Genomic DNA, 55583 nt, shown 5'->3' on the forward strand with positions numbered 1-55583 from the left:
TACACGACGCTCTTCCGATCTCGGCTCCAGCCGGGCCGGCTTTTTTCATGGGCTGCCGGCCTCGGCAGCGGCGCGGGCCAGCTGGTCGACCCGCTCGTTCTCGGCGTGGCCGTCATGGCCGCGCACCCATTGCCAGTCGATGCGGTGCGGTGCGGCGGCGGTTTCCAGCCGCTGCCACAGGTCGACATTCTTCACCGGCTTGCGGTCGGCGGTCTTCCAGCCGCGCGCTTTCCAGCTGCGCAGCCATTTGGTGACGCCGTCGATCACATAGCGGCTGTCGGCATGCAGCGTCACGGTGCAGGGCCGTTTCAGGGCCTCAAGGGCGGCGATCGCGGCCATCAGCTCCATGCGGTTGTTGGTGGTGGCCGGATCGGCGCCGCTGATTTCCCGCTCGCTGCCGCGGAAGCGCAGCAGGGCACCCCAGCCGCCGCGGCCGGGATTGCCCAGGCAGGCACCGTCGGTGAAGATCTCGACATGCTCGGGCGGCGCTGCGGCCGGCGCGATGTCAGCGTTCGATTCCATAGGCAGCCGCCCCCTGGACCTGGCGGTGGAATTTGAGTTTCTGCCGGTATTCCAGCGGGTCTTTCGGTCTGACCAGCGCGCCGGGAACCTGGTTCACCCAGTCATACAGGCGGGTCAGCAGGAAGCGCAGGGCTGCGCCGCGGGCAAACAGCGGCAGGGCCGAAACTTCCGCACCGGTCAGCGGCCGGATGCTTTCATAGCCGGCAACCAGGGCCCGGCCCTTGGTGACATTGAAGGCGCCGTCGACCTCGAAGCACCAGGCATTCAGCACGATGGCAAGGTCATAGGCGAAATAGTCGTTGCAGGCGAAATAGAAGTCGATCAGGCCGGACAGGGCCTCGCCGATGAAGAACACATTGTCCGGAAACAGGTCGGCATGGATCACGCCATGGGGCAGCGGGGTGTCGCCGGCCCGCCCCGGCGCCGCCGGCCAGTTGCTCTTCAGGTGATCGTATTCCTGCTGCAGTTCGGCGGCGAGGCCGGGCCGCACGCTGTCGGCATCGGCCAGGCAGCTGCCCAGCAGGCCGCGCCAGCCCTCGACGCTGAGTGCATTCGGGCGCTGCCGCATGAAATCCCGGCCGGCCAGATGCATGCGGGCCATGGCGCTGCCGAGCTCCTGGCAATGCCGCGCCGTCGGCCGCTTCGGCCAGACGCCGTTGATGAAGCTGATGATGGCGCAGGGCCGGCCGGCCACTTCGTTCAGCATGCTGCCGTCGCGGTCGGCGATCGGTGTCGGGCAGGGCAGGCCCTTGCCGGCCAGATGTTCCATCAGCCCGATGAAATAGGGCAGGTCGTGCCGGTTCACCCGCCGCTCATACAGCGTCAGGATGAAGCTGCCGGTTCCGGTCACCAGCAGGTAATTCGAGTTCTCGACCCCTTCGGCGATGCCCTTGCAGGACAGCACGGGACCAAGGTCGTACCGCGAGAGCAGGGCGGCCAGCTGGTCGTCGTCGATTTCCGTGTAGACAGCCATGCAGGCGCGATCAGGCGGCGGATGCGTCGAGGGCGGCGGGCAGCTTGAACTGCACGGATTCGGTGGCGGTGGCCACTTCCCGCACCGTCACAGCATAGCGCTGCCGGAAAGCCGCGATCACTTCCTCGACCAGGATTTCGGGTGCGCTGGCGCCGGCGGTGATGCCGACACGGCCGGCACCGCCAAGCGCAGACCAGTCGATATCCGCGGCGCGCTGGACCAGCAATGCGCGGCTGCAGCCCGCCCGCTGGGCAACCTCGACCAGCCGCAGGGAGTTGGAGGAATTCGGCGCGCCGATCACCAGCACCGCATCGCAGCCGGCCGCGGCGATGGCCTTGACGGCGGCCTGGCGGTTGGTGGTGGCATAGCAGATGTCTTCCTTCTTCGGTCCCTCGATCTGTGGGAAGCGGCGTTTCAGCGCGGCAATGATGCCGGCCGTGTCGTCCACCGAAAGGGTCGTCTGGGTGATGTAGGCCAGCGGCTGTCCGGCCGGCACTGTCAGCCGGTCGACATCGCCGACCGTTTCGATCAGCGTCACCGCCCCGGCCGGCAGCTGGCCCATGGTGCCGATCACTTCCGGATGGCCGGCATGGCCGATCAGCACGATATGCCGGCCTTCGCGGTGATGGCGCTCGGCCTCGCGATGCACCTTGCTGACCAGCGGGCAGGTGGCGTCGAGATAGGAGAGCCGGCGGGCCTGGGCATCGGCCGGCACCGATTTCGGCACGCCGTGGGCCGAGAACACCACATGCGCGCCGGCAGGGACTTCATCGAGCTCGTCGACGAAGATGGCGCCCTTGGCGGCCAGGCTGTCGACGACGAAGCGGTTATGGACGATCTCGTGCCGGACATAGACCGGCGCGCCATACTGCTCCAGCGCCCGTTCGACGATCTGGATGGCGCGGTCGACACCGGCGCAGAAGCCGCGCGGCGCAGCCAGGATCAGTTCGATGGAAGGGCGGGTCTCGGCAGTCATGTCCGGCTGGGGCGCCCATCGGGGCGCTTTAAAAACAAAGGGTTGCAGGCCTGTCGCTTGTCTGCGCCAAGGCCCTCTTCTATACATGGAAAGCCCCGCCGACTTCCGGGCAAGCTAATACAGACGACGCATGAAGGGAAGGCCGCCATGACCGTACCGGTGATCGCCCCGATGCCGGCCGCTGCTGCGGAAGTCCGGACCGGCTGCAGCCAAAAAACCGTGTGAGCGCCCCGTGACGAGAATTTCCCTGACCCGGCTTTCCCTGGCGATCGTTCTGCTGGCCGGCCTCGGCCTTGCCGCCTGCAGCAGCAAGCGGGTGCCGCTGCCCGCCTGTCCGCGGGTCGGCATCCTGGGCGATGCGCAGAAGGCCACGCAGTACCGGCCGGGTCCCGGACGCGACCTGACCGATGTCACCTTCCAGACCGAGCTGCTCGATTATAACGGCGACTGCCGTTACGAGGAAAAGGTGACGGTGGTGGTGGTGCGCTTCATGCTGCAGGTGGCGGCAGCCCGCGGTCCGGCTGCCGCGGCCGACGAGGCGCAGGTGCCGTATTTCGTCGCCATCGTCGACAAGGAGCGGAACATCCTGTCACGCGAGCGTTTCGTGGCCCGGGTGCCGTTCCGCGAAGGACGCCGGCGGGTGGTGATCGGCGAGGAACTGGAACAGACCATTCCGCTGGCCGGCCGGCGCACGTCGGATATCGAAATCCTGGTCGGCCTCGAACTCGACCATGACCAGCTCGAAAAGAACCGCCGCGACCGCGGCTTCTGATTGCTGACCATGCACGCTGTTCGCCGGGTCTGGCCGGGCCTGATGGTGGCCGGCACCGTTGCCCTCGCCGTCGGATTCATTTCAGAGCATTACGGCGGGCCGGCTTTCCTGCTCGCCCTGCTGCTGGGGATGGCGTTCAACTTTCTGGCCGGCGATGCCCGGGTGCGGCCGGGGATCGACCTTGCCGCCCGCACGGTGCTGCGCGCCGGGGTGATGCTGCTGGGAATCCGGATCACGTTCGACCGGATCGCCGAACTGGGCCCCGGGCCGGTGCTGCTGGCGGCCTGCGGCGTTCTGCTCAGCCTTGCCGGCGGCCTGGTTTTCGCACGGCTGGCCGGGCGCAGCCGCGAGGAGGGGCTGCTGTCGGGCGGCGCTGTCGGCATCTGCGGCGCTTCGGCCGCGATGGCAATTGCGGCGGCGCTGCCGCGCACGCCGCAGGCCGAACGACTGACCCTGCTGACCGTGATCGGTGTGACGGCACTCTCCACCATCGCGATGGTGCTGTATCCGCTGCTGGCCTCGACGCTGGGTCTGGGTGAGACACAGGCCGGCATCCTGTTCGGCGCCACGATCCACGACGTGGCACAGGTGCTGGGAGCCGGGCTGACGGTTTCACCGCAGGCCGGCGACATTGCCACCTTCGTCAAGCTGGTGCGCGTGGCCTGCCTGCTGCCGGTGGTGGTCGCGATCGGCTGGCTGTACCGGCACGGCGCGGGCGAGGCAGGAGCGGGCGGCGCCGCGGCGAAGCAACCTCTGCTGCCGCCCTTCCTGGTGGGTTTCGTGGCCCTGGTCGTACTGGGCAGCCTGGTGCCACTGCCGCCCATGGTGGTCGACACGGTGTCCGGCTTTTCCCGCGCCTGCCTGCTGGTGGCGATTGCCGCGCTGGGGGTGAAGACCTCTTTCGGCGATCTGTTCAGCCTCGGCTGGAAGCCGCTGGTGCTGCTGGTTGCCGAGACCCTGCTACTGCTCGCTTTTGCCCTCGGTGCCGTGCTGTTCCTCCTCTGAGGCCGCCGCGGCGATCTCGGCGGCCCAGGCCTCCGACCAGTCCTGCAGGGCAAGCAGGGCCGGCAGCAGGGCCCGGGCGGTGGCCGTCAGGACGTAGCCCTCCCCGTCATGGGCGGCCAGCCTGGCCGCCCGCAGGTCCTTCAGGCGCTGCTGCAGCACGCTGGGCGAAATCTCGCCGCAGGCGGCCTGCAGGGCCCGGAAGGTCATCGGCGGCCCGCGCAGCTCCCAGAGGATGCGCAGGCACCAGCGCCGCCCCAGCAGGTCGAGGGCCGCCATGATCGGGCGGCCGGTGTCGGAGCCGCGGACAGGCTGTTTCGGCAGGGGAGTCATGCGGCCTCTTGTGCTACTGAATTAATAGCAATAGGATGCTATGAATTCTGTAGCACACAACGGAGCAAACCGCCATGGCCCGCCTGCAGCCCCTGTCGTCGCCCTATCCGCCGGAAACGGCCGCCGCCCTGGCCGCGATGCCGGCCGACCTGGCCCTGTTCCGCACTGTCGCCCATAACCCGCGGGTGCTGTCGCGCTGGCGCGGCGGCGGCCTGCTGGATCGCGGCAGCATCACCCTGCGCCAGCGGGAACTGGTGATCCTGCGCATCACCGCGCGGCTGGGTGCGGAATACGAATGGGGGGTGCATGTGGCCGCCTTCGCCACCAAGGCGGGTTTCACTGCCGCCGAACTGGCCGCCACGGTTCACGGCGATGCTGCCAGCTGGCAGGACACTGCCGAGGGCCTGCTGGTGGCGCTGGCGGATGCCCTGATCGATACCGCCACCGTCGATGATGCCCTGTGGCAGAAAGCGGCGGCGGTGTTTTCGCCGGCACAGCTAATCGAGATCCTGGCGCTGGCCGGTTTCTACCATCTGGTCTCGTTCACGGTGAACGCTACCGGCGTCGAGCGGGAACCCGGCACGCCGGGTTTCCCGCCGGCGCCTGCTCAATAGGCCAGCGCGCAGCCATCCTTGCGCGGATCCGACCCCGCCTGCAGCACGCCGCGGGCGCGGTCGATCAGGATGGCCTGACCGCCGCCATGGGGCATCTCGACCATCTTGATCTCGTGGCCGAGGGCCGCGAGGCCCTGCAGGACATCGTCGCGGATGCCGCGTTCGGCCTCGAAGCGGTTCATCTGATAGAAGCCGCGGGCACAGTCGATGGCTTCCTGCACATCCATGCCGAAATCGAGGATGTTGGTCAGCACATGGGACTGGCCGACCGGCTGGAAGCCGCCGCCCATCACGCCGAAGCACAGCCATGGCTTGCCATCCTTCATCGCCATGGCCGGGATGATGGTGTGCAGCGGGCGTTTATGCGGCGCGACGCAGTTGGGATGTGCCGGATCGACGCGGAAGCCGGCACCGCGATTCTGCAGCAGCACGCCGGTCTTCGGGCTGCTCAGTCCGGTGCCGTATGGCCAGAACAGCGAGTTGATGAAAGAGCAGGCGTTGCCCTCCTCGTCCACCACGCTGATATAGACCGTATCGCGGTAGGTGGTGCCGCCGGCGGGGGCGGTCACGGGCATGGCCTTCTTCAGGTCGATGCGGCTGCGCAGGTCGTCGGCAAAAGCGGCAGACAGGATCTTTTCGACCGGCACTTCGGCGAAAGCCGGATCGGCCACATAGGCGTCGCGCACCTGGAAAGCCAGCCGTGTCGCTTCGGCCTCGATATGGAAACGCTCGATGCCGACCGGATCGTATCTACCAAGATCGAACCCGCTCAGGATGTTGAGCATCAGCAGGGTGGTGATCCCCACGCCGTTGGGCGGAATTTCCAGCAGGTCGACGCCGCGGTAGCTGGTGCTGATCGGCTCGACCCAGAAGGCCTCCTGGGTGGCGAAATCATCGAGGTCGTGCATGCCGCCAAGGCCGCGCAGGTATGCCACCATGTCCTCGGCAACCCAGCCGGCATAGAAGCCGTCGCGGCCTTTCCCGGCGATCTCGCGGAACACCTGCGCATGCTCGGGCTGGCGGAACACGTCGCCGGCCCTGGGCGGGCGGCCGTCCTTCAGCCACATGCGCGCCGTATTGGCATCGGCCTTCAGCTTGGCCTCGTTCCGGCCCCAGTCGGTGGCGACGCGCTCGGTAACCGGAAAGCCGTCTTCGGCATGACGGATCGCCGGCTGCAGCAGTTCCGACAGCGGCAGCCGGCCGAAACGCTGGTTCAGCTTGCACCAGGCATCGACGGCGCCGGGAATGGTGACGGCATGCACCGAGGTCAGGCCGATCTCCCGAAGGCCCTGTTTCAGCAGATGATCGGCGGTCAGCCCCCTGGGCGCGCGGCCGGAGCCATTCAGGCCGAAGACCTTGCCGCCGGCGCCGGTATCGGTTCCGGCCGGGGCATAAAGCACGAAGTTGTCGCCGCCGATCCCGGTCGATCCCGGCTCGACCACGCATTGCACGGCGCAGGCGGCGATGGCGGCATCGGCGGCGTTGCCGCCGCGGCGCAGAATCTCGATGGCGGCCAGCGTGGCCAGCGAATGCGAGGTGGCGGCCGCACCGTTGCGGCCCATGGCCACGGAACGGCCGGGCAGTTGCAGATCGCGCATGGAGGCTCCGGAACGGAAAATCTATCGTTGCGCGGAGCCTATACGAGACGGTCTAAAATGAAAGCCGGACAACCCGGACCAATTCCGGTTTTGCAATGCACCGGCCATCCTGCGGCGCGTCAGGCATCGTCGCGGCGCGCCCGCTGCCGTGCGAAGGCATCGGCGGCGGCGGCTTCCTCCCGCTCCCGGGCCTTCAACTGGTACAGCTGGTCGCGCCCGGCGGCATACTGCTTCGGCCATGCGATGCCCCGCCAGTCATAATCGGCGGCGGCATGCAGCGTGAAATACGGATCGGCCAGATGCGGCCGGGCGAGTGCGCAGAGATCGGCGCGCCCCGAGGCGATGATCGTGTTGACCTGGTCGGCGGTGGTGATGGCGCCGACGGCGATGGTGGCAATGCCGCTTTCCTGCCGGATCGCGTCCGAAAACGGTGTCTGGAACATGCGGCCGTATTGCGGGCGGGATTCGACCGAGGTCTGGCCGGCAGAGACATCGATCAGATCGCAGCCGCGGGCTTTCAGCATGGCGGCGATGCGGACGGAATCCTCGATGGTCAGGCCGCGGCCCTCGACCCAGTCCACCGCGGACAGGCGGACCGACATCGGACGCGCAGCAGGCCATGCGGCGCGGACCGCCTCGAAAACCTCGAGCGGGAACCGCATCCGGTTCTCCAGGCTGCCGCCATATTCGTCGGTCCTGGTGTTGCTGAGCGGCGAGATGAAATTCGACAGCAGGTATCCATGGGCCATATGCAGTTCGAGCAGGTCGAACCCGGCATCGACCGCCAGCCGCGCCGCCGCGACAAAATCGTCCCGCACCTGGTCCATATCCGCCCGGGTCATGGGGTGCGGCACCGGACCGTCCGGCAGATAGGGAATGGCCGAGGCGCCGAGGATGTCCCAGCCGCCTTCCGGCAGCGGCTGGTCGTAGCCGCCGGCCCAGGGCAGGCAGGTGGCGCCCTTGCGGCCGGCATGGGCCAACTGCACGCCGATTTTTGCCGCGCTGTTGGCATGCACGAAGTCGGTGATGCGGCGCCAGGCCGCGGCATGGACCGGCGACCACAGGCCGGTGCAGCCCGGCGTGATGCGGGCATCCGGCGCGATATCGGTCATCTCGGTCAGGATCAGGCCGGCGCCGCCGATGGCGCGGCTGCCCAGATGGACGAAGGTCCAGTCGTTGGGTAGGCCGTCCTCGGCCGAATACTGGCACATCGGCGAGACGACGACGCGGTTCGCGAGGGTCATGTCGCGCAGCCGGAACGGGGTGAACATAGGCGGTGGCGGCTTGGGCGTCTTCTGCAGGGTAATGCCCTGCTCGCGTTCGACCCTGTCGGCAAACCAGGCGTCGATCTGCCGGATGAAGGCCGGGTCGCGCAGGCGCAGATTGTCATAGGTGATCCGCTTCGATCGGGACAGCAGGCTGAGTGCCAGCTGGATCGGCTCGAAATCGCGATAGCGGTCGGTATGCTCGAACCATTCCAGCGAAACCTGCGCGGCATGCTGCAGGATCGACACTTCGGTCCGGCGGTTTTCCTCGAAAGACTGCAGGGCCGCGCCGACGTCGGACGGCTGGTCGAGGAAGGCGCGGTTCAGGGCGATGGCATCCTCCATGGCCAGCTTGGTGCCGGAACCGATGGAGAAATGCGCCGTATGCACGGCATCACCGATCAGGACCACATTGTCATGCACCCAGCGCTCGCATTTCACCGTCGGGAAGGTGCGCCAGATCGAGCGGTTGCTGATCAGCCGGTGCCCGGCGAGATGGGGGGCGAAGAGCGTCTCGCAATAGGCGATGGTATCGGCCTCGCTGGCCTGGTCGAGGCCGGCCCGCTGCCAGGTCTCTTCCGAGGTTTCGACGATCCAGGTCGAGAGGCCCTGCTCGAAGCGGTAGGCGTGGACCTGGAACAGGCCATGCGCGTTGCCTTCGAAAATGAAGGTGAAGGTATCCAGCGGCAGGGTGGTGCCGAGCCAGACGAACTTGTTGCGGCGCCAGTCGAGGCTGGGGCGGAAATGATCCTTCCACTGTTCACGCACCAGGCTGTTGATGCCGTCGGCGCCGACAAGAAGGTCGCAGTTGCGGCGCAGGCTCTCGAAATCCGTCTGCTCGCTCTCGAACACGATGCGGATGCCCTGGGCAAGGCAGCGGGCCTGCAGGATCTGCAGCAGCTTCTTGCGGGCCAGGCCGCAGAAGCCGTGGCCGCCGGAACGGATCCGTTCGCCGCCGGCGATCACGTCGATCTCGTGCCAGTAGGCGAAGCTGTCGCGGATCGCCGCATGGGTCTCCGCGTCTTCTGCCAGGAACTGGTTCAGGGTTTCGTCGGAGAAGACGACGCCGAAGCCGAAAGTGTCGTCGGGGCGGTTGCGCTCGTGGACGGTGATCTCGTGCCGCGGATCGGCTTTTTTCAGCAGCAGGGCGAAATACAGGCCGGCCGGCCCGGCTCCGATGACGGTAACGCGCATGATAGCCCCCGAGGCAGTGGCGGATGGAGCCGCGGACCGGCGGCACCGGGAGATATTTTATACTTAAAATAAATCGGGGCAAGGCGGGGAAGCCCGCTGGCCGGTCACCGTGTGCGATAAGCGGTCATTCCGAAGCAGAACAGGGCGATCCCGGCCAGCATGTCGGCAAGGCCCGCGGGGGTTACCGGCAGCAGGCCGAGATAGCGGTGCCGCACCAGTTCCGCCAGGCCGGCCGCCAGGGTGGCCGCCAGCAGCCAGATGCCGGGAACCGGACGCCGGCGCAGCCCGATCAGGATTGTCACGATCAGGATGCCCAGCAGGATCAGCGGCAGCGGCCAGTCCCCGATCGGCAGCCTGCCCAGCAGGCCGGCAATCAGGAAAGCGAGGCCGATGCCGGCAAACAGCGTGAGATGGCGGCTGGCTGCCGGAATTATCAGGCTGAAGATGGCGCCCAGCGCGAGGGAGAGCGGGGCGAGCATATGGGTGTGGTATCTTATATCGCCTTCCAGACCGGTGAAGAGCGGCAGGCCCAGCCGGCCCGACAGTTCGGTCACGGCGAGAGCGGCATGCAGGGCCAGTCCGATGCCCCAGAACAGGGCGGCCGGCAGCGGGCTGCGGGTCACAAGGAAGAAGCCGCCTGCCGCACCGGCAAGATAGGCGGCCAGACCGGGCAGAATCAGATCGGGCATGGCGGCACTATGGCGGCAGGTGCAGGGGGCCGCAAGCACATCCGGGCTGCGGAAACAGGCGCTTATGCGGGGTTGACGCCTGCCGGGGGGAGGGCTATAACCCGCGCCTTGATTTCGCCGAAACGGCACCACCAACATCGGAATTCGCAAGCATGGCTCAGCATAAGTCCGCGGAGAAGCGCGCCCGCCAGACCAAGAAGCGCACGGACGTCAACCGCGCGCGCCGCAGCACGGTGCGCTCTGCAGTGAAGAAGGTCGAGACCGCGATCGCCGGTGGCGACAAGTCGGCGGCGCAGGCTGCGCTCAAGCTGGCCCAGCCGGAACTCGACAAGAGCGTCAGCAAGGGCGTGGTCAAGAAGGGCACTGCATCGCGGAAGCTGTCCCGCCTGAACGCCCGCGTCAAGACGATGGCCTGACGCGCAAGCGCTGCATATCGCGGCGTCTGCTGCTTTCGACCCCATCACGTGTGTCGCCCGCCTGAACAAGGCGGGCGATGTTTTTTTATGCGGGTGCGAAGGCCGGAGGCGGAACGGCAAAGTTCGCGGACGTTTTTTCGGCAGGTGATTAGTCCGTGCAACTTGCAATCGCGGCGTGGACGTGTCGATCAAACACCAATTCCGCAAGGCAGAATTTTTTTTCGGGGAGTCCGCATCTGTCCGCTTGCGTGGCCGCCGTGATTTCCCTTTAATGCCTTCGCTGACGCGCATTGGACTGGGTTTCCAGCTTGCTCTCGCCGAGCGGATAAACGGGCTTCCGAAGCTTTCGGATGGCAGACCGGATAAACGGGCGAAGCTGCTGGATTGGTCGGAAGCCGCCGGCACGCGTGACGGAATGATAGATTGAAACAACAAACGTGGCGCGAGGTTGGGGATGTTGGCTTCGGTAATGGCGGGGGATCAGGACTATGCTGGTGATGTCACGATTGCTGAAGCCTGGAATCAACTTGCCTCCGATCCCGATGCCCAGCTGATCGATGTTCGTACCCAACCCGAGTGGAGTTTTGTCGGCGTGCCGGATCTCGGCAGGCTGGGAAAGCGCACTGTCTTCGTTTCCTGGCAGATGTACCCCGATATGAGTGTCAATCCGCGTTTCTCCGAAGAGTTGCGTGCCCAGGGCCTCAAGGCCGGGCAGCCGCTCTATTTCATCTGCCGTTCGGGTGCCCGGTCCCGCGCCGCCGCAAAAGCGATGACGGCCGGCGGTTTCGGTCCCTGCTACAATGTTTCCGGCGGTTTCGAGGGCGATCTGAATGCGGACAAGCACCGCGGTCAGCTTGGCGGCTGGAAGGCCGCCGGCCTCGCCTGGATTCAGAGCTGAGGTCAGTTATGGCGAAATCGTCCCAGCCACAGCCGCAATCCGTCCCCATGCCTGCGGAAACCCTGCCCGATGCCCCTGCCGTTCTGGCGGGGGCCGAGCCGCTCGACAGCCAGTGGCTGCGCGTCCGTGCACGGCTGCGGGTTTCGTTCGGTGATGCGGCATTCAATTCCTGGCTGAAGCCTCTCGTCCTGGCCGGCGAGGCGCTGGGCGCCGATGGCGACATCCACATGGCCGTCCCGACCCGTTTCATGCGGGACTGGGTTGCCAATCATTACAGCGAGCGTCTGCGCGAGATCTGGCGCCTGGAGAACCCGACCGTGCGGCGGGTGATCATCCATGTCCGGCCGACCGGCGCGACGCAGCCGCCGCCGGTGAAGCCCCTCGGTGCCGGCGATGTTGCGGCGGCGCCCGCCACGGCCATCCGGCCTGCCATTGCCGCGGCGACGCCGCGCGGCATGCCACAGGTCCGCGAGATGGACGATGTCGAGCGCGAGCTTTCCGCGCCGCTGGATCCGCGCTTCACCTTCGACAGTTTCATCACCGGCAAGTCGAACGAGCTGGCCCGTGCGGCCGCCCTGCGCGTGGCCGAAAGTCCGACCGTGACCTACAACCCGCTGTTCCTGTATGGCGGCGTGGGCCTGGGCAAGACCCATCTGATGCATGCCATCGGCTGGCATATCCGCCAGCGCTTCCCCGAGCGCCGCGTGGTGTATCTGTCGGCCGAGAAGTTCATGTACCAGTTCATCCGGGCGCTGCGCTTCAAGGACACGATGGCCTTCAAGGAGCAGTTCCGCTCGGTCGACGTGCTGATGATCGACGACATCCAGTTCATCGCCGGCAAGGAAAGCACCCAGGAAGAGTTCTTCCATACCTTCAATGCGCTCTGCGATCAGAACCGCCAGATCATCGTGTCGGGCGACCGTTCGCCGTCGGATCTCGAAGGCATCGAGGAGCGCATGCGGTCGCGGCTCGGCTGGGGTCTGGTCGCCGACATCCATCCGACCGATTTCGAGTTGCGCCTCTCCATCCTGCAGGCGAAGGCCGAGAAGAACGGCCTGACCAATATCCCGCAGGATGTGCTGGAATTCCTCGCCCGCCGCATCACGTCGAACGTGCGCGAACTGGAAGGTGCGCTGAACCGCATCTCTGCCTATGCCAGCCTGGTCGGCAAGCCGGTCACCGTGCCCTCTGCCCAGGAAGTGCTGCAGGACCTGCTGCGTGCCAACGACCGCAAGGTCACGATCGAGGAAATCCAGAAGCGGGTGGCGGAGCATTATTCGATCCGCTTCGCCGACATGCATTCGCCGCGCCGCGCCCGGGCGGTTGCCCGTCCGCGGCAGGTGGCCATGTATCTGGCCAAGCAGCTGACCTCGCGCAGCCTGCCGGAAATCGGCCGCAAATTCGGGGGGCGCGACCACACCACCGTGATGCACGCCGTCCGCAAGATCGAGGAGCTGCGGGAAATCGATGCCGCCTTTGCCGAGGACATCGATTTGCTGCGCCGCAAACTGGAAAGCTGAAAACTCTATATTATTTATATAAATCAATAGGTTGATGTGATTTAGAGGCCGCCTCAGGGCGGCCTCTTAGCGTATGCAAAAAGGGGTGGTTTGGCGCCCAAATCCCTCGCTTGGCACAGGGGGCTTTGATATAATTTTAAGACTCGGCGGGACCCCGCCGACAACCAACAAAAAACACCATCGGTTTCCAGCCATGAAACTCACTATCGAGCGTGCCGTTCTGCTCACCGCCTTGAGCCATGTCCAGAGCGTGGTCGAGCGCCGCAACACGATCCCGATCCTGTCGAATGTCCTGCTGGAAGCCGATGGCGAGCAGCTTGCCCTGACCGCCACCGATCTCGATATCGCCGTGGTCGAGAAACTGCCGGCCAAGGTTGGCAAGCCTGGTGCGACCACCGTGGCGGCGCATACGATCTACGACATCGTCCGCAAGCTGCCGGACGGCGCCGAGGTCGAGCTCACCTTCACCGCTTCCGAGCAGCGTCTCGACCTGCGCGCCGGCCGCTCCAGCTTCAAGCTGAGCTGTCTGCCGAAAGAGGATTTTCCGGTCATGGCCGCCGGGGAGCTGCCGCACAGCTTCGCGCTGGCCGCCGACCAGCTGCGCCGCCTGATCGACAAGACCCGTTTTGCCATCTCCACCGAGGAGACGCGGTATTACCTGAATGGCATCTATCTGCATGCCGCATCCAGTTCCGGCGTGCCGATGCTGCGCGCCGTGGCAACCGATGGCCATCGCCTTGCCCGTGTCGAGGCGCCGCTGCCTGCCGGTGCCGCCGGCATGCCGGGTGTGATTGTGCCGCGCAAGACCGTCAGCGAGCTGCGCAAGCTGCTGGAGGGCGGGTCTGCGGAAGTGAAGGTCGAACTCAGCGACACCAAGGTCCGCTTCGCCTTCGGAGAGCTGATCCTGGTTTCCAAGCTGATCGACGGCGCTTTCCCCGAATACGAGCGGGTTATCCCGCGCGACAACGACAAGGTGATGGAGGTCGACAGCAAGGCCTTCTCCGCGGCGGTCGATCGCGTCGCCACGATTTCCACCGAGAAGAGCCGTGCCGTGAAGCTGGCACTGAAGCCCGATGGCCTCGAACTGTCGGCGACCAGCCCCGATCATGGCTCGGCCTCGGAGCAGCTGACGGCGACGTACAGCGCCGCGCCGATCGAGGTGGGTTACAATTCGCGTTACCTGCTGGATATCGCCAGCCAGATCGAGGGCGAGAATGCCCGCTTCCTGCTGGCGGATGCCCTGGCGCCGACCATTGTCCGCGATCCGAGCGATGACGGTGCCCTCTACGTGCTGATGCCGATGCGAGTCTGAATCTGGTGGACAGCGCCGCGCTTGTTGCCGAGGTCCATAAAGACAGTGCTGCGGAGCGGGTCGCGAGCGATCCGGGAACTGCCGTGCTGGGCCTGTCGCTGCGCGATTTCCGGAATTACGGTACGCTGCAGCTGGGCCTGAACGGCCTGCCGGTGGTACTGACCGGGCCGAATGGCGCCGGCAAGACCAATATCCTCGAGGCGCTGTCTTTCCTCAGCCCCGGCCGTGGCCTGCGGCGGGCGCGGCTGTCCGAACTGGGACGGCATGGCGGCGGGCCCCGCTGGGCCGTGCATGCCCGGGTCGCCACCGCGGTGGGCACAATCTCGGTCGGGACGGGGCTGGCGGAACCGGCCGGTGACGAGGATGCCGGCGAGCGGCGGATCGTTCGCATCAATGGCGAGCCGGCGGCAAGTGCGAATGTGCTGAGCGAGTATCTCGATGTGGTCTGGCTGACCCCGCAGATGGATCGCCTGTTCGTCGAAGGCGTCTCGACGCGCCGCCGCTTCATGGACCGGCTGGTTTATGGCCTTGACGGCGGCCATGCCCGTCAGGTGGCGGCCTACGAGCGGGCGATGCGCGAGCGCAACCGGCTGCTCAAGGCCGGCGGTGCGGACCGGGTGTGGCTGGATGCGCTGGAAAGCCAGATGGCCGAGCATGGCGTTGCCGTGGCGGCGGCCCGCCGCGACGGCCTGGCGCGCATCGAGGCGGCAATGGCGCTGGCCAGCGGGCCGTTCCCTGCCGCCCGGCTGAGCGCACAGGGCGGCATCGAGGCATGGCTGGCCGAGATGCCGGCCCTCGCCGCCGAAGAACGGTTCCGCCGTCTGCTGGCCGAGCGGCGCGGCTATGACCGCGAGGCCGGCGCGGCTGCCGAGGGGCCGCATCGCAGCGACATGGCCGTCTGGCATGCCGGCAAGGGCCAGGCCGCCGAGCAGTGCTCCACCGGCGAGCAGAAGGCATTGCTGATCGCCATCACCCTGGCCAATGCGCGGCTGGTCCGCGGGCGCCGGCAGATGGCGCCGCTGATGCTGCTGGATGAGGTTTCCGCGCATCTCGATGCCCGGCGGCGGGACGCGCTGTATGACGAACTGCTCGCGCTTGGCGGGCAGGTCTGGCTGACCGGCACCGATGAGGCCCTGTTCGCAGGCCTGTCGGGGCGGGCCGAATTTTTCGGGATTGCCGAAGGCGCCGTGGCGCCGTCGGCAGTCCACTGATGAGGTAGAGAAGATGAGCGAAGCAGCGATGCCGCAGAACGGTGGCGGTAACGGTAACGGGGAGAACTACGATTCCTCCGCCATCAAGGTGCTGAAAGGCCTGGATGCCGTGCGCAAGCGCCCGGGCATGTATATCGGCGACACCGATGACGGCACCGGCCTGCACCACATGGTCTACGAAGTGGTCGACAATGCCATCGACGAGGCGCTGGCTGGCTATTGTGACGAAGCCTATGTCGGCCTCAATCCCGACGGCTCGGTCACCGTACGGGATAACGGTCGCGGCATTCCGGTCGACATCCATCCCGAGGAAGGCGTGTCGGCAGCCGAAGTCATCATGACCCAGCTGCATGCCGGCGGCAAATTCGACCAGAATTCCTACAAGGTATCCGGCGGCCTGCACGGCGTCGGCGTTTCGGTGGTGAATGCGCTGTCGATATGGCTTGATCTGCGCATCTGGCGCGGGGGCAAGGCCTATTACATGCGTTTCCGTCACGGCGATGCCGAGGCGCCGCTGGCCGAGACAGGAGATGCCGAAGGCCGGCGGGGCACCGAGGTGACCTTTCTGCCGTCGCCCGAAACCTTCACCAGGACCGAGTTCGATTTCGCCACCCTGGAGCACCGCCTGCGCGAGCTGGCCTTCCTTAACAACGGCGTCAAGATCGTGCTCGAAGACCTGCGCGGTGTCGAACCGAAGCGTGTCGAGATGCGCTACGAAGGCGGTGTCGAGGCTTTCGTTTCCTATCTCGACCGCAACAAGACGCCGCTGCACAAGCCGCCGGTGGCCATGCGGGGCGAGCGCGATGGCATCGGCGTCGAGATCGCATTGCAGTGGAACGACGGCTATCACGAGACGATGCTGTGTTTCACCAACAATATCCCGCAGCGCGATGGCGGCACGCATCTGGCGGGATTCCGCGGTGCGCTGACCCGCTGCGTCAATGGCTATGCCAATGAAAGCGGTATTGCCAAGAAGGAAAAGGTTTCTCTGACCGGCGACGATGCCCGCGAAGGCCTGACCTGCGTGCTGTCCGTGAAGGTTCCGGATCCGAAATTCTCGTCGCAGACCAAGGACAAGCTGGTTTCCTCGGAAGTCCGGCCGGCGGTCGAGAGCCTGGTCAACGAAATGCTGGCGACCTGGTTCGAGGAGCATCCGGCCGATGCCAGGGTCATCGTTGGCAAGGTGGTCGAAGCCGCAGCGGCGCGGGAAGCGGCCCGCAAGGCCCGCGAGCTGACCCGCCGCAAGGGCGCGCTCGACATCTCTTCCCTGCCGGGCAAGCTGGCGGATTGCCAGGAGCGCGACCCGTCCAAGGCCGAACTGTTCCTGGTCGAGGGTGACTCGGCGGGCGGTTCCGCCAAACAGGGCCGGCACCGGGCCAACCAAGCCGTGCTGCCGCTGCGTGGCAAGATCCTGAATGTCGAGCGGGCCCGCTTCGACAAGATGCTGTCCTCGCAGGAGATCGGCACGCTGATCACGGCGCTCGGCACCGGGATCGGCCACGAGGATTTCGACCTTTCCAAGCTGCGCTACCACAAGATCATCATCATGACCGACGCGGATGTCGACGGCGCGCATATCCGCACGCTGCTGCTGACATTCTTCTTCCGGCAGATGCGTTCCCTGATCGATGCCGGGCACCTGTATATCGCCCAGCCGCCGCTCTACAAGGTCAAGCGCGGGCAGTCGGAGCGGTATCTGAAGGACGAGGCGGCACTGGAGGAATTCCTGATCGGCGAGGGCATGGAAGGGGCCGTGCTCGACCTGCATGACGGCAGCCAGCGGGCCGGCCAGGATCTGCGCGCGCTGCTGGAGCATGCCCGCATTGCCCGCGCCCTGCTCGACTCCATCGGCAAGCGTTATAATCCCTGGATCGTCGAACAGGCCGCGACGCTGGGCATGATGCAGCCCGACATGACGGCGTCGGAAGAAACCGCCGGCAAGGCTGCAGCCAGTCTCGCCGAGCGACTGAATGCGCTGACGCCGGAACTGGAGCGGGGCTGGGTCTGCAGCCTGGCGTCAGACAATGCCATCATCGTGAAGCGCAGCCTGCGCGGCTATACCGAAACCTATGCGCTGGATGCGCAGCTGTTCCGTTCCGCCGAAGCCCGCAAGCTGAACGAGATGGGGCCGGAACTGCGCGCAACCTATCTCAGGCCGGCCACGCTGCGCCGCAAGGACGAGGGGCATGCCGTGCGCGGCCCGCTCGACCTGCTGGAGCGGGTCCAGGCGATCGGCCGGCGCGGCATTACCATGCAGCGTTACAAAGGACTGGGCGAGATGAATCCCGGGCAGCTGTGGGAAACCACGCTGGATCCGGATGCGCGCAGCCTGCTGCAGGTCAAGATCGACCATGCCGAGGATGCCGACAACGTCTTCGAGACCCTGATGGGCGATGTCGTCGAGCCGCGGCGCGACTTCATCCAGTCGAATGCCCTCAATGTGGTGAACCTGGATATCTGAACGCCCCGGAAATCGCCTGGCTCAGAGCAGCCGGCAGGCGCGGTCGAAATCATGCCGCGGCTGCCGGCCGAACAGTTTCGACGGATCGCCATAGCCCAGGTTGCAGAGGAAGTCGGCCTGCCAGCGGCCGTCGGGGAAGAATTCCGCGTTCACCCTGGCGATGTCGAAGCCGCTCATCGGGCCGCAATCGAGGCCGAGCGCGCGGGCGGCGATCATCAGATAGGCGCCCTGCAGGGTGGCATTGCGCTGCGCGGTGGCCTGCGCCATCGGCGGATTGCCGGCGAAGGTGTCGCGCGCTTCCGGCTTGTGCCAGATCTCGGGCATGAATTCGAAGAACTGCGTGTCGCGGGCAATGATCGCGGTGACCGGAGCAGCCATGGTCTTGTCGAGATTGCCCGGCGTCAGTGCCGGCGCCAGCCGCCGTTTGGCTTCCGGCGTGCGCAGAAAGACCACGCGCATCGGCTGGCAATTCATCGACGTGGCACCCATTTTCGCGATGTCATAGACCTCGTGCAGCAGGGCGTCGGACACCGGCCTGTCGAGGAAGCCGTTCTGGGTGCGGGCATCGAGGAATATCTGCGCCAGCGCGCTGTCGGCGATCCTGGTCATCATGGCTCCGGAAGCAGATTGGCGGACGGCGCGATCAGAGGCTGACCGAGCTGCGGATAATGGCGGCGGTGCGCCGCAGGTGCTGTTCCAGCGCGTCTGACGCTGCGGGGGCGTCGCGGCGCATGACGGCATCGAAGATGGCGCGATGTTCGGCCGGCACGTCCCGCGGCTCGGTCGCCAGGGGGACCGACATGCGGCGGTAGCGTTCGCTCTGCTCGTAGAGCATGGCGCGCATGCGCAGCAGCCAGTCATTGCCGCAGGCGGCGACGAGGCTGGCATGATAATCGGCATGGGCGCGGGCCCAGTTCTCGCTGAGATGCTCGGCCTGACCTTCCTCGGTCTCGCTCAGGCGCGACAGCCGGTGCCAGGACGCCACCACGCGGGTCTCCCATGACAGATCGCCGCGGTCCATCGAGGCGCGCAGGCACATGGTTTCGATGGCGATCCGTGCCTCGGTGATGTCGTCGAGTTCCTTCAGCGAGACCGGGCTGACGGTATAGCCGCGCTGCGGTTCGGAGACGACCAGCGCCTCCGACTGCAGCATCGACAGCGCCTCGCGCACGGCACCAAGGCTGACATCGAGATCGGCGGCGAGGCCGGCGATGTTCAGCTTGGTGCCCGGCAGCAGCCGGCACGAGAGGATGTCGGCGCGGATCTGCGCATAGGCGCGCGATGATTTGGTCCCGGCCCCGAGAGGGGTGTCCGGGGCAGGGCGGGGTTCGGCGACAGGGTCAGCGATTTTCATGGAAAAAATATATTGCCAAGCCAAAAATATGCGTGTTAGATAAAAAATACATAAAAAAGCGCAGTTAGACAAGCAGACTGTGCGGGAGGAACGAAGAGATGGCAGCCCCCAGGCGGTCTGGCGTGACCGCAATCCATTCGCTCGACCGCTTCGTTTTCAGCGTGCCGGACCTGAAGGAAGCGAAAGCCTATTTCACCGCCTTCGGGCTGGATGCCAGGGAGGCCGGCGGCCGGCTCGACCTCTATACCTTCGGTCATCCGCATCGCTGGGGCTCCGTGTTCGAGAGCGGCAAGCCGAAAAAGCTCGAATACCTCGCCCTCGGCGTCTATCCGGAGGATTACGACCCGCTGCGCCGGCATCTGGAGGCGATCGGCGTGACGGCCATCGATCCCCATCCGCTGGTCGACGAACAGGGCTTCTGGGTCCGCGACCCCGACGGCATCCCGCTGCAGATCGTGGTGGCCGAGAAGTCTTCGCCCAATGAGAAGGGCGAGGTCTGCGGCCCGTTCACCATGAAGAACCCGATCGGCATCGATATCGGCATCAACCGGCGCAGCATGCAGCCGGTGCGGCCGGTGCGGCTGACCCATGCCCTGCTGTTCTGCTCCGATGTGCCGCGCTCGCTGGATTTCTACGTGAAAGCAATGGGCATGCGGCTGTCCGACCAGTCTGGAGACGGCATCGCCTTCCTGCATGGCGCACATTCCAGCGATCATCACCTGCTGGCTTTTGCCAAGTCCGACGGTCCCGGCCTGCACCATACCAGCTGGGTGGTGCGCGGTGTCGACGAGGTCGGGCTGGGCATGGAGCAGATGATGGCCGCGGGCTATCCGTATGGCTGGGGCGTCGGCCGTCATGTGCTGGGATCGAACTATTTCTATTACCAGCGCGACCCCTGGGGCAGCTTCACCGAATACTCCTATGACATCGATTTCGTCGGTGTCGATACGGACTGGCCTGCTGCCGATCATCCGCCGGAAGATTCCTTCTACCTCTGGGGTCCCGTGGTCCCGGAGGATTTCGTCCACAACCATGAAACCGAAGCCCACGGACGGGGCTGACCCCCAGACCAAGGACCAGCAGGAAGACACACATGCGATTGGTGAATTTTCTCAAGGCAGGCCGCTGCACACTCGGAGCCCGCAAGGGCGACACGATCATTGACCTGACGGCAGCCGGCCTGCCCGACAGCGTCGATGGCCTGCTGGCACTGGGTGCCGACGGACTGGCACAGGCGAAAGCCGCGGCCGAAAAGGGGGGTGCCGGCATCGCTCTCGCATCGGTCGAACTGCTGCCGCCGGTGCTCAATCCATCCAAGGCAATCGCGGTCGGCCTCAACTACATCGACCATGCCGCCGAGAGTCCCTACAAGGATGCGCCGAAATATCCGGTGCTGTTCCACCGTTTCCCTTCATCCTGGGTGGCCCATGGCAAGCCGCTGGTGAAGCCGAAATCCTCCGACCAGTTCGATTACGAGGCCGAGCTGGCGGTGATTGTCGGCAAGGCCGGTCGTCATATCGCCAAAGACAGGGCTCTCGACCATGTTGCCGGCTATTCGCTGTTCAATGACGGGTCGATCCGCGACTACCAGTTCAAGTCGCACCAGTGGATGATCGGCAAGAATTTCGATGCTTCCGGCAGCTTCGGTCCCGATCTGGTTACGGCCGACGAACTGCCACCCGGCGCCGCCGGTCTGCGGATCCAGGCCCGGCTGAATGGCAAGGTCATGCAGGAAGCCAATACCAGGGACATGATCTTCGATGTTGCCACCCTGGTCAGCACCTGCTCGGAAATCTTCGCACTGCAGCCTGGCGACGTCATCATCTCCGGTACGCCGGCCGGGGTCGGATTCGCGCGCAAGCCGCCTGTCTTCATGAAGCAGGGTGACATCATCGAAGTCGAGGTTGAAAAGGTCGGTGTGCTCAGCAACGGCATCGCCAACGAATAAGACCGCCGCGGCCGGACCTGCCGCAATCCCCGGCATCCGTTGCGACGGATGCCGGGCCAGAAACAGAAAAACAAATGGAGGAAACCGTGACACAGAGATTTGGCAAGCTGGCCGTCCGCGCCGGCATCCTGGCCACCATGGCCCTGACCGCATTGCCGGCCGTCATTGCGCAGGCGGCCGAGCCGATCAAGATCGGCTTCTCCATGGCGCTCACCGGCGGCCTTGCAGGCAACGGCAAGGCGGCGCTGGCTGCCATGCAGATCTGGGAAGAAGAAGTGAATGCGAAGGGCGGCCTGATCGGCCGGCCGGTGCAACTGGTGTATTATGACGACCAGAGCAGCGGTGCCACCGTGCCCGGCATCTACACCAAGCTGCTTGATGTCGACAAGGTCGATATCGTGATGTCGGGCTACAGCACGGCCGCCATTGCACCGGCCCTGCCGATCGTGATCCAGCGCAAGATGCTGTTCCAGACGCTGCTCGGCTTCAACATGAACAGCGAATACAAGTACGACCGCTATTTCAGCATGATCCCTGCTGGCCCGGATGCCATCCATAATTTCACCAAGGGCTTCGTCGAAACGGCGATGGCCCTGGACCCGAAGCCGAAGAGTATCGCGATTGTTGCACTGGATGCCGAGTTTCCGAAGCGGGCGGCTGATGGTCTGAAGGACAACCTGAAGAATACCGGCATGAAGATCGTCTATGACCGGTCCTACCCGCCGTCCACGGTGGACTTCCTGCCGGTGATGCGGGCCGTGCAGGCGGCCAAGCCGGACATTGTCTACATGGTATCCTATCCCGTCGATTCGGCTGGCCTGGTCCGTGCCGCCCGCGAAGTCGGCCTCAATGCCCGCATGGTTGGCGGCGGCATGGTTGGTCCGCAGCTCGGCACCTTCAAGGCGGCGATGGGGCCGGCCCTCAACAACATGGTGATCTGGGACACCTATGTGCCGGAGAAGACGCTGAACTTCCCGGGCATCGATCAGCTGCTGGCCAAGTATCAGCCGGTGGCCGCGAAGCTCGGCATTGATCCGCTCGGCTTCTACGTGCCGCCGCTGGCCTATACCAACATGCAGATTCTCGAACAGGCAATCACCGCGGTTGGCAAGATCGATCAGGGTGCCTTGGCGGATTACATGCACAAGCACACTTTCAAGACCGTGCTTGGCGACGTGAAGTTCGACAAATACGGTGAATGGGCCGAGGAGCGCCTGATCCTCGTCCAGTACCGCGGAATCAAGGACAACAACATCGAGCAGTTCAAACAGCCCGGCACGCAGGTAATCCTGTATCCGAAGCAGTTCAAGTCCGGCGACATCGTCACGCCGTTCAACAAGTAAAGACAGTCAGCGGGTAAACAGGACGTGGAACCGGATCTTGGTCTTCTGCTCAATGCCATCGTGTCGGGGCTGCTGCTCGGCGGCTTCTACGCGCTGGCGACGATGGGTCTGACAATCGCCTTCGGCATGCTGGATGTGGTGAATATCGCACATCCGACTTTCATCATCCTTGGCGCCTTTGCCACCTACCTTCTGAGCATGCAGACAGGCCTCGATCCGGTTCTCGCCTGTATCATCCTGCTGCCTCTCTTTTTCCTGTTCGGGCGGTACTTCTACGATCTCTACTATCGGCTTTTCGAGCGGCGCGGCGATTCGGCCATCTCCGGGCTGGCCTTCTTCTTCGGTATCCTGTTCGTCTTCGAGGTATCGCTGTCGATGCTGTTCGGGCCCGAACAGCGCCAGATCGATGTGCCCTATGCATGGACCAGCTTCAGCATAGGTCTGGTGGATTTCCCGCTGCGGATGGTGGTGCCGTGCCTGCTGGCGCTGGCGGCCTTCGCGGCAATCACGGCCTTCTTCCGCTTCACCTTTATCGGCCGTGCGGTGGCTGCAGTGGGGCAGGACGAGGAGGCGCTGCGCTTCGTCGGTATTAACCCGTTACGCATCAAACGGCTTGCTTTCGGCCTGTCCCTGCTGATGGCTGGACTGGCCGGCGGCGGCCTGCTGCTGATCCAGCCGGTCGATCCCTGGTCGGGGCATACCTTCATCGGCAGGGTCTTCGCCATCTGCATCCTGGGCGGGCTGGCATCGATGCGCGGCACGCTGGTCGCGGCCCTGCTGTTCGGCGTGCTGGAAAATATGACCGCCACCTATATCGGCCCGGCCTGGTCGCCAGCGGTGGCTTTTGGCCTTCTGCTGCTGACCCTGGCAGTGCGGCCGCAGGGACTGTTCGCGCGATGATGATGGCGTCAGGTACGGGACGGAAAAATGCTGAGTGAAGTGATCTCTCCCCATCTGGCCGCCGGCCGCAATCCGGCGCTGGCCGGCGCCCGCCGCTTCTATGCCGGTGTTGCTGCCGTGACGCTGGGAATTTTCCTCGCCTTTCACTGGGTGGGCTCGGAGTATCTGTGGTTCTCCAGCTATGTCGTGCTGCAATACGTCGTGCTGGCAACCGCCTGGAACATTCTTGGTGGCTATGCCGGATATGTGAATTTCGGTTCGGCAGCCTTTTTCGCCGTTGGCAGCTATACGACGGTGCTTCTGTACAAACTGGGCATTCCGAGCCTGCCGCTGATGATTCTCGCCGCCGGCGGCGTATCCGGCCTGCTCGGACTTGGCATGGGCTACCTGACGCTGCGCCTGCGCGGGGCATATTTCTCGATTGCCACCCTGTGCCTCGCCGTCCTGCTGCAGACCATTATCACCAACTGGGATTTCCTCGGCGGATCGCGCGGAGCCTATATCATCCGGCCCGATGTGAGCGGCTTCTTTGCCAGCTATGTCGAAGTTCTGTTCGCGGTGATCCTCGGCCTGGCCGCCGGCTCGGTCTGCCTGGCCCGGATCATAGAAAAGTCGAAGCTGGGCTACGGTCTCGCCGCAATCCGGGATGACGAAATCGCGGCCGAGGCATCCGGGGTGCCCACCCTGCGGCTCAAACTGGTTGCCACAACGGTCAGCGGCGCCCTGATGGGCATGGCCGGTGCGCCGATGCCCTATTACGCCACCTTCGTCGAACCAGCGTCGGCCTTCGGCCTGTCCTATGCGGTGAATGCCATGGCGATGCCGCTGATCGGCGGGCTGAAAACATGGCTGGGCCCGGTGATTGGCGCACTGATCCTTGGGTCCGTGCAGCAGGTGGCCACCGTCACTATATCCTCGGCACTGAACCTGCTGCTGGTCGGCCTGCTGCTGATCGCCTTTCTGATCCTCGCGCCCCAGGGAATCATGGGGCTGCTGCGCCGTCGCGGCGGGAGGCCGTCATGACCCCCGCCAGCAATGGCGACCTGCAGCTTGCAGTCAGCGGCCTGCAGAAGCGTTTCGGCGGTTTTGTCGCCCTGTCCGGTGTGGATTTCCAGGCAAAGCGGGGCGAGCGTATCGGCATCATCGGCCCGAACGGATCAGGCAAGAGCACCTTCGTCAATTGCCTGACCGGCGCCATGCGGCATGATGCCGGCGAGATCCGGATGAACGGTCAGGATATCGGCGGCCTGCCGGCGCACCGGCGCGCCTGGAAGGGCCTCAGCCGCACGTTCCAGCTGCCAAGGCCTTTCGGCAGCCTGTCGGTGGCGGAGAACATCTATATTCCCCTGCTCAACTGTGGCGCGATGGACAATGGCAGCAGGGATATTTCCGTGCGCGCGACTGCCGCGCTTGAGCTGGTCGGGCTGGCGGACAAGGCTGATGCCCTGCCGAAAGAGCTGACACAGGTCGAACTGCGCAAGCTGGAACTCGCCAAGACCATTGCTACCGATCCGCAGATCCTGGTTTCCGACGAGGCAATGGCCGGTCTGTCGCATTCGGAAGTGGATGAGATCCTCGCCCTGCTTCTGGAAATCAACAGCCGTGGCACCACCGTCGTGATGATCGAGCATATCATCCGGGCGGTGATGCGGTTTTCGCAGCGGTTGGTGGTTTTCGTCGCTGGCGAGAAGATTGCCGACGGAGATCCGCAGGCAGTGATGGCAATGCCGGAAGTCGAGAGGGCATATCTTGGACAATAGCCTCGAGATCACCGGCGTCGATGCCGGTTATGGCGCCGTGCGTGTGCTGCAGGATGTTTCGCTCAGCGTGCGCTCGGGCGAGGTGGTCACCCTGCTCGGGACCAATGGCAATGGCAAGACCACGCTGATGCGCTGCATCATGGGCCACATGGCGCCGGGCAGGGGCCGCATTGTCGCCACCATCGATGGCGAACGCATTGATCTGACCGGACGACCGACCGAGGAGATCGTCGATCTCGGCATCGCGCTGGTGCCGGAAGGCCGCCGGCTGTTCCCCCGTCTCTCGGTTGAGGAGAACCTGCTGATCGGCGGCTCGCGGCCGGCCGCCCGGGCCTCCATCGGCCGCAACATGGATTACTGTTTCGAAATCTTCCCGCGCCTGCGCGAGCGACGCCAGCAGGCGGTCGGCTCGATGAGCGGTGGCGAACAGCAGATGGTTGCGCTGGGCCGTGCGATCATGTCTGCGCCACGCATCCTGCTGATCGACGAACCGTCCGTTGGTCTCGCACCGATTCTGGTCAGTCGTACCATTGACAAGATTCGCGAGATGAAGGAGCGGCTCGGCCTGACCGTGCTGATGGCCGAACAGAATTTCCACCAGGCGGTACGCATCGCCGACCGCGGCTATGTGATCGTGCATGGCCGCATCGAATTCGAGGGTGATTCGCCGGCGGCGCTGAACGACAACCAGCTCGTCCGCGATTTCTATCTCGGTCACTGACGGACCCGGCGGGAGGAAAGCGCCATGACAGCTTTGCGTCTGGGCTGGATCGGTATCGGCAATATGGGCCTGCCGATCTGCCGCAACCTGCTGAAGGCCGGTTTTGCGCTGACGGCCTACGACATCGATCCGGCGCGGGTGAAGCTGATCGCAGCCGGTGGCGCGGCGCCAGCCACCGATCTCGCCGGACTGGCAGCCGCCAGCGACATCGTGCTGTCCATGGTGCCGAACGATAAGGTATTGCTGGCGCTGGCGGCCGATCTGGCCGGCCTGTTGAAACCGGGCCAGATCTTTGTCGATCTCAGCACCATCTCGCCGGCGACTTCGGCGCAGGTGGCGGAAATGCTGGCTGCTTCGGGTGCCGGCTATCTGCGCGCGCCGGTCTCCGGCAGCACGGCCAATGCCGCCAATGCCAGCCTGTCGATCTACTGTTCCGGGCCGAAGGCGGCTTTCGACCGCTGCCTTCCCGCGCTGCAGGCGATCGGCAGCCGGCAGAGCCATGCGGGCGAAGCCGAGGAAGCACGTATCCTCAAGCTGCTGATCAACATGGTTGTCTGTATCACTCCGGCGGTGGTGGGTGAGGCCCTGGCCTTCGGGTTGCGCAGTGGGCTGCAGTGGGACGCGATGATCGATGCCCTGAACCAGAGTGCGGCGGCCTCGCCACTGATCGGCTACAAGGCCGAGATCATGAAGCGGCGCGACTGGGCGGCGATGGCTCCCGTCGATCTGACCGCCAAGGATCTCGATCTGGCGCTCGACTGGGGGCGGGCGCGGCGTGTGCCGATGCCGTTCAGCGCGCTGGCCCAGCAGATCAACAGCGGCTACCAGGCCAGTGGCGACGGCCAGCTCGATTTTTTCAGCGTGGTGACCTGGCCCGAGCGGCTCAGCAGCCATGCGCCAGCCAAGGAGTAACGGGGTGAGCGACGAAATCACGCAACTGGAAGACCGCCGCTACCGGGCCATGCTGGAAGGGGATGTGGCCGCCCTGGATGCCATGCTGGCGCCTGAACTGGTCTACACCCATTCCAACGCCGAGATGGACAGCAAGGCAAGCTATCTCGATAAGGTAGGGCGCGGCATTTTCCATTACCTCGAGATCGGCCGCGAGGACGAGGAAATCCGCATCCTCGACACTGTCGCCATTGTCACCGGCTGCATGGTCGGCCGGGTCGAGGTCGGCGGGGTCTTGCGCAAGCTGAACAACCGCTTCGTTGCCATCTGGTTGCGGCGCGGAGACAAATGGGAGTTTGTCGTCTACCAGCCGACGCCGGTGCCCGCATGACGGACGCGGTTCCGGGCGGTCAGCGCGCCGCCTCATAGCCGGCAAGAACCGCGGCAAGGTTGGTTCCCAGGATATCCGACAGATAGCCGCCTTCCTGCACGAGAACGGTCGGCAGGTTGAGGCGGGCAAGGGCCTCGCCGATCCGGCGGAAACCCGGCGTGGTGATCCTCAGTCCCGCCAGGGGGTCCGCTTCCGAGGCATCCAGACCCAGCGCCACCACCAGGGCACCGGGAGAAAAGGCGCGGATTGTTGCCGCTGCAGTATCCAGTGCGGCCAGATAGGGGTCATCTCCGGTACCGAGCGGCAGCGGGATGTTGAGATTGGCCCCCAGGCCGTCGCCAGTGCCGCATTCATGGGCATAGCCGACGAAGAACGGGTAATAGCGCGCCGGATCAGCATGCAGCGATACGGTCAGAATGTCGCCGCGCGCATAAAAGATTCCCTGGGTGCCATTGCCATGATGCACATCGACGTCAAGGATCGCGATCCGCTCGTGCCGCTGGCGCAGATGGGCGGCAGCAATGGCACTGTTGTTCAGATAACAGAAACCGCCGGCCATGTCGCGATAGGCATGATGGCCGGGCGGGCGGCACAGCGCGTAGACCGTGTCCTCGCCATCCAGAACCATCTGGGCCGCGGTCGTGGCGGTATCGGCCGCGGCACAGGCGGCGGCGAAGGTGCCGGGCCCGATCGGGCAGGCGGTGTCTGCCGTATGCCAGCCGAGCTTCCCGACGATGTTGGCCGGATAGGCCGCCCCCTGATGACGCATCGGATGGATGTTTGGAATCATTTCGTCACCGGAATCTCCCAGTGCCTGCCATTCGGCAAAGCCGTCGGCAAGGAAGGCGAGGTAGTCCGGACTGTGCACGCGGGCGCGCGGGCCCGCCCCGAAGGTCCGGGCCGGAATGATCGTGTGCCGGCCGCTGTCGAGACCGGCCAGCAGGCGGGTGGCACGTTCCGGCTGTTCGGTGGTTCTGCGGACCTTGCCGCGGACGAGAAAAAACTGCGGGTCGTGGCTCTGGTGCGCTTCGCTGTATACGGCTTTCACGCGGTCGGCTCCGTGGGTTTGGACCGGGCGGTGGCGAGTGTGGCAACCAGCTGGGCGACGCCCCGCCATGGGTCGGTCAGGTGATATTCGAAAGCGGCCAGGATATGCGCCGTATCGCCGTTTTCTATGCTTTCCAGCAGGGGTTCGTGGGTCTGGGCGATGCGGTGGGGGTCATCGTAAAGGCGGCCGATCAGGCCGATCACGATGCGCAGTTCGGAGGCGAGGTCGTCGAACAGCCGCAGCAGGCGGCGGTTGCCCGACATCTCGCAGATCAGCCTGTGGAAGCGGTAATCCTCTTCCACCTGCCGGGCCGGGTCGTTGGTGGCCGCTGTCTCGTACAAGACATCCAGCTGGCGGCGCAGGGCAATGCGGCCTTCCGGGGTCAGCCGTGCCGCCGCCTGGACGGCAGCATGCTTTTCAATGCAGATGCGCAGGTCGTAGAGATCGTCGATATCCGCCGGCGCATGGGTGCGCACGAAAAAGCCGCGGCTCGGGATCGCGACCAGCAGGCCCTGGCTTTCCAGCAGGCGGGCGGCCTCGCGCACCGGCGCCCGGCTGACGCCCAGCTCGCGGGCGATCGCTGCTTCCGCGACTTTGGCGCCGGGTGCAAGGCGGCCGGCAATGATCGCGTCCGTAAGGGCGCGGGCGATCTGGCTGACCAGATCGTGGCTGGCGATGGCCGGCAGCCCCACCGGCTTCGAGGCGAGACGCATGTATCTATGTCCTTGATCCGCTTTGTATCTGCAAAATTGTCGACTGTCGACAGTTTTGTGTTGCGACTCGCTGCAACGCCATGACAGTATGCCCCATCAAACCGGGGATGACGTCATGACTGCGCCGCTGCGGGCTCTATCGAATACCGGCCATGATCCCTTGTGGCAGACGCGGGAGGATCTGGCGGCGGCCTACCGGCTGGTACACCGGCTGGGACTGGACGACAGCATCTACACCCATATCTCGGCGCGGCTGCCGGGCAGCCACGAGCGGTTTCTGATCAACCCCTACGGCATGCGGTTCGAAGAGGTGAAAGCCTCCAACCTGGTGACCGTGGATATCGATGGCCAGGTGGTGGACGACCCGCTCGGACTGGGGATCAACCCGGCCGGGTTCACCATCCACAGCGCGATCCACTCGGCGCGGCCGGATGTGGTCTGCGTGCTGCATACCCATACGGTGGCCGGTGTTGCGGTGTCATGCCAGCAGGACGGGTTGCTGCCGCTGAACCAGTGGTCGATGCAGTTCACCGATCGGATCGCCTATCACACCTACGAGGGCATTGCGCTTGATCTGGACGAGCGTCGCCGCCTGACCGCCGATCTGGGCGACAAGATGGTGTTCATGCTGCGCAACCACGGCCTGCTGACCTGCGGGCGCTCGGTAGCGGAAGCCTTCAAGCTGATGCACAACCTGGAACGCTCCTGTCGTGCCCAGCTTGCAATCCAATCCGCTGGCGCTGCCATCGTTCCGCCGCCACCGGGCATCCCGGAAAAAACCGCCGGACAGTATGAGAAACTCTACAACAAGCTCGAAACGGGCGGCGGCCCGGATATCGAGTGGGAGGCTTTCAAACGGATGCTGGAGCGTACCGATCCGGATTTCCGCACCTGAAACGATCTGTCACACAGAGGGGGTTTGCTGTGCTGAAACGAAGCCTGCTGAGTCTTGCAATCGCCTGCGGGGTTGCCTTTTCCGCCTTTGCGCAGACGCCGAAATCCGGCGGCACCGCGAATGTCATCATCCAGCCCGAGCCGCCCGGCCTGATGCTGGCGATGGTACAGAATGGCCCGACCCAGATGGTCGCCGGCAATATCTATGAAGGCCTGCTGCGCTATAACCCGAAACTGGAGCCGCAGCCGGGTCTGGCCGAGAGCTGGACCATCGCCGATGAAGGCAAGACCTATACATTCAAGCTGCACCGTGGTGTGACCTGGCATGACGGCAAGCCGTTCTCGGCGGCCGACGTGCTGTTCACAATTGACTTCATCAAGCAGACGAATCCGCGCGCCCGCGCCAATCTGGCCCAGGTCGAAAGCGTGACTGCGCCGGACGACTATACGGTGGTGTTCAAGCTGAAGCAGGCCTTCGGTCCCTTCATTGGCATCTTCGAGGTCGGCTCTCTGCCGATGGTGCCCAAGCATATCTATGATGGCATCGACTGGAAAACCGCGCCGGCCAACAACACGCCGATCGGCACCGGCCCCTTCATGTTCAAGGAATGGCAGAAGGGCTCGTTCATCCGTCTGGTGAAGAACCCGAATTACTACATCAAGGGCAAGCCCTATCTGGACGAGATATACTGGCACGTCATCCCGGATGCGGCTGCCCGTTCGGTGGCATTCGAGACCGGCAAGGTCGATATCCTGCCCGGCGGTTCGGTCGAGAATTTCGACGTACCGCGCCTGAGCAAGCTCAAAGATGTCTGTGTGACGGGCAAAGGCTGGGAGTATTTCGGCCCGCTTGCCTGGCTGTGGCTCAACAACCGCCAGGGCCCGACCTCGAACAAGCTGTTCCGCCAGGCCGTGATGTACGCAATGGATCGTGATTTTGCCAAGAACGTGGTCTGGAACGGTCTGGGTGAAGTTGCGTCTGGTCCGATCTCGTCCTCGACGCGGTTTTTCAACAAGGCGCTGGCCAAGTACAAATACGACCCGGCCAAAGCGAAGGCACTGCTCAAGGAAGCCGGCTACAAGGGCGAGAAGGTGCGGTTCATGCCGTTGCCCTATGGCGAGACCTGGCAGCGCTGGGGCGAGGCGGTGCGGCAGAACCTGCAGGATGTCGGCATCAACATCGAAGTGGTCGCCACCGACGTGCCGGGCTACAACCAGAGGCTCTCGGAGTGGGACTACGATATCGGCTTCAGCTATCTGTACCAGTATGGCGATCCTGCGCTGGGCGTTGCCCGCAGCTATATCAGCACCAATATCGCCAAGGGGTCGCCCTTCAACAATGTCGAGGGGTATTCCAATCCGGAAGTTGACAGGCTGTTTGCCGAGGCAGCGGTGGCATTCCCGGATTCCAAGCGCCAGGAGCTGTATGACAAGGTGGTGAGCATTCTGGTCGACGATGTTCCGGTGGCCTGGCAGCTGGAACTGGAATTCCCGACCATTACGCGGTGCAGCGTCAAGAATCTCGTGACGACCGCCATCGGCGTGAACGACGGCTTCCGCGACGCCTGGATCGAGAAGTAAGTCTCCCTCCTCCGCCTGTGACGGCTGTGGCCGTTGCAGGCGGAGGAATGAACTTGCCCTCGTCAATCCAGCCCCAATCGGATTGCTCTGATGCTGTCATTTGTTGCCCAGCGCCTGCTTAAGGCCGTCATCGTTCTTCTGGCGATCATCGTCCTGAATTTCTTTCTGATCCGCGCCGCACCGGGCGATCCTGCCACGGTCATGGCTGGCGAAGCGGGCGCAACCGACGAATTGTTCGTTGCGCAGTTGCGGGAGAAATTCGGTCTCGACCGGCCCATGCACGAACAGCTCTTCATCTACGTGAAAGGGATCGCGAGCCTCGACCTGGGATTTTCCTTTCGCCAGCAGATGCCGGTCGGAAAACTGATCGCCGATCGGTTGCCCGCCACGCTGCTGCTGACCGGCAGCGCCTTCCTGGTTTCGCTCGGTCTTGGCGTGCTGTTCGGCGCACTGGCCGCGCGGCGGGCTGGAAGCTGGTCGGATACCGCCATCACCGTTCTGGCCCTGATCTTCTATGCGACGCCGCTATTCTGGGTCGCGCTGATGGCCATCCTGCTGTTTTCGGTCACGCTCGACTGGCTGCCGAGCTTTGGCTACGAGACCGTCGGAGCCGGTTATACCGGCCTCGCCCATGTTCTCGATGTTGGCGCACATCTGGTGCTGCCGGCGCTGACGCTCGGCCTTTTCTTCATGGCAACCTACGCCCGGATGACGCGGGCTTCGATGCTTGAGGTTGCCCGCCTCGATTTCATCAAGACGGCGCGCGCCAAAGGGTTGCGCGCCGGAGTGATCCAGCGTCGGCATGTTCTGCGCAACGCATTGCTGCCGGTGGTTACCCTGGCTGGCCTGCAGGCGGGAACGCTGGTCGGCGGTGCCGTGCTGACCGAAACGGTCTTTGCCTGGCCGGGTATCGGACGGTTGATGTACGATGCCTTGCTGCAGCGTGACTACAATCTTCTGCTCGGCGTCTTTGTGGTATCCTCGGCCATGGTGCTCGTTTTCAACCTGATCACCGACCTGATTTACCGGCTGGTTGATCCGCGCATCGAGATGGCCGCATGATAGCCCTGTTCAAGCGCCTGTTGCGCAATCCTGGCAGCCTGGTTGGCCTGATCCTGCTGGCGGTGGTTCTCGCCGTGGCGGTTCTCGGGCCGCTTTTCTATCCGAATTCCCCCTGGCGCATGGTGCAAAGGCCTTTTCTTGCGCCATTCACTATCCCCGGCTTTCCGTTCGGCACGGATGCTCTGGGGCGTGATATCGCCGCGGGGCTGGTGCATGGATCGCGGGTCTCACTGCTGGTCGGCCTTGTCTCGACACTCGCAGCCCTGGCAATCGGCGTACCGCTGGGTGCGGCGGCCGGCTATGCCGGCGGCAAGATCGATGATGCGCTGATGCGCTTCACGGAATTCTTCCAGACGATACCGAGCTTTGCCCTGGCTATCGTCCTGGTTGCCATCCTGCAGCCTTCCATTGTCTCGATCGTTGTGGCAATCGCCCTTGTCAGCTGGCCGCCGGTTGCCAGGCTGGTGCGTGGCGAGGTTCTGTCGCTGCGCAGCCGCGAATATGTGCAGGCTGCAATTGTCACCGGACATGGCAATGGCTGGATCATCTGGCGGGAAATCCTGCCCAACACCCTGTCGCCGGTCATCGTGCTGGCTTCCCTGATGGTGGCAACGGCAATTCTTCTCGAATCCTCGCTGTCCTTCCTTGGTCTCGGTGATCCGAACCTGATGTCCTGGGGCTACATGGTCGGTGCCGGCCGTACGGTGATCCGGCAGGCCTGGTGGCTGACGGTATTTCCAGGACTTGCCATCCTGCTGACGGTGCTGGCTCTCAATCTGCTGGGCGAAGGGCTGAATGATGCGCTCAATCCCCGGCTGGCCAGGGAGGGGCGGTAATCATGGCGGATCCTGCGGTTTCCATCCGCAACCTCCGCCTGGCGCTGCCGGCCGGCGGGGATCGTGAGTATGCCGTCGACGGTGTCTCGTTCGACCTGATGCCGGGGCAGATTCTCTGTGTGGTCGGCGAGTCCGGATCCGGAAAATCCATGTGTGCCCACGCCCTGATGGGTTTGCTGCCGCATGCGGTACGACCGGAGGCCGGGGAGATCGTCTATGCGGGCCAGAATCTGGTCGAACTGGACGAGGCCGGGTGGCTGCAACTGCGCGGCCGGCATGTCGCCATGGTGTTCCAGGAGCCGATGACGGCACTGAATCCGCTGATGCGGATCGGCGACCAGATTGCCGAGATGTTCGAGGCACACGGCCTGCTGAGTCCGAAGGAGCGGGTACAGCGTGCGATCGATCTGGCGCGCGAGGTGGGGCTGCCCGATCCGGAGCGGATCGTGCGGGCCTATCCGCACCAGATGTCCGGGGGGCAGCGGCAGCGGGCCATGATTGCCATGGCCCTGGCTCTTGAACCGGCAGTGCTGGTGGCGGACGAGCCGACCACGGCGCTCGATGTCACAACGCAGGCACAGATCCTGAAGCTGATTCATGATCTGCAGCAGCGCCGCAACATGGCGGTGATGTTCATCACCCATGACTTCGGCGTGGTGGCCGAGATTGCCGACTGGGTCGTTGTGCTGCAGCACGGAAAGCTGGTGGAGCAGGGCAGTGCCGACGAGGTTCTGCAGCATCCCCGGCACACCTATACCCGGTCTCTGCTGGCAGCCGTTCCATCGATGCAGCCGCCGGCGCGGGCCTCTCTGGCAGAGCGCCCGAAAGCGGTCGAAGTGATCGGTCTGGGAAAAACCTATGTCACCGGTGGCGGCTGGTTGCGTCCCGCCCGCAGGGTCGAGGCGGCGAGGGATGTCAGCTTTTTCATCCGGCAGGGGGAGACACTGGGGCTGGTCGGTGAATCCGGCTCGGGCAAATCATCGGTGGCCCGGCTGGTGATGCGCCTGACCGAGGCGGATCGTGGCAGCATCCGGCTTGGCGCGACAGATCTGACCCTGATCGGCGGGCAGGCCCTGCGCGACCAGCGCAAGCGCATCCAGATGGTGTTCCAGGATCCGTTCGCATCGCTCAACCCGCGCCGCAAGGTTGGCCGCATCATAGCGGATGGCCCGATTGCCCATGGTGCCGATCCGGCCGCAGCCTTGCAGCTTGCCCGGGAACTGCTCCAGACGGTCGGCCTGGACGCTGCCGCGATCGAACGTTACCCCCATGAATTCTCCGGCGGCCAGCGCCAGCGTATTGGCATCGCCCGCGCCCTTGCACTGGAACCGGAAATCCTTGTTGCCGACGAGGCGGTGTCGGCACTCGATGTTTCGGTTCAGGCGCAGGTGCTGCAGTTGCTGGAAGAGCTGAAGGCGCGACTTGGGCTGTCGATGCTGTTCATCACCCATGATCTTCGGGTTGCCGCACAGGTATGCGACCGTATTGCAGTGATGCAGCGCGGGGAGATTGTCGAACTGAAGCCGGCTGCGGCCTTGTTCTCGGCGCCCGAGCACCCTTATACACGAGAACTGTTGGGGGCGGTGCCAGGACGACGGGCTGTCGAGGCGACCTGAGATGCAGTGTGCTCTTGTCAGCCGCGGCTTCGATCTGCGGGATTATTACGGGAAAGCCTTCGACAAGGTGGCAGACCGGATCCAGATGCAGTCGCATCCCGCCGATGATCCGGCCGAGGTTCGGATGGCGGTGGCCTGGCACCCGCCGGCTGACGCCTTCGATCGCTATCCGAACCTGCAGGCCGTCTGCACTATCGGTGCCGGGGCGGACAATGTGCTGGCCTGTCCCAGCCTGCGCCCCGGGATCGATGTTGTGCGGGTGGTCGACCCGGCGCAGGCCGAGATGATGTCCGGCTTTATCACCTGGCACGTGATCTGGCACCAGCGCCGCTTTGCCAGTTATCTGGCCCAGCAGCGGCGTAGCGAGTGGCGGCGCCTGCCGCAGCGGGCAGCCCGAAGCGTGCCGGTGGCCCTGCTTGGGTATGGCCAGATCGGCAGCCGCGTCGCCGCCGACCTGACGCAGCTTGGATTTCCTGTTCTTGCCTGGAGCCGCACGCCCAAGTCGATGCCACCTGGTATGCGCGGCTTTCACGGCGGGGATGGGCTGTTCGCCATGCTGCGGGAGGCCGAGGTGCTGGTGAACCTGCTGCCACTGACGCCGGAGACGCGCGGCATCCTGAATCGGGATGTCTTTGCGGCCCTGCAACCCGGTGGTTACCTGATCCAGGTGGGACGTGGCGAGCATCTGGCCGAAGCCGATCTGCTGGCGGCGCTGGACAGTGGCCAGCTGGCGGGCGCGTCGCTCGACGTGTTTGCCCGTGAGCCGTTGGCCGGGGATCACGTGTTCTGGCAGCATCCGAAGATCGTTCTGACCCCTCACGACGCTTGCGATGTCAGCAACGATGCGCTGGTGGGAACCCTGCTGTCGACTGCTGAGGCTATAGAGACCGGTCGACGGCCGCCCGGGGCAGTTGACCGTGTGCGCGGCTACTAGGTCCGCTTGCGCCGGTTGGCCGGTGTCGACGGCTTGCGCCTTGTCTTCTTCCCTGTACCGGGGCCGACTGCAGCCAGCAGGTTGGCCTCGTCGCCGCCGGCACAGACCACCAGGATCTGTGCATCCTGGCGCCCGGCCGAGACATAGACATGGCCCATGCCGCTGTCGAAGTAGAGGGAATCGTGAGGACCGAGCCGGATCGGCCTGCGGCCCTCGATATGCACATCGAGCTGGCCCTGCAGGACAAACAGGAATTCCTCGCCACGGTGCCGGACATAGTCAGTAAAGGATTTGCGGTCATGGGCCTTGATGCGGCCGAACATCGGCACCATGCGTTTGGCTGTCAGGGCCGTGGCCAGCATGCGGTAGAGATAGGTCTCGGTTTCGTGTTCCGGGGCATCTGCCGCCCGGGTCAGGGCCAGCGCACCGGTGCTGAAATGGTCGGCCGGCTGATCGAACAGGGTGGCGACATCGAGCTCGAGGCCACGCGCCAGGGCGATGAACTTGTCATAGGCGAGAGCCAGCTGGCCGCGTTCCACTTTCGAGATCGTTGAAATTGCAAGACCGCTGCGGCGGCTGACCTCGGCGAGGGTATGGCCGCGGGCGCGGCGCAGCTCGCGCAGCCGGCCGCCGAGGGAAAACCGGTCATGCGAAGCGGGGGCGGTGGAATCGGGGCGGCTCATGGCCATAGTCTACGGCAGCTGGATCATTTTCTGATCATAAAAAATTTTTCCGATAGGAAAAATAGTCTGGACGCCGTGGCGGAACCGGACAAGACTGGCGCCATGCAACGGGGAAGTCATGTCCGGATATGATGTGATCGTGGTCGGGGCCGGAATTGCGGGGGCGTCGGTGGCCTGGGCCCTGTCGCGGGCCGGCCTGCGCGTGCTGGTGCTCGAGCGGGAAGCGCAGCCCGGCTACCATTCGACCGGCCGCTCGGCAGCGCTGTATGCGGAGACCTATGGCAGCCGGCCGATCCGTGCCCTTACCACCGGCAGCAAGAATTTTTATCTGAGCCCGCCCGAGGGTTTCTGCAGCGTACCGCTGCTGACACCGCGCGGGGCCATGTTCATCGCCCGCGACGGCCAGCAGCCGGCGCTTGAACGGGTGTATGCTGCCGGCAGCCAGCTGGTCGGCAACCTGCGCCTGATGTCTGGACATGAGGCGGAGGCCCTGGTTCCGGCCCTGCTGCCCGGCTATGCGGTGGCGGCGATGATGGAGCCGGACGCGATGGATATTGATGTCGCCGCGTTGCACCAGGGCTTCCTGCGCGGATTGCGGGCGGCTGGCGGTATTGTCGAGACCGATGCCGAACTGCTCGCACTTGGGCGAGCCGGCAGCGGCGACTGGCAGGTTGAGACCCGTTCCGGCCGCCATGCGGCGCCGGTTGTCGTCAATGCGGCAGGGGCGTGGGCCGATGAGATCGGCCGTCTGGCCGGCGCCGCACCGGTTGGTCTCGTGCCGAAGCGCCGCACGGCAGCCACATTCGACCCTCCTGCCGAATATGTGATGGCCGCGGCGCCGATGGTGATCGACGCGGAAGAAAGTTTCTATTTCAAGCCCGATGCCGGCCGCATCCTGGTATCTCCCGCCGACGAAACGCCGTCACCGCCCTGCGATGCGCAGCCAGACGAGTATGATATCGCGGTCATGATGGAACGCCTGGCCGAGGCAACGGCGTTCCGGCCACGCCGGCTGGCATCGAAATGGGCCGGGCTGCGCAGCTTCGTGGCTGATAAGTCGCTGGTTGCCGGCTTCGACCCGGCGGTGCCGGGATTTTTCTGGCTGGCCGGACAGGGCGGCTACGGGGTGCAGACGGCGCCGGCTGCCGGCCGGGCTGCGGCGGCGCTGATCCGTGGCGGGGCTTTTCCCGAGGACCTGGTGGAACTGGGCCTGAGTCCTGCGGACCTGTCTCCGTCACGGCCGGGCCTGCGACAGGAGGCGGCGTGATGGTCTGGCTGTCTGCTGTGGCGGGACTCGTCTTTCTGGTGGCCGGAGGGGCTGTTGCCTATGCGCTGGGCGCCGCTTCCATCCTGACCTTCCTGCTGAGCGACAATGCCCGCTATCTGGCAATCATCCCGCAGCGCATTTTCAGCCAGATCGATGTTTTTGCACTGATGGCGATGCCGTTGTTCATCCTGGCCGGCGAGATCATGAATATCGGCGGCATAACCCGCGCGCTGATCAATGTATCGATGGCGCTGCTGGGGCGGTTTCGCGGTGGCCTCGGGCATGTCAACATCCTCGCATCGGTCTTTTTTGCGGGTATTTCCGGTTCCGCCGTGGCCGATGCCGCCGCGCTGGGCAACACGCTGGTGCCGGCGATGCGGGAAAAAGGCTATACGCCGCTTTACGCGGCCGTGATCACTGCGGCCTCATCGGTGATCGGCCCGATCATTCCGCCTTCCATCGTCATGATCTTCTACGGCGCGATCATGCAGACTTCGGTGGCCGCATTGTTCGTCGGTGGAATCCTGCCGGGACTGCTGTTCGCGGTGGCGTTGTTCGCCGCCAATTCCTATTTCGCACATCGCGACAATCATCCCGGCGGCCGCGGTGCGGATGCCGACTTGCCGCCCCTGCGACCGGCATTGCTGCGCGCCCTGCCGGCGCTGTCCCTGCCGGCGATCATTCTGGGCGGCATCGTCTTCGGCGTCGTGACCCCGACAGAGGCAGCCGGGCTGGCGGTGGTCGCCGCAATCCTGGTTGGAATCCATTATGGCGGCTTTACCTGGGGCGGATTTTACAAGGGTCTCGACCAGACGGCCCGGCTGACCGGCTCGGTCTTCATTATTCTTGGCGCGGTCTCCTGCTTCGGCTGGCTGGCCGGGAACGAGCAGCTGCCCCAGCGTCTGGCCGCGGTGATTACAGAGCTGGGCCTGGGACGACTGGAATATCTTCTGGTGCTGAACCTGGTCTTTGTCGCCGCCGGCATGATTCTCGATGCGCCGGTGGCGCTTGCCCTGCTGGTGCCATTGCTGGCGCCGGCTGCAGTCGAGCTGGGTGTGCATCCTGTGCATCTCGGTATTGTCCTGTGCATCAACCTGACGCTCGGAATGGTAACGCCGCCGCTTGGGGCCTGCCTGCTGATCGTTTCCGCGGCGACGAGGGTCGATTACTGGGCGCTGGCCCGCGCCATCATTCCATTCGCACTGATCGAGCTGGCCGTGCTGCTGCTGCTGATTCTTGTTCCGGAAATCAGCCTTTTCCTGCCGGAGGCGTTCGGCTTCATCAGATAATAACGGCAACCAAAAAGAGGGGAGTATCATGCTGGAGATCACATCGATCCGTAGAATGGCCACACTGGCGGCGACGACTGTGCTGCTGCTTGGCGCGGCCGCCGCATCGGCGGCGGAAGTGCGCATCGGCCTCGACTCGCCGGCAGACAAGCAGAAATCCGGCTCCTACGTCTTTGCCGCAGCCATGGCAGATGCGCTGAAAGCGGCCGGCTGGCAGGTCAAGGAAATGCCGGTCAACTCGATCGGTGGGGAGGCCGAGCGTCTGGACCAGGCCTCGCAGGGACTGCTGGAAATCAACATGGCCGACCTCGGGCAGGCCGGGAAGCTCAACAAGCTGATCTTCGGCTATCGCCTGCCGTATCTGTTCGAGTCGCTTGCGCATCTGGATCGCGCCACCAAGGCCAGCAGCATGCTCGGCAAGGTGAATGACGGGCTGAAGGGCAAGGGTATCCGCGTGGTGGCCCTGGTCCCGGTCGGCGGCGGCATGGGCATATTCAACACCAAGCGCCCGGTGATCAGCCCGGCGGATGTCGAGGGCATGCGCATCCGTGCGCTGGACGAAAGCCAGTTGCAGCTGTTCAAGGCATGGGGTGCCAATGGCGTCGTAATCACCATGCCCGAAGTTGCCAATGCCCTGCAGACCGGCATTGCCGATGGTTATGTCAATCCGCCTTTCGTACCTTTCCTGTTCGGGCATACCGATATCCTCAAATACTACACGACCGCCAATGTCGGCCTGCCGCTGCGTATCGCCATGGTCTCATCGGACTGGTATGGCGGGCTGAAGCCGGCCGAGAAGAAGGCGGTGGACGATGCCGTGGCCAAGGGCGAAGCCGCTAACCGCGATTGGGTGAAGACCAGCGACGCGGCGGCTATCGATCAACTGCTGAAAGCCGGCATCAAGGTGGACAGCCTGACGGCGGCAGGCCGCGCCAGGTTCGAGGAACTGTCGCGCAGTATCTATGACACGCTGCTGCCGCCGGACCAGGTCAAGCTGTTCGTCGATGCGGCGGCCAGGGCGCGCTAGGGTCCCGGCATGACCATGATTGTCAGGGTGAGCGACTGGCTCAACAGCATAGTCCGTGCCGCAGCCGGTCTCAGCCTGGTGGTCATGGTCGTCCTGCTCGGGATTCAGGTGGTGGCGCGGTACCTGTTTTCGGATCCGCCGGCCTGGACCGAGGAGGGGGCGCGCTATGCAATGGTCTGGGCCGGCCTGCTTGGTGCAACCATGGCGTTCCGCGCCGGCAGCGATCCGGTTCTGCTGAATCTGCCGGCCCTGCAGTCGGGTGTGGCGGGAATCGCCGCCCGCCTGCTGCGGGCTGCGGCGGTCCTGCTCTTCCTTCTGCCGATCTGGTGGTACTGCATCTTCGGACCGAATGCCGATCCGGCCCGCGGGTTTGTTGCCCGTTCGATGGCAAGGGATACCGAAAGCATGGGGCTGTCGATGGCATGGTTCACCATGGCCCTGCCCCTGTCCATTTCGATCATCGGTGTCCATCTGCTGGCGCAACTGGCCGGGCAGCGTAATCCCCTTCATCACCCGGAAGATCCGTCATGAGAATCTACGCCGCGACGCTCGGTACTGAAACCAACACCTTCTCGCCGATCCCGACATCGCGGGCGAGTTTTGAGGAAACCTTTTATGCGGCGCCCGGGAAGCACCCGGAGCAGATCATGCCGTTCAGTGCCCCCCTCTGGGTGGCGCGCCGGCTGGCAAAAGAGCATGGCCACACCCTGATCGAAGGTCCCGCGGCCTTCGCACAACCGGCCGGCATCACGACGCGGCAGGCTTACGAGGGTCTGCGGGATGAATTGCTGGCCCATCTTGAGGCGTCGCTGCCTGTCGATGTCGTGCTGCTGGGTCTGCATGGCGCAATGGTGGCTGACGGGTATGATGACTGCGAAGGCGACCTGATCGGCAGAATTCGTGCGCTGACTGGTCCCGGCACAGTGATCGGTGGCGAACTCGACCCGCATTGCCAGTTGTCGACAGCCATGCTGGAACAGGCGGATGTGCTGATCTGTTTCAAGGAATACCCGCATATCGACTATGCCGAGCGAGCGGAGGAACTGGTCGATATCTGTTTGCGCGCAGCCGAAAAGAAGGTGCGGCCGGTGATGGCGAGCTTCGACTGCCGGATGATCGACATCTATCACACCACGCGGTCGCCGATGCGCGAATTCGTCGACAGGATGAAGGCGCTGGAAGGGCGGGACGGCATTCTCTCGATTTCTGTCGTGCATGGCTTTCCATGGGCGGACGTGCCGGACCTGTCGACCAGGCTGCTGGTCGTCGCCGATGGCGATGCCGGAAAGGCGGCTGCTCTGGCCGAGACCCTGGGGCGGGAATTGTATGCCCTGCGCGGCAGGACGGCGCCGCGCTATCTCACCATCGATGAAGCACTCGACCAGGCATTGACCCATAACAGTGGTACCGTGGTCATTGCGGATTCCGCCGACAATGCCGGTGGTGGCGCCCCGTCGGATGCAACCTTCCTGCTGCGCCGCCTGCTGGAACGCGGGATCGATGGCGCGGCCCTGGGGCCATTCTGGGATCCGGTTGCCGTTTCGCTGTGCTTTGATGCCGGACAGGATGCTCGCTTCGCCCTGCGTGTCGGCGGCAAGACCGGGCCGATGTCGGGCCAGCCGCTGGATCTCGATGTGGAAGTACGGTCCTTGATCAGGAATGCGGTGCAGAGCTTTGGTGCGGCCCAGATGCCGCTGGGGGATGCCGTCCTGCTGCGGATTCACGGGTTCGACGGGAAACCGGCGGGCGAGGATGTCGAAATCGTGCTGAATACCATCCGCAACCAGGCAAAGGGACGCGAGTTGTTCACCGCCCATGGTGTCGAACTCGAGAAGAAGCGTATCGTGGTAGTGAAATCCAGCCAGCATTTTCACGCGGCCTATGCTCCGGTGGCCCGTGAGGTTCTGTATGTCGGCGGGCCGGGTGCCATTGCGGCGGATATCGGCACGCTGAATTACCGGCGGATCAGCCGGCCGAAATGGCCGTTTGATGCCGATCCGCTGTCGGTCTGAGGGAGGTTGCGATGGAACTCGTGGAATTCCGCAGCCGCTATCCTGCCCGTGATGTTACAGCCGACGGACTCACGTGGCAGGCGGTCGAGGCGCCGGCAGCATCAGAAGGCGTGCCCTGCCTTCTGATGCTGCCGGGCACCCTTGGGACGGCAGAAATCTGGTGGAACCAGATCGCCGCACTGGCCGGGTCGGTCCGCATGCTGGCGGTGACCTATCCGGTGATTGACGACGCGGAACGTCTGGTCGATGGCCTGGTGGCCCTGTGCCGCCAGCGCGGCATCGCCAGAACCTCGGTGATCGGGTCCTCGCTTGGCGGCTTCCTGTCACAGCTTTTTGCCGCGCGGCATTCCGATCTCACTGAGACGCTGTTCATCGGCAATTCCCTGTCGGACCCGGACATCGCCAATGTCACGGGCATGGATATTGCGACGCTGGAAGCATTGCCGGCTGAGGAGCATCGCAAATTCATCCTGGCCTCGGTTGACAGCTGGCCGGAGGCGACCCCGGCGGTAAGCGCAATGAAACAAGTGTTGTATGACAGTGGCAGGCGGTTGCTGACAGCCGAGGCGCTGAAGGCGCGGGTGCTGACCCTGCGCAAGGCCCGGGCGATTCCGAAGCTTGCGATTCCGGACAGCCGGGTCGTGGTGATCGATGCCGAAGACGATCCGTTGATTCCCCGCGCGGTGCAGGATGACGTGGTTCGCCGCTATCCGGGAGGCGAGCATCAGCGCCTGCCCTTCGGTGGACATTATCCCTACGTGGTCGATCCGGAACCCTATACGGCGATCCTGCGCCGCCGGCTGCTGGGCTGAGGGCTACAGCGCCTGCGGATGTGCGGCGCCGTCGAGCAGGATGCTCTGGCCGCTGATATAGCCGGCATGACTGCTGCACAGGAAGGCGCAGAGTCGGCCGAGCTCCGCCGGGTCGCCGAAGCGGCCGGCCGGCAATTCCGCCTTGCGGGCTGCCACCACCTCGTCGAGGCTCTTGCCCTCGCGGTTGGCGCGGAAGCTGAAGTTGGACAACAGCCGGTCGGTGGCGAAGGGGCCCGGAAGCAGGTTGTTCACCGTGACATTGCGGCCGGCAAGGCCACGCACGATGGTGGCGACGAAACCATGCAGGCCGCTGCGTGCCGCGGCACTCAGGCCCTGCGCATCGATCGGATGGCGCACCACGCTGGAAGTGATGTTGACAATGCGGCCGAAACCACGTTCCGCCATGCCATCGGCATAGGCCGAGATCAGGGCGACCGGCGCCAGCATGTTGGTGGCAACGGCCTGCTCCCAGTCCTGCGGTGTCCAGCTGCGATAGCTGCCCGGTGGCGGGCCACCGGCATTGTTGACCAGGATGTCCGGTGCCGCACAGCTGTCCTGCAGGGCCTGCCGGCCTTCCGGCGTGGCGAGGTCGGCGGCAACCGGCGTGACGGAGACGCCATGCTGCCGGGCCATGTCGTCTGCCGCCTGTCGCAGGGCCGAAGCGTCACGGGCATTGAGGATGATATGGACGCCTTCGGCGGCGAGTGCCTCGGCGCAGGCGCGGCCCAGCCCTTTACTGGCGGCGCAGACAATGGCGGTGCGGCCCGCAATACCCAGATCCATGCTTCACTCCGAAACTTGACCCTCAGTCCGCCCAGGGAATCGGCCGGCCGGACATATCGATATACAGGCTTTTCTGGCGCATGTAGGCCTTCAGGCCGTCGCGCGCCTTCTCGCGGCCTATGCCGCTTTCAGCATTGCCACCGAAGGGTGTGGCGATACTGAACTGTTTATAGGTATTGATCCAGACCGTGCCGGCATTCAGTGCGCGGCCGATCCGCCAGGCACGGCGGAAATCGCCGGTCCAGACACCGCTGGCCAGGCCATAGACGCTGTCATTGGCTTCCGCGATCAGGCTGTCCTCGTCGCGGAAGGGCAGAAGAACGCCGACCGGCCCGAAAATCTCTTCCTGTGCCGTGCGGTTGCGATTGTTCAGTCCATCGATCAGTGCCGGCATGAAGTAATTGCCGGCCTGCAGGGCCGCATCGACGGGGCGTGTGCCACCGCAGAGCAGACGTCCGCCTTCCTCGCGGGCCAGCGTCACATAGCCCTCCACCTTGTCGCGATGCTGTGGCGTGATCAGCGGACCGATCTGCGTCCGCTCGCTGACCGGATCGCCGATGCGCAAAGCTGTCACGCGCTCCGCAAGCTTCGCGGTGAAAGCCGGGTATATGCTTTCCTCGATGAAGATGCGTGAGCCGGCGATGCAGCTCTGGCCCTGGCTGGAGAACAGGCCGAACAGAACGCCGTTGATCGCCTGGTCGAGATCGGCATCGGCGAAAACGATGTTCGGCGACTTGCCGCCCAGCTCCAGCGAAACCGGCATGATTTTCTCGGCGGCAACCCGGCCGATGGCGCGGCCTGTGGCGGTGCCGCCGGTGAAGGTGACCTTGGCGATGCCGGGATGCGCGACGAGGGCTGCACCGGTGCTGGCGCCGGTGCCGGGCAGCACGGACAGCAGGCCCTTCGGCAATCCGGCTTCATCCGACAGTTTTGCAAGTTCGAGTGCCAGCAGCGGCGTGAATTCCGATGGTTTGACGATGACGGCATTGCCGGCAGCGAGTGCAGGAGCAACTTTCTGGGCCTCACTGGCAATCGGCGAATTCCAGGGCGTGATGGCAGCGATCACACCCAGCGGTTCCCAGGTTGACAGCGACAGGTAGTTTCCGCGCGAGGGCGTGATGTCGCCTTCCATGGTTTCGCAGACGGCAGCGAAATAGCGGAAGGTGCCCGCGGCACTGGCCACCAGGGCACGGGTTTCGAGGATTGGTTTGCCGTTATCCTGGCGCTGCAGCTGCGCCAGCCGTTCGGCATCCCGCTCGATCAGTGTTGCAATGCGATGCAGGAAAGCCGCCCGCTGGTGTGGCAGCAGGTCCCGCCAGGCCGGATTGCGCATGGCCGCTTGGCCGGCGGCAACCGCGTGGTCGACATCCGCGGCACCAGCCGTGGAAACGACAGCGAGGACACGGTTGTTCACCGGGTTGTGGCTGGCCAGTGGCTCGCCGCGGCCGCTGGTCCAGGTGCCGGCGAGATAGAGTGGAAGCGGAGACATGGCAGAAACTGCTGTTGGGAAGCGGGTGATTGGGGCTTTACAGGCAGCCTAGCTGAACTCTAGGATGTTGCATATAAGAAATGATGATTTATTAGAGAAACAATCTTGCGGCAACGGCCTGTATCGGAGAGACCATGAGCATTCTCGGAATCGACCGGATCACCTATGGCGTCGAGGATTTGCCGGCCTGCCGGCAGTTCTTCCTGGACTGGGGGCTCCGGCTGGTGCGCGAGGATGCGTCCGGCCTCGACTTCGAAAGCCTGAATGGCTGCGAGATCTGGATCCGGCTGATCGCCGATCCGGCCCTGCCGCCGGCCTTCGAGGCGGGAGCCACCCTGCGGCAGGTGATCTGGGGTGCGGAGAATGCGGCCGATATTGCGACTTGCCGGGACAGGATGAGCGGCCAGCCCGGGTTTCACGAGGGCGACGGCACGGTCTTCTGTACCGATCCGAACGGTATGGGCGTGGGGGTGCGGCTGTCGCGCAAGCGGCCTGTGGAAGTGAAGGGCGTGCCGGTCAATACCTGGGACCATGCGGCGCGCATCGACACGCCGGCGCCGATCTACCCGCGGGCCGAGCCCGTCGAGGTCGGACATGTGGTTTTCTTCACCGACACGCTGGAAGCCACGACAGCGTTTTACGAGGCACTCGGTTTTCGTCTGTCCGACCGCTACCCGGGCCGCGGACATTTCCTGCGCTGCTCCGCCCGGGGCGGCCATCATGACCTTTTCCTGTTGCAGACCCCCGATGCCAAGCGGGGTCTGAACCACATCGCGTTCACCGTGCGCGATATCCACGAGGTGTTTGGCGGCGGCCTGCACATATCGCGCTGTGGCTGGGAAACCCAGCTTGGACCGGGCCGGCATCCGATCTCGTCAGCCTATTTCTGGTACTTCAGGAATCCGGCCGGCGCCCTGGTGGAATATTACGCCGACGAGGATGTGCTGACCGAAGCCTGGCAGCCGCGGGATTTCGAGCCCGGGCCGACCGTGTTCGCGGAATGGGCGGTGGCCGGCGGGCTGGATGGCAATACACGCCGGCAGAAGACGGGTGCGCCCGGGCAGGATGGCCGGTTCCTGACCGACAAGCGCTAGACGCGCCGGCGGCCCCGGCTCGGAATCTTCTTTACAGCGGGAGGGGTGGCTTTTACGATGTTGCATATAAGAAATGATGTTTCCGTAATGAAACATATGGAAATCAAGGAGGGTGGTCCAGTGCGGTTCAATCCCTATCTGGCCGGGTTGCGGATCAACGCGGCGGAGCCCAACAAGGGCGGCAGCGAGAATATCGAGCGCCCCCAGGCCGTCGAGAACATCATCCACCAGACCCGCCCGGCCGAACTGACGCCGTTCGAGGACAGTCTTGCTGACACGCTGCAGACGATGTTCCGCGATGGCGTGCAGGAACTTCCGGAGATTGTCGCGCGGTTGAACCAGTCCGGCCTGCGCCACCCGGAAGGAAACTGGACCGAGGCCAACTACCAGACCCTGATGGCCCGCCTGGGCGCCGGCGAAAGCGTGTGAGCCAGTCATGCCTGCCGCGCCCCGCCTGTCCTTCCGGAATGTCACCAAGCGCTTCCCCAATCCGCGGCAGGGCGGCGTGGTCGTTGCCGTCGAGGATGTCACCCTGTCGATAGCCGATGGTGAGGTTGTTTCGCTGATCGGTCCGTCCGGCTGCGGCAAGAGCACCCTGCTCAATATGGGGTCTGGCCTCGACCCGGCCTCGGAAGGCGAAGTGCATGTGGATGGCGAACTGGTGACCAGGCCCAACCGCCATGTTGCGTTCATGCTGCAGAAAGACCTGCTGCTGCCGTGGCGGACGATCCGCGAGAATGTCGAGCTGGGGCTTGAAATCCAGCGTTCGCCAGCCGGTGAGCGGCGCGGCACCGCCCTCGAATTGCTGGCGAAATGCCGGCTCAGTGATTTCGTCAACCACTATCCGCACCAGTTGTCCGGTGGCATGCGCCAGCGTGCGGCACTGGCGCGCACACTGGCGGTCAATCCGAGCGTGCTGCTGATGGATGAACCGTTTTCGGCTCTCGACGCGCAGACCAAGATGGTCCTGCAGCAGGATCTGGGGCGTACCCTTGCTGAAACCGGGAAAACCGCATTGTTCATCACGCATGATCTGGTCGAGGCGATCGCGCTGTCGGACCGCATCCTGGTGATGAGCCAGCGTCCGGGCCGGATCATCGAGGAAATCATGGTCGACATTCCGGACCGGCACAATCCGATGGTCCGCCGGCAGGATCCGAAAGTCGGCGCCTATGTGAAGAGATTGATGGATCTGCTGCATGTCGAAGAAGCCGCAGCATGATGGGGAATATCCAAACGAGGGGAGTATGATCGCTATGATTCGTAAAGCTCTGATTGCCGGCCTGGCCGTGGCCGGCCTGTCTGTTGCGGCAGCACCTGCCGTTCACGCGGAAGATGTCATCTATCTGCTGCCGGCTCCGAAATCGCTGCCGGCCTTCGGCCCCTGGATGGTTGCGGAGGCGCGTGGCTACTTCAAGGCGGAAGGCCTGAATGTCACCTTCCAGGTCGGCAAGGGCGGTGTCGATGTCGCCAAGCAGGTTGGCGCCGGCAATGCCGTCATCGGCGGCGGCATTGGCGACACGTCGATCATCGTCCGTCCGAACGGCGTGCCGGTGAAGACCGTGGCCCTGCTGGGTGGTGGTTCGCTGATGCAGCTGGTGATCAACAAGGACAAGGGCATCAGCACGATCAAGGACCTGAAAGGCAAGACCATCACAGCGATGGCCTATCAGGACACCACCTATTTTGCGCTGCTGGGGATGCTGGCGACCCAGGGCATGACCAAGAATGACGTGAACGCCCAGGCCGCCGGCCCGGTCAATACCTGGAAGCTGTTCATCGCCGGTGAAGCCGACGCCATGGCTGCCGTGCCCGACTGGACCGCCCAGGCCCAGGCCGCCAAGATGAATATCGAGATCATTCCGTCGGACAAATACTTCAAAAGCATGGCGCAGGCGATCATTGCCGCCGACGACGTCATTCAGAAGAACCCGACTCTGATCAAGAAGCTGGTGGGCGCGACGCTGAAAGGCATGAAGGACATCATGACCGATCCCGATGCGGCATCGGTCGACTATGTCAAGGCGGTCCCCGAGCATGCCGGCAAGGAGAAGGCGATGGCCGCCGTCTTCAAGCTGTACAACCAGTATGTCTATCCCGGCCAGGCAACCCTTGGTGCCGTTGATGAGTCCAGGCTGTCTGCCCTGCAGGATTTCTATGTCAAGGAAGGCGTCATCCGCGACAAGACTGCAGTGAAGGACCTCTACACCAACCAGTTTGTCCAGTAAGCGAAGCTGAGCCAGCCTGGCCTGGCCGGCGGGAGATTTCTTGATGCAAGCCGTTCTGTCCCAACCCCACCTGCGCCGCATGATGGCTGGCAGCATCCTGCTGTTCATCGCCTTCCTTGCGGCGTGGCAATGGCTGCCGGGCTGGTTCGGCATTCCGCAATTCATCATCCCGTCGGCCAGCCGGGTGTGGGACGAGTTCCTGCACATGCTGGCGAATGACCGTCTTCTTTATCATACCGGGATCACGGCGATGCAGGTTGCTGCCGGATTTGTTCTCGGTGCCATCCTCGGAGTCTTCGTCGGTTTCCTGCTGGGCATGTCGCCGGCGGCCGAGTTCATGCTGTCGCCGTATATCTTGGCCCTGCAGATCGCGCCGAAGGTGGCCTTTGCGCCGTTGTTCATCATCTGGTTCGGCTACACGGTTTATCCGAAGATATTGGTTGCCATCCTGATCGTGTTCTTTCCGATCATGATCAATGTTCTCGGAGCCGTCCGGGCGATCGATCCGGATATCGTGCGGCTGGCGAAGTCGTTTACGGCAAACCGGCTGCAGGTTTTCTGGAAGATCGAATTTCCGGCCTCGCTGCCGCCGCTTTTTGCCGGATTGCGGATTGCCGCCACGCTTGCCGTGATCGGCGTCGTGGTCGGCGAACTGGTCGGTGGCAATATCGGGCTCGGCTATCTGCTGGCATTCGGCGAAGGTGCCGGTAATACCGCGATGGTGTTTGTTACGATCATACTGCTGACGCTGATCGGCATTCTGCTGTATGGCGCCGTTGTTCTGATCGAAGGCCGGATTCTGCATTATCTGCCGGCCCGCGCCCGCGTGACGACTGAGAGCTGAAGGAGATACCGCCATGGCAATAACCAGTGCAGGCGAGACCGGTACCGCGCAGCCAAGCGAGGCGGCGGCAGTCGAAATCCTGATGAACCGCGGTTTGCGCAACATGTGGTATCCGGTTGCGCCCGGCTGGATGATCGGGCCGGCGCCGGTCGGTCTGACCCGTCTTTCTGAAAATATTGTCTTGTGGCGCGACAGCGCGGGCAAGGTGCATGCCCTTGAGGATCGCTGCCCGCATCGCGGTGCACGGCTTACGCTGGGCTGGAGCCTCGGCGACCGCTTGGCCTGTTGGTATCACGGTGTCGAGGTCCGCGGCGACGGCGTGGTCCCGCGGGTACCGGCGCAGGCGAATGCGCCTATGGAAGGCAAGCGCTGCGTGCGCAGCTACCATGTCGAAGAGCGCGCCGGCACGATATTCGTCTGGTTCGGTGATTCGCTGCATGCCGATCCTGCAGAACTGCAGCTGCCTGACGAGCTGGTGTCGCCGGAATACGAGGCAATTCTCTGCACCGCGCACTGGAAGTGCAATTACCGCTACGCCATCGACAACGTCATGGACCCCATGCACGGGGCCTATCTGCATGCGCAGTCGCATTCGATGGCAGAAGGCGACAAGCATGCGGAAATGCGTCTTCGCAAGACGGATACCGGCTTTGTTTTCGAAAAGGCGAATCAGCGCGGTGTCAACTTCGACTGGACCGAGTTCGGTATCACCAACGCCTTGTGGCTGCGTCTGGAAATTCCCTATGGCAAGCAGGCGGGCCCTGGCGGGGCCTTCACCATTGTCGGTATGGTGGTGCCGGTCGACGAGGAGCATTGCCGGGTGTTCTTCTGGCGCATCCGCAAGATTTCCGGCTGGCAGAAGGATACATGGAAGTTCATGTATCGCGCCCGGCTTGAGAAACTGCACTGGGATGTGCTGGAACAGGACCGGGTCGTCCTCGAGGATATGGCGCCCCAGGCCCGCGAACATGAATTCCTGTACCAGCACGACGCCGGGCTGGGCCGGGTGCGCACCACGCTGCTGAAGGCGGCCCGCGATCAGGTCAAGGCGCTGGCTGCGGCGAAATCCGCAGCCGGGGAAGCGCCCCGTGCCGCCGGCGTTGCGTGAGCCTGCAGGGATGTCGCTGTCCGGGCGGATCATCGTCGTGACCGGGGCCGGCCGCGGACTGGGGCGGGCGTTTGCCGAGGCCTGCGGTCGCGCCGGAGCTGAAACGGTCGTTGTTGCCGATATCAATGCAGACTGGGGAGAGGCGACGGTTGCCGGATTGAAGTCCGCCGGGACGGATTCGGTGTTTCTGCCGATCAACCTGGCGGAACCGGAGTCGATCGCGGCTTTCGGGACGGAACTGGCCAGTCGTTACGGACGGATCGACGGCCTTGTCAATAATGCCGCGATTGCCACCGGGATCGGTGGCAAGACATTTGAAGAGATCGATATCGAAACATGGGACCGTGTGATGACGGTCAATGTGCGCGGGACCTGGCTGGTGATCAAGGCATTGGCGCCGATGCTGCGCAAATCCGGTGCCGGCGGCCGTATCGTCAATCTGGCATCCGACACCGCTATATGGGGCGCTCCACGGCTGCTGCATTACGTATCGAGCAAGGGCGCAATTATCAGCATGACGCGCTCTCTGGCCCGGGAGTTAGGGACAGATGGAATTGCCGTCAATGCCCTCGCGCCCGGCCTGGTGCTTGTCGAGGCCACCGAATATGTCCCGGAGGATCGCAAGCGGCACTATGTCGAGGGGCGTGCCATGCAAAGGGCGCAGCTTCCCGAGGATGTGGTGGGCGCGGCAGTATACCTGCTCGGTGATGGTGCCGGCTTTGTCACCGGTCAGCTTCTGCCTGTCAACGGCGGGTTCGTTTTCAATTGAGCCACAGAGCGATGCTTCAACCTTCTGTCGAATGTACGGAGATGCCTGATGAACGCAGATGATCGGGTACCGCAGGGGAAATACGTGGTTCCGGCCCTGGCTCAGGGCCTGGCGGTCCTGGCGCTGTTCTCCCGCCAGCGGGCAAGCATTACGGCGCCGGAGATTGCACAGGAACTCGGGTTGCCGCGCTCCACGGTCTTCCGTCTCCTCCACACGTTGCAACTGATGGGATTTGTCCAGAAGCAGGGTGACGAGAGGCATTTCAAGTTGGGGCCGGCCGTGCTCAGTCATGGTTTCGAGTACCTGGCTTCACTCGATATTGTCGAGGCCGCACAGCCGATCCTGCAGCGGCTGCGCGATGAAACGGGACTGTCGGCCCATATGGCGGTTCGCGATGGACGCGAAATCGTCTATGTCGCGCGCTATCCGGCCCGTACAACCATTTCCAGCACCGTCAATATCGGAACGCGGTTTCCTGTGCATGCCACGGTGATGGGGCGGATGATGATCTGCAACCTGACGGACGAGCAGCTGCAGGATCTGTTTCCAAGCGATCCGCTGCCGCGTTTCTCCGACCAGACGCCGACCACTCTGGCCGAACTGAAGAAAATCCTCGTCGAGGACGAACGCCGTGGCTATGCCGTCAGCCAGTCATTTTTCGAACGCGGCGTCAGTTCGGTCGCGGCGCCAGTTCGGGACGGAGCTGGCCGGATTGTTGCGGCCATCAACATCACCGCGGTCGATGCCTATGTCGACCTTGAAGCCATGCATGGTGCCCTGAAGGACACCATTCTGGCTGCTTCAGCGCAGATCACCCGGTGGATCCGCCGGGAGGAAACCCGGGGCGAGCCGGCAGTTGGTGCCGAACCCCCTTCAACCCAGAAACGCAGAAAATCCAGTGAGCCCGTTCATGTCTGAGCAGATCACCGTCGGCGAACTGACCGCGCGGTTTCTTGAAGCCTGCGGTGTCGATACAGCCTTCGGGGTTATATCGATCCACAACATGCCGATCCTGGATGCTTTCGGCCAGCGCAATACCATCCGGTTCGTTCCCAGCCGTGGCGAGGCGGGTGCGGTCTGCATGGCGGATGCCTTCGCGCGGGTGCGTGGCGGTCTGGGCGTGGCGATCACCAGCACGGGAACGGCAGCCGGCAATGCCGCCGGAGCCATGGTCGAGGCCCAGACGGCGGGTACACCGCTGCTGCATCTGACCGGGCAGATCGAGCGGCCGTATCTCGACCGGCGCTGGAGTTATATCCACGAGGCGGTCGATCAGCCGGGCATGCTGAAAGCCGTTTCCAAGGCTTTCTTCCGGGTCTGGTCCCCGGAATCGGCACTTGGTGTGCTTCAGGATGCCGTGCGTACGGCCCTGACGGCGCCGGCCGGGCCTGTCAGTGTTGAAATTCCCATTGATGTCCAGGAGGCGCTGGTGGATGTGCCTGCGCGGATCGCGCCGCTGCCGGTTGCTGCGCTGCAGCCCGATCCGAAAGCTCTGGACGCCATGGCCGATCTGCTGGTGCGAGCGAGGCGGCCGGTGATCTGGGCCGGCGGCGGTGCTAGACATGCGGGCGCCGAAATCCGGCAACTGGCCGATATGGGCTTCACCGTGGTTACCAGTGTCCAGGGGCGCGGCATCTTGCCGGAGGATGACCGCCGTACGCTCGGAGCCTTCAATATCTCGCCGCCGGTGGAAGCTTTCTATGCCGGCTGCGACGCCATGCTGGTCGTCGGCTCGCGGCTGCGCGGTAATGAAACCCTGAAATACAGTCTGCGGCTGCCGCGGCCATTGCTGCAGATCGATGCCGATCCCCAGGCCGAGGGGCGAGGCTACAAGGCGGACTGCTTTGTGGCCGGTGATGCCAGGCTTGCGCTGGCCGGCCTGGTCACCCGCCTGCAGTCGCGGATCAATATCGAGGCAGGGTTTCCTGAAGCTGCCGGCAAGGCCAGGGACGAGGCCGAGAAGCAGCTGCGCAAGGGGCTGGGGCCCTATGAAGCGCTGGTGGATGCGCTGCAGGATGCGGTGCCGCGGGATTATGTCTGGGTGCGTGATGTCACCGTATCCAACAGCACCTGGGGCAACCGTCTGCTCAAGCTTTTCGATGCCCGCAACGGCGTGCATGCGCTGGGCGGCGGCATCGGCATGGGGGCGGCCATGGGTATCGGCGCCGCGGTTGCGGCATCCGGCCGCAAGACGGTGGTGTTGTCCGGCGATGGCGGCCTGATGCTGAATCTCGGCGAGCTGGCGACGGCTGCACAGGAGCAGGTTGATCTCCTGCTGATCGTGATGAACGACCGGGGCTATGGCGTGATCCGTAATATCCAGGATGCCCGTTTCGGGGGCCGCAAGTATTATGTCGATCTGCACACGCCGGCCTTTGCCGATCTGGCCCGCAGTCTCGGCTGGCGGCATACCCTGCTTGCCGACCCTGGCCAGGCCCGCGAAGTCTTCGGCCGGGTGATAGCCGAGACCGGTCCGCGCATGATCGAGGTCGACATGCTGGCGATCGGCCCCTATGCATCGGCCTTTGCTGGCCCGCCGGTGCGGAAGGCCTCCTGATGCCAGGCACTGCCGCGGCGCTGCCGCAGATTCTGCTGATTGGCAACGGCGCTGTTGCGGCGGAGGTGCGGGCGGCGGCGAAACGAACGGGCCTGTTCGCCATCGGCGCCGTACTGGTGCGGCCGGCGCGGGTGGCGCAGGTACAGCAGGAATTGCCCGGACTGGCCGTCATCGGCGACCTGTCCGCCCTGGCTTTCCGGCCGGTTATTGCCGTTGAATGTGCCAGCCACAGTGCGGTGCAGGCCTATGGGCCGGCCCTGCTGCGGCAGGGTACGGACCTGGTGGTCGTTTCCATAGGGGCGCTGACGGATGACGGATTATATGCCGCGCTGCACGACGCCGCGAGAGACGGGGGGGCGCGGCTGATCCTGCCGGCTGGCGCCGTTCCAGGGATTGATGCGCTGAATGCGGCAATGGCGGGGGGGCTTGACAGTGTGCGATACGTCTCGCGCAAACCGCCGGCGGCCTGGAAAGGCACGCCCGCAGAGCAGCTGCTTGCCCTGGATACGCTGTCTGAGCCGGCGGAATTCTACAAGGGTACGGCCCGCCGGGCAGCGCAGGAATATCCGAAGAATGCCAATGTTGCCGCCACCGTGGCACTGGCCGGGCTTGGCTTCGATGCGACGGAAGTCCGTATGATCGCGGATCCGTCGGTGCAGGCCAACATTCACGAAATCCATGCGGCCGGAGCATTCGGCGACATGCATCTGACGATCAGGGGCCGGCCGTTGCCGGGCAATCCGAAGACATCGTCGCTGGCAGCCTACAGCACCATCCGTGCCGTGCTGAACCGGGTTAGGCCGGTTGAAATCTGATCCGTCCGGTCAGGTCCGGTCGCTGCGGGACGGGCGTGTATCGCGGATGAAACCGTTGAGCAGCCGGATAAGCTGTTCCATGCGGTTGTGGCTCACATTGGCGAGGAAGGCCTCGCTGCTGGCCTCGACATCAGGCTTCAGGCGGCGATGCAGGCTCAGGCCGCGGTCGGAAACAAAGACCAGCACTTTGCGGCGGTCCGCTTGATCCGGCGCCCGGAACAGCAGGGCGCGTGATACCAGGCGATCAACCAGCTTCGACAGAGCCGGCAAATTGAAGACCGCCTCGGCGGCCAGTTCGCTCATGGAACGGCCGGTCCCGTCGCTGAGGATGTGCAGTACCCGCCACTCCTCTGCCGACAGATCATCCTCGCGCAGCACCGAGACAAGCTGCGTGTCAATCAGGCGCTCTGCCTGCTTTAGGAGCAGTGCAAGATCAGCTTTCATGCGATTTCGTCCTCTGGTCGCCTATAGCATCGCAATTCATCCGCGCACAAGCTGCTTTGTGTGTTTTTCACGTGACTCGCATCCGGAACGGGGCCTTAAATGGCGGCATGACGGGGACAGGCCTGATCCGGAGCGGATCTGAAACGGGGTGCTGGCCGCTGGCGGCGGGCGCCCCCCGTCATCCGGCTGGGCAGTCCTTGTCGTGGCGGGCCGCCCGGCCCGGGCTGCGCCGGAACCGGCAGGGCGATGATTTTTTCTCGGTCGGTCTTTTCGTTCCGCTCAGCAGCGGCGCCGCCGTCTGGGGGCCATCCTGCCTGGCCTGTGCCGAGCTGGCTGTCTCGGAAATCAATCGGGCCGGCGGTTTGCAGGGGCGGGAGGTCCGGGTCATTACCGTGGATGCAGGTGCCGATCCGGCAGATGTGGCGGAAGCCGCAGATGCGCTACTGGAGGACAATCTCCTGGATGCCATTGTCGGCATGCATATCAGCGCGGTGCGCACGGTTCTGGCGCCGCGGGTCGGCGGGCGTGTCCCCTACATTTATACTCCCCTCTATGAAGGCGGGGAAACTGCGGCCGGCGTCTACGCCATTGGCGAAACCCCGGAAGACCAGTTG

General features: G+C 64.3%; 57 protein-coding genes (1 of these 57 running past the window's edge). 42 read left to right on the forward strand and 15 right to left on the reverse strand.

The window, feature by feature from the left end:
• Positions 1-45: 45 nt before the first annotated feature.
• The 3 genes from rnhA to ispH are packed head-to-tail and all read right to left on the reverse strand — an operon-like array spanning position 46 to position 2471.
• Entirely contained in the window at positions 46-522 is a 477-nt protein-coding gene (gene rnhA, locus ACEQZY_RS01470) for a ribonuclease HI (protein ID WP_341703357.1), read from the reverse strand.
• Positions 506-1495, reverse strand: coding sequence for a homoserine kinase (locus ACEQZY_RS01475; RefSeq protein WP_341703358.1), 990 nt, complete (start codon positions 1493-1495; stop codon positions 506-508). Before ACEQZY_RS01475 ends, rnhA begins: the two co-directional genes overlap by 17 nt.
• A 10-nt stretch (positions 1496-1505) precedes the next feature.
• Positions 1506-2471: a 4-hydroxy-3-methylbut-2-enyl diphosphate reductase gene (gene ispH / locus ACEQZY_RS01480; protein WP_341703359.1), complete on the reverse strand. Its 966-nt coding sequence runs from the start codon at positions 2469-2471 to the stop codon at positions 1506-1508.
• Positions 2472-2703: 232 nt separating this feature from the next.
• On the opposite strand from ispH, the gene ACEQZY_RS01485 reads away from it, so the two are divergent.
• Together ACEQZY_RS01485 and ACEQZY_RS01490 are read left to right on the forward strand one after the other, a co-directional pair.
• The gene (locus tag ACEQZY_RS01485; RefSeq protein WP_341703360.1) at positions 2704-3243 is read left to right on the forward strand and encodes a hypothetical protein; all 540 of its coding nucleotides are present in this window, start codon (positions 2704-2706) and stop codon (positions 3241-3243) included.
• Positions 3244-3252: 9 nt separating this feature from the next.
• Positions 3253-4248, forward strand: a complete 996-nt coding sequence (locus ACEQZY_RS01490; RefSeq protein ID WP_370151805.1) for a YeiH family protein — start codon at positions 3253-3255, stop codon at positions 4246-4248.
• Here ACEQZY_RS01490 and ACEQZY_RS01495 read toward each other — a convergent pair.
• On the reverse strand, positions 4204-4578 hold the full coding sequence (locus ACEQZY_RS01495) for a winged helix-turn-helix transcriptional regulator (RefSeq protein WP_341703362.1): 375 nt from the start codon (positions 4576-4578) through the stop codon (positions 4204-4206). The two genes, ACEQZY_RS01490 and ACEQZY_RS01495, sit on opposite strands and share 45 nt — an antisense overlap.
• A 74-nt stretch (positions 4579-4652) precedes the next feature.
• Between ACEQZY_RS01495 and ACEQZY_RS01500 the strand changes: the two genes are divergently transcribed.
• Entirely contained in the window at positions 4653-5192 is a 540-nt protein-coding gene (locus tag ACEQZY_RS01500) for a carboxymuconolactone decarboxylase family protein (RefSeq protein ID WP_341703363.1), read from the forward strand.
• Here ACEQZY_RS01500 and ggt read toward each other — a convergent pair.
• The 3 genes from ggt to ACEQZY_RS01515 form a co-directional block, all read right to left on the reverse strand.
• Positions 5186-6790 carry a gamma-glutamyltransferase gene (gene ggt / locus ACEQZY_RS01505; protein ID WP_370151808.1) on the reverse strand — a complete coding sequence of 535 codons (1605 nt, stop codon included), beginning with the start codon at positions 6788-6790 and terminating at the stop codon, positions 5186-5188. The genes ACEQZY_RS01500 and ggt overlap by 7 nt on opposite strands.
• A gap of 119 nt (positions 6791-6909) precedes the next feature.
• Entirely contained in the window at positions 6910-9249 is a 2340-nt protein-coding gene (locus ACEQZY_RS01510) for a bifunctional salicylyl-CoA 5-hydroxylase/oxidoreductase (protein WP_370151810.1), read from the reverse strand.
• Positions 9250-9353: 104 nt separating this feature from the next.
• On the reverse strand, positions 9354-9938 hold the full coding sequence (locus ACEQZY_RS01515; protein WP_341703366.1) for a hypothetical protein: 585 nt from the start codon (positions 9936-9938) through the stop codon (positions 9354-9356).
• Between the two features lie 152 nt (positions 9939-10090).
• Here ACEQZY_RS01515 and rpsT point away from each other — a divergent pair, with 152 nt between their 5' ends.
• The 7 genes from rpsT (at position 10091) to gyrB (ending at position 17756) form a co-directional block, all read left to right on the forward strand.
• Positions 10091-10354, forward strand: coding sequence for a 30S ribosomal protein S20 (gene rpsT, locus ACEQZY_RS01520; RefSeq protein ID WP_341703367.1), 264 nt, complete (start codon positions 10091-10093; stop codon positions 10352-10354).
• A 175-nt stretch (positions 10355-10529) separates the two neighbouring features.
• Positions 10530-10781, forward strand: coding sequence for a hypothetical protein (locus tag ACEQZY_RS01525; RefSeq protein ID WP_370151812.1), 252 nt, complete (start codon positions 10530-10532; stop codon positions 10779-10781).
• A 27-nt stretch (positions 10782-10808) separates the two neighbouring features.
• Entirely contained in the window at positions 10809-11252 is a 444-nt protein-coding gene (locus ACEQZY_RS01530) for a rhodanese-like domain-containing protein (protein WP_341703386.1), read from the forward strand.
• Between the two features lie 47 nt (positions 11253-11299).
• Positions 11300-12772, forward strand: coding sequence for a chromosomal replication initiator protein DnaA (gene dnaA / locus ACEQZY_RS01535; protein ID WP_370151815.1), 1473 nt, complete (start codon positions 11300-11302; stop codon positions 12770-12772).
• Between the two features lie 193 nt (positions 12773-12965).
• Positions 12966-14084 carry a DNA polymerase III subunit beta gene (gene dnaN / locus ACEQZY_RS01540; RefSeq protein WP_341703370.1) on the forward strand — a complete coding sequence of 373 codons (1119 nt, stop codon included), beginning with the start codon at positions 12966-12968 and terminating at the stop codon, positions 14082-14084.
• Positions 14085-14089: 5 nt separating this feature from the next.
• Positions 14090-15295 (forward strand): DNA replication/repair protein RecF, encoded by a 1206-nt coding sequence (recF, locus tag ACEQZY_RS01545; protein WP_370151817.1) that lies wholly within the window; start codon positions 14090-14092, stop codon positions 15293-15295.
• 13 nt (positions 15296-15308) lie between these two features.
• Positions 15309-17756 (forward strand): DNA topoisomerase (ATP-hydrolyzing) subunit B, encoded by a 2448-nt coding sequence (gyrB, locus tag ACEQZY_RS01550; RefSeq protein ID WP_370151819.1) that lies wholly within the window; start codon positions 15309-15311, stop codon positions 17754-17756.
• A gap of 21 nt (positions 17757-17777) precedes the next feature.
• On the opposite strand, the gene ACEQZY_RS01555 is transcribed toward gyrB, so the two are convergent.
• Together ACEQZY_RS01555 and ACEQZY_RS01560 are read right to left on the reverse strand one after the other, a co-directional pair.
• Positions 17778-18368, reverse strand: coding sequence for a malonic semialdehyde reductase (locus tag ACEQZY_RS01555; protein ID WP_372530172.1), 591 nt, complete (start codon positions 18366-18368; stop codon positions 17778-17780).
• 31 nt (positions 18369-18399) lie between these two features.
• Positions 18400-19110: an FCD domain-containing protein gene (locus ACEQZY_RS01560; RefSeq protein WP_341703373.1), complete on the reverse strand. Its 711-nt coding sequence runs from the start codon at positions 19108-19110 to the stop codon at positions 18400-18402.
• A gap of 122 nt (positions 19111-19232) precedes the next feature.
• Between ACEQZY_RS01560 and ACEQZY_RS01565 the strand changes: the two genes are divergently transcribed.
• The 9 genes from ACEQZY_RS01565 (at position 19233) to ACEQZY_RS01605 (ending at position 27064) form a co-directional block, all read left to right on the forward strand.
• The gene (locus tag ACEQZY_RS01565) at positions 19233-20171 is read left to right on the forward strand and encodes a VOC family protein (RefSeq protein ID WP_370151822.1); all 939 of its coding nucleotides are present in this window, start codon (positions 19233-19235) and stop codon (positions 20169-20171) included.
• A 32-nt stretch (positions 20172-20203) separates the two neighbouring features.
• Positions 20204-21058 carry a fumarylacetoacetate hydrolase family protein gene (locus tag ACEQZY_RS01570; protein ID WP_341703375.1) on the forward strand — a complete coding sequence of 285 codons (855 nt, stop codon included), beginning with the start codon at positions 20204-20206 and terminating at the stop codon, positions 21056-21058.
• 86 nt (positions 21059-21144) lie between these two features.
• Positions 21145-22401 (forward strand): amino acid ABC transporter substrate-binding protein, encoded by a 1257-nt coding sequence (locus ACEQZY_RS01575; protein WP_341703376.1) that lies wholly within the window; start codon positions 21145-21147, stop codon positions 22399-22401.
• Between the two features lie 24 nt (positions 22402-22425).
• A complete protein-coding gene (locus ACEQZY_RS01580; RefSeq protein WP_341703377.1) occupies positions 22426-23301 on the forward strand; it encodes a branched-chain amino acid ABC transporter permease in 876 nt (291 codons plus the stop codon).
• 27 nt (positions 23302-23328) lie between these two features.
• Positions 23329-24324, forward strand: coding sequence for a branched-chain amino acid ABC transporter permease (locus ACEQZY_RS01585; RefSeq protein WP_341703378.1), 996 nt, complete (start codon positions 23329-23331; stop codon positions 24322-24324).
• Positions 24321-25061 (forward strand): ABC transporter ATP-binding protein, encoded by a 741-nt coding sequence (locus tag ACEQZY_RS01590; protein ID WP_370151825.1) that lies wholly within the window; start codon positions 24321-24323, stop codon positions 25059-25061. Before ACEQZY_RS01585 ends, ACEQZY_RS01590 begins: the two co-directional genes overlap by 4 nt.
• Complete coding sequence (locus ACEQZY_RS01595; protein WP_341703380.1) at positions 25051-25782, forward strand: ABC transporter ATP-binding protein; 732 nt, start codon at positions 25051-25053, stop codon at positions 25780-25782. The genes ACEQZY_RS01590 and ACEQZY_RS01595 overlap by 11 nt, the downstream gene beginning before the upstream one ends.
• A gap of 24 nt (positions 25783-25806) precedes the next feature.
• Positions 25807-26694: an NAD(P)-dependent oxidoreductase gene (locus ACEQZY_RS01600; protein WP_341703381.1), complete on the forward strand. Its 888-nt coding sequence runs from the start codon at positions 25807-25809 to the stop codon at positions 26692-26694.
• A gap of 4 nt (positions 26695-26698) precedes the next feature.
• A complete protein-coding gene (locus ACEQZY_RS01605) occupies positions 26699-27064 on the forward strand; it encodes a nuclear transport factor 2 family protein (RefSeq protein WP_370151828.1) in 366 nt (121 codons plus the stop codon).
• Between the two features lie 19 nt (positions 27065-27083).
• On the opposite strand, the gene ACEQZY_RS01610 is transcribed toward ACEQZY_RS01605, so the two are convergent.
• Together ACEQZY_RS01610 and ACEQZY_RS01615 are read right to left on the reverse strand one after the other, a co-directional pair.
• Positions 27084-28112: a histone deacetylase family protein gene (locus ACEQZY_RS01610; protein WP_370151830.1), complete on the reverse strand. Its 1029-nt coding sequence runs from the start codon at positions 28110-28112 to the stop codon at positions 27084-27086.
• Positions 28109-28825, reverse strand: coding sequence for a GntR family transcriptional regulator (locus tag ACEQZY_RS01615; protein ID WP_370151832.1), 717 nt, complete (start codon positions 28823-28825; stop codon positions 28109-28111). Before ACEQZY_RS01615 ends, ACEQZY_RS01610 begins: the two co-directional genes overlap by 4 nt.
• Before the next feature lie 115 nt (positions 28826-28940).
• Between ACEQZY_RS01615 and ACEQZY_RS01620 the strand changes: the two genes are divergently transcribed.
• The 6 genes from ACEQZY_RS01620 to ACEQZY_RS01645 all read left to right on the forward strand — a co-directional run bounded on the left by ACEQZY_RS01620 (position 28941) and on the right by ACEQZY_RS01645 (position 35748).
• The gene (locus ACEQZY_RS01620) at positions 28941-29720 is read left to right on the forward strand and encodes a class II aldolase/adducin family protein (protein ID WP_341702278.1); all 780 of its coding nucleotides are present in this window, start codon (positions 28941-28943) and stop codon (positions 29718-29720) included.
• Positions 29721-29749: 29 nt separating this feature from the next.
• Entirely contained in the window at positions 29750-31300 is a 1551-nt protein-coding gene (locus ACEQZY_RS01625) for an ABC transporter substrate-binding protein (protein ID WP_341702277.1), read from the forward strand.
• A gap of 90 nt (positions 31301-31390) precedes the next feature.
• Positions 31391-32362 carry an ABC transporter permease gene (locus ACEQZY_RS01630; RefSeq protein ID WP_341702276.1) on the forward strand — a complete coding sequence of 324 codons (972 nt, stop codon included), beginning with the start codon at positions 31391-31393 and terminating at the stop codon, positions 32360-32362.
• Positions 32359-33198 (forward strand): ABC transporter permease, encoded by an 840-nt coding sequence (locus ACEQZY_RS01635; RefSeq protein WP_341702275.1) that lies wholly within the window; start codon positions 32359-32361, stop codon positions 33196-33198. The genes ACEQZY_RS01630 and ACEQZY_RS01635 overlap by 4 nt, the downstream gene beginning before the upstream one ends.
• A 2-nt stretch (positions 33199-33200) precedes the next feature.
• Positions 33201-34814 carry an ABC transporter ATP-binding protein gene (locus tag ACEQZY_RS01640; protein ID WP_341702274.1) on the forward strand — a complete coding sequence of 538 codons (1614 nt, stop codon included), beginning with the start codon at positions 33201-33203 and terminating at the stop codon, positions 34812-34814.
• A gap of 1 nt (position 34815) precedes the next feature.
• Positions 34816-35748, forward strand: a complete 933-nt coding sequence (locus ACEQZY_RS01645; protein WP_341702272.1) for a glyoxylate/hydroxypyruvate reductase A — start codon at positions 34816-34818, stop codon at positions 35746-35748.
• Here ACEQZY_RS01645 and ACEQZY_RS01650 read toward each other — a convergent pair.
• Positions 35745-36431: an XRE family transcriptional regulator gene (locus ACEQZY_RS01650; RefSeq protein ID WP_341702271.1), complete on the reverse strand. Its 687-nt coding sequence runs from the start codon at positions 36429-36431 to the stop codon at positions 35745-35747. The two genes, ACEQZY_RS01645 and ACEQZY_RS01650, sit on opposite strands and share 4 nt — an antisense overlap.
• Positions 36432-36549: 118 nt before the next feature.
• Here ACEQZY_RS01650 and ACEQZY_RS01655 point away from each other — a divergent pair, with 118 nt between their 5' ends.
• The 6 genes from ACEQZY_RS01655 to ACEQZY_RS01680 are packed head-to-tail and all read left to right on the forward strand — an operon-like array spanning position 36550 to position 42838.
• Positions 36550-37698, forward strand: coding sequence for an FAD-binding oxidoreductase (locus tag ACEQZY_RS01655; RefSeq protein WP_341702270.1), 1149 nt, complete (start codon positions 36550-36552; stop codon positions 37696-37698).
• Entirely contained in the window at positions 37698-38987 is a 1290-nt protein-coding gene (locus ACEQZY_RS01660) for a TRAP transporter large permease (RefSeq protein ID WP_341702269.1), read from the forward strand. Before ACEQZY_RS01655 ends, ACEQZY_RS01660 begins: the two co-directional genes overlap by 1 nt.
• Before the next feature lie 28 nt (positions 38988-39015).
• Positions 39016-40014, forward strand: coding sequence for a TRAP transporter substrate-binding protein (locus ACEQZY_RS01665; protein ID WP_370151837.1), 999 nt, complete (start codon positions 39016-39018; stop codon positions 40012-40014).
• Between the two features lie 9 nt (positions 40015-40023).
• A complete protein-coding gene (locus tag ACEQZY_RS01670) occupies positions 40024-40545 on the forward strand; it encodes a TRAP transporter small permease subunit (RefSeq protein WP_341702267.1) in 522 nt (173 codons plus the stop codon).
• The gene (locus tag ACEQZY_RS01675) at positions 40542-42026 is read left to right on the forward strand and encodes a M81 family metallopeptidase (RefSeq protein WP_341702266.1); all 1485 of its coding nucleotides are present in this window, start codon (positions 40542-40544) and stop codon (positions 42024-42026) included. The genes ACEQZY_RS01670 and ACEQZY_RS01675 overlap by 4 nt, the downstream gene beginning before the upstream one ends.
• An 11-nt stretch (positions 42027-42037) precedes the next feature.
• A complete protein-coding gene (locus ACEQZY_RS01680; RefSeq protein ID WP_370151840.1) occupies positions 42038-42838 on the forward strand; it encodes an alpha/beta fold hydrolase in 801 nt (266 codons plus the stop codon).
• A gap of 3 nt (positions 42839-42841) precedes the next feature.
• Here the strand turns inward: ACEQZY_RS01680 and ACEQZY_RS01685 are convergent, their stop codons facing one another.
• Both ACEQZY_RS01685 and ACEQZY_RS01690 read right to left on the reverse strand, forming a co-directional pair.
• On the reverse strand, positions 42842-43621 hold the full coding sequence (locus ACEQZY_RS01685) for an SDR family oxidoreductase (protein ID WP_370151842.1): 780 nt from the start codon (positions 43619-43621) through the stop codon (positions 42842-42844).
• Positions 43622-43643: 22 nt separating this feature from the next.
• The gene (locus tag ACEQZY_RS01690; protein ID WP_370151844.1) at positions 43644-45110 is read right to left on the reverse strand and encodes an aldehyde dehydrogenase; all 1467 of its coding nucleotides are present in this window, start codon (positions 45108-45110) and stop codon (positions 43644-43646) included.
• Positions 45111-45244: 134 nt separating this feature from the next.
• On the opposite strand from ACEQZY_RS01690, the gene ACEQZY_RS01695 reads away from it, so the two are divergent.
• The 10 genes from ACEQZY_RS01695 to ACEQZY_RS01740 all read left to right on the forward strand — a co-directional run bounded on the left by ACEQZY_RS01695 (position 45245) and on the right by ACEQZY_RS01740 (position 54525).
• Positions 45245-46204, forward strand: coding sequence for a VOC family protein (locus ACEQZY_RS01695; RefSeq protein WP_370151846.1), 960 nt, complete (start codon positions 45245-45247; stop codon positions 46202-46204).
• An 87-nt stretch (positions 46205-46291) separates the two neighbouring features.
• On the forward strand, positions 46292-46633 hold the full coding sequence (locus ACEQZY_RS01700) for a recombinase-like helix-turn-helix domain-containing protein (protein ID WP_370151848.1): 342 nt from the start codon (positions 46292-46294) through the stop codon (positions 46631-46633).
• Positions 46634-46640: 7 nt separating this feature from the next.
• A complete protein-coding gene (locus ACEQZY_RS01705) occupies positions 46641-47426 on the forward strand; it encodes an ABC transporter ATP-binding protein (RefSeq protein ID WP_341702260.1) in 786 nt (261 codons plus the stop codon).
• A gap of 34 nt (positions 47427-47460) precedes the next feature.
• The gene (locus ACEQZY_RS01710; RefSeq protein WP_341702259.1) at positions 47461-48432 is read left to right on the forward strand and encodes an ABC transporter substrate-binding protein; all 972 of its coding nucleotides are present in this window, start codon (positions 47461-47463) and stop codon (positions 48430-48432) included.
• Positions 48433-48475: 43 nt separating this feature from the next.
• The gene (locus tag ACEQZY_RS01715; protein WP_341702257.1) at positions 48476-49276 is read left to right on the forward strand and encodes an ABC transporter permease; all 801 of its coding nucleotides are present in this window, start codon (positions 48476-48478) and stop codon (positions 49274-49276) included.
• 13 nt (positions 49277-49289) lie between these two features.
• Positions 49290-50384 carry an aromatic ring-hydroxylating dioxygenase subunit alpha gene (locus ACEQZY_RS01720; RefSeq protein WP_341702255.1) on the forward strand — a complete coding sequence of 365 codons (1095 nt, stop codon included), beginning with the start codon at positions 49290-49292 and terminating at the stop codon, positions 50382-50384.
• A gap of 10 nt (positions 50385-50394) precedes the next feature.
• On the forward strand, positions 50395-51153 hold the full coding sequence (locus ACEQZY_RS01725; protein ID WP_341702254.1) for an SDR family oxidoreductase: 759 nt from the start codon (positions 50395-50397) through the stop codon (positions 51151-51153).
• 48 nt (positions 51154-51201) lie between these two features.
• Positions 51202-52071, forward strand: a complete 870-nt coding sequence (locus ACEQZY_RS01730) for an IclR family transcriptional regulator (protein ID WP_341702253.1) — start codon at positions 51202-51204, stop codon at positions 52069-52071.
• Positions 52064-53710 (forward strand): thiamine pyrophosphate-binding protein, encoded by a 1647-nt coding sequence (locus ACEQZY_RS01735; RefSeq protein WP_370151851.1) that lies wholly within the window; start codon positions 52064-52066, stop codon positions 53708-53710. The genes ACEQZY_RS01730 and ACEQZY_RS01735 overlap by 8 nt, the downstream gene beginning before the upstream one ends.
• The gene (locus tag ACEQZY_RS01740) at positions 53710-54525 is read left to right on the forward strand and encodes an aspartate dehydrogenase (protein WP_370151853.1); all 816 of its coding nucleotides are present in this window, start codon (positions 53710-53712) and stop codon (positions 54523-54525) included. The genes ACEQZY_RS01735 and ACEQZY_RS01740 overlap by 1 nt, the downstream gene beginning before the upstream one ends.
• A 9-nt stretch (positions 54526-54534) precedes the next feature.
• Here the strand turns inward: ACEQZY_RS01740 and ACEQZY_RS01745 are convergent, their stop codons facing one another.
• A complete protein-coding gene (locus tag ACEQZY_RS01745; protein WP_341702250.1) occupies positions 54535-54969 on the reverse strand; it encodes a MarR family transcriptional regulator in 435 nt (144 codons plus the stop codon).
• On the opposite strand from ACEQZY_RS01745, the gene ACEQZY_RS01750 reads away from it, so the two are divergent.
• Positions 54951-55583: the 5' end (the start) of a substrate-binding domain-containing protein gene (locus tag ACEQZY_RS01750; protein WP_341702249.1), read on the forward strand. The gene runs 687 nt beyond the window's last position; the window shows 633 of its 1320 coding nt (coding positions 1-633); its start codon is at positions 54951-54953; the stop codon falls past the right edge of the window. The genes ACEQZY_RS01745 and ACEQZY_RS01750 overlap by 19 nt on opposite strands.

The organism is Ferrovibrio sp., assembly GCF_964218355.1.
In the GTDB taxonomy this organism is placed as follows: Bacteria; Pseudomonadota; Alphaproteobacteria; order Ferrovibrionales; family Ferrovibrionaceae; genus Ferrovibrio.

What these genes read in the sequence shown, in the direction of transcription:
- ACEQZY_RS01515 (WP_341703366.1), bottom strand. Translation starts at nt 9,938, where the DNA reads ATGCCCGATCTGATTCTGCCCGGTCTGGCCGCCTATCTTGCCGGTGCG.
- ACEQZY_RS01630 (WP_341702276.1), top strand. Translation starts at nt 31,391, where the DNA reads ATGCTGTCATTTGTTGCCCAGCGCCTGCTTAAGGCCGTCATCGTTCTT.
- dnaA (WP_370151815.1), top strand. Translation starts at nt 11,300, where the DNA reads ATGCCTGCGGAAACCCTGCCCGATGCCCCTGCCGTTCTGGCGGGGGCC.
- ACEQZY_RS01620 (WP_341702278.1), top strand. Translation starts at nt 28,941, where the DNA reads ATGACTGCGCCGCTGCGGGCTCTATCGAATACCGGCCATGATCCCTTG.
- ACEQZY_RS01475 (WP_341703358.1), bottom strand. Translation starts at nt 1,495, where the DNA reads ATGGCTGTCTACACGGAAATCGACGACGACCAGCTGGCCGCCCTGCTC.
- ACEQZY_RS01675 (WP_341702266.1), top strand. Translation starts at nt 40,542, where the DNA reads ATGAGAATCTACGCCGCGACGCTCGGTACTGAAACCAACACCTTCTCG.
- ACEQZY_RS01490 (WP_370151805.1), top strand. Translation starts at nt 3,253, where the DNA reads ATGCACGCTGTTCGCCGGGTCTGGCCGGGCCTGATGGTGGCCGGCACC.
- ACEQZY_RS01615 (WP_370151832.1), bottom strand. Translation starts at nt 28,825, where the DNA reads ATGCGTCTCGCCTCGAAGCCGGTGGGGCTGCCGGCCATCGCCAGCCAC.
- ACEQZY_RS01720 (WP_341702255.1), top strand. Translation starts at nt 49,290, where the DNA reads ATGGCAATAACCAGTGCAGGCGAGACCGGTACCGCGCAGCCAAGCGAG.
- ACEQZY_RS01725 (WP_341702254.1), top strand. Translation starts at nt 50,395, where the DNA reads ATGTCGCTGTCCGGGCGGATCATCGTCGTGACCGGGGCCGGCCGCGGA.
- ACEQZY_RS01735 (WP_370151851.1), top strand. Translation starts at nt 52,064, where the DNA reads ATGTCTGAGCAGATCACCGTCGGCGAACTGACCGCGCGGTTTCTTGAA.
- ACEQZY_RS01680 (WP_370151840.1), top strand. Translation starts at nt 42,038, where the DNA reads ATGGAACTCGTGGAATTCCGCAGCCGCTATCCTGCCCGTGATGTTACA.
- ACEQZY_RS01560 (WP_341703373.1), bottom strand. Translation starts at nt 19,110, where the DNA reads ATGAAAATCGCTGACCCTGTCGCCGAACCCCGCCCTGCCCCGGACACC.
- ACEQZY_RS01685 (WP_370151842.1), bottom strand. Translation starts at nt 43,621, where the DNA reads ATGGATCTGGGTATTGCGGGCCGCACCGCCATTGTCTGCGCCGCCAGT.
- ACEQZY_RS01530 (WP_341703386.1), top strand. Translation starts at nt 10,809, where the DNA reads ATGTTGGCTTCGGTAATGGCGGGGGATCAGGACTATGCTGGTGATGTC.
- ispH (WP_341703359.1), bottom strand. Translation starts at nt 2,471, where the DNA reads ATGACTGCCGAGACCCGCCCTTCCATCGAACTGATCCTGGCTGCGCCG.
- ACEQZY_RS01705 (WP_341702260.1), top strand. Translation starts at nt 46,641, where the DNA reads ATGCCTGCCGCGCCCCGCCTGTCCTTCCGGAATGTCACCAAGCGCTTC.
- ACEQZY_RS01590 (WP_370151825.1), top strand. Translation starts at nt 24,321, where the DNA reads ATGACCCCCGCCAGCAATGGCGACCTGCAGCTTGCAGTCAGCGGCCTG.
- ACEQZY_RS01585 (WP_341703378.1), top strand. Translation starts at nt 23,329, where the DNA reads ATGCTGAGTGAAGTGATCTCTCCCCATCTGGCCGCCGGCCGCAATCCG.
- rnhA (WP_341703357.1), bottom strand. Translation starts at nt 522, where the DNA reads ATGGAATCGAACGCTGACATCGCGCCGGCCGCAGCGCCGCCCGAGCAT.
- ACEQZY_RS01495 (WP_341703362.1), bottom strand. Translation starts at nt 4,578, where the DNA reads ATGACTCCCCTGCCGAAACAGCCTGTCCGCGGCTCCGACACCGGCCGC.
- ACEQZY_RS01600 (WP_341703381.1), top strand. Translation starts at nt 25,807, where the DNA reads ATGACAGCTTTGCGTCTGGGCTGGATCGGTATCGGCAATATGGGCCTG.
- ACEQZY_RS01650 (WP_341702271.1), bottom strand. Translation starts at nt 36,431, where the DNA reads ATGAGCCGCCCCGATTCCACCGCCCCCGCTTCGCATGACCGGTTTTCC.
- ggt (WP_370151808.1), bottom strand. Translation starts at nt 6,790, where the DNA reads ATGCGCGATCTGCAACTGCCCGGCCGTTCCGTGGCCATGGGCCGCAAC.
- ACEQZY_RS01660 (WP_341702269.1), top strand. Translation starts at nt 37,698, where the DNA reads ATGGTCTGGCTGTCTGCTGTGGCGGGACTCGTCTTTCTGGTGGCCGGA.
- ACEQZY_RS01670 (WP_341702267.1), top strand. Translation starts at nt 40,024, where the DNA reads ATGACCATGATTGTCAGGGTGAGCGACTGGCTCAACAGCATAGTCCGT.
- ACEQZY_RS01700 (WP_370151848.1), top strand. Translation starts at nt 46,292, where the DNA reads ATGAAACATATGGAAATCAAGGAGGGTGGTCCAGTGCGGTTCAATCCC.
- ACEQZY_RS01635 (WP_341702275.1), top strand. Translation starts at nt 32,359, where the DNA reads ATGATAGCCCTGTTCAAGCGCCTGTTGCGCAATCCTGGCAGCCTGGTT.
- ACEQZY_RS01710 (WP_341702259.1), top strand. Translation starts at nt 47,461, where the DNA reads ATGATTCGTAAAGCTCTGATTGCCGGCCTGGCCGTGGCCGGCCTGTCT.
- ACEQZY_RS01745 (WP_341702250.1), bottom strand. Translation starts at nt 54,969, where the DNA reads ATGAAAGCTGATCTTGCACTGCTCCTAAAGCAGGCAGAGCGCCTGATT.
- rpsT (WP_341703367.1), top strand. Translation starts at nt 10,091, where the DNA reads ATGGCTCAGCATAAGTCCGCGGAGAAGCGCGCCCGCCAGACCAAGAAG.
- ACEQZY_RS01655 (WP_341702270.1), top strand. Translation starts at nt 36,550, where the DNA reads ATGTCCGGATATGATGTGATCGTGGTCGGGGCCGGAATTGCGGGGGCG.
- ACEQZY_RS01715 (WP_341702257.1), top strand. Translation starts at nt 48,476, where the DNA reads ATGCAAGCCGTTCTGTCCCAACCCCACCTGCGCCGCATGATGGCTGGC.
- ACEQZY_RS01570 (WP_341703375.1), top strand. Translation starts at nt 20,204, where the DNA reads ATGCGATTGGTGAATTTTCTCAAGGCAGGCCGCTGCACACTCGGAGCC.
- ACEQZY_RS01665 (WP_370151837.1), top strand. Translation starts at nt 39,016, where the DNA reads ATGCTGGAGATCACATCGATCCGTAGAATGGCCACACTGGCGGCGACG.
- ACEQZY_RS01640 (WP_341702274.1), top strand. Translation starts at nt 33,201, where the DNA reads ATGGCGGATCCTGCGGTTTCCATCCGCAACCTCCGCCTGGCGCTGCCG.
- gyrB (WP_370151819.1), top strand. Translation starts at nt 15,309, where the DNA reads ATGAGCGAAGCAGCGATGCCGCAGAACGGTGGCGGTAACGGTAACGGG.
- ACEQZY_RS01645 (WP_341702272.1), top strand. Translation starts at nt 34,816, where the DNA reads ATGCAGTGTGCTCTTGTCAGCCGCGGCTTCGATCTGCGGGATTATTAC.
- ACEQZY_RS01730 (WP_341702253.1), top strand. Translation starts at nt 51,202, where the DNA reads ATGAACGCAGATGATCGGGTACCGCAGGGGAAATACGTGGTTCCGGCC.
- ACEQZY_RS01690 (WP_370151844.1), bottom strand. Translation starts at nt 45,110, where the DNA reads ATGTCTCCGCTTCCACTCTATCTCGCCGGCACCTGGACCAGCGGCCGC.
- dnaN (WP_341703370.1), top strand. Translation starts at nt 12,966, where the DNA reads ATGAAACTCACTATCGAGCGTGCCGTTCTGCTCACCGCCTTGAGCCAT.
- ACEQZY_RS01740 (WP_370151853.1), top strand. Translation starts at nt 53,710, where the DNA reads ATGCCAGGCACTGCCGCGGCGCTGCCGCAGATTCTGCTGATTGGCAAC.
- ACEQZY_RS01695 (WP_370151846.1), top strand. Translation starts at nt 45,245, where the DNA reads ATGAGCATTCTCGGAATCGACCGGATCACCTATGGCGTCGAGGATTTG.
- ACEQZY_RS01500 (WP_341703363.1), top strand. Translation starts at nt 4,653, where the DNA reads ATGGCCCGCCTGCAGCCCCTGTCGTCGCCCTATCCGCCGGAAACGGCC.
- ACEQZY_RS01510 (WP_370151810.1), bottom strand. Translation starts at nt 9,249, where the DNA reads ATGCGCGTTACCGTCATCGGAGCCGGGCCGGCCGGCCTGTATTTCGCC.
- ACEQZY_RS01555 (WP_372530172.1), bottom strand. Translation starts at nt 18,368, where the DNA reads ATGATGACCAGGATCGCCGACAGCGCGCTGGCGCAGATATTCCTCGAT.